Raw genomic sequence first — 57,671 nt, 5'->3', positions numbered from 1 at the left:
AAGGCTCGGTGATCTGGCGATAATCGAAATAGCCCCAGCCGACATATTCCTGCACCGCGGCGTTCAGATCATTGTCGAACTTCTCGAAATCGAAATGATCGTCTTCATTGATCAGCAGAGGCTGGCCATGATAGCCCGGCATCGCGCGAATGTCCTTGGCGCGGCTGCGCAGGGCATCGGGCGTGGCCATGGCATTGCCATGGAACAGCACGTAATCCACGCTTTCCAGCAGCCGGGCCGGGATTTGCGAGTGCCAGAGGATGCTGGTGCTGACCTGGAGCCGCCCCTGCCGGTTGCGGATCTTGCCCTTGCTGCGGGCCTGGATGCGGGCCACCAGTTCATGCGCGCGGGCAGGCTTGATGATATCGTATGCCCAGGGGGCCAGATCCACCTCATTGCCCACCTCGATCAGCACATGGGTGTAGCCCTTCTGGCAGATCAGATCGATCACCTCATCGGCGGCGCGCATTACGGCAGCCTCATCCTTCAGCGCCGGTTTTGCCGCAATGTAGAACAGCCCCAGAATGGCCACCATGCCGGCCGCATCAAGGGCATCGAGCACGCGGATCAGGCGGTCGCGGTAATCGGGGAGCAGATGGCCGTCAGCAGTATAGCCGCTCATCTGCCAGGGCTGATGCCAGCCATAGCCCATCGGGCTGCCGCCCTGAATGTTGAAAGCCACCGACGTCAGCCCACGCGCCCGATAGAGCGGCAGGGCGGCGATGAACTCATTGGTGTTGCGCTCCGGATCCCAGGGGCCGTCGCGATAGGCCCACATGCCGCGCGTTTCGGGGTTCTGGTCATTGGCGATGCAGTTCACCATGCGCGAGGTGAAGAGCAGCCCCTCGATCCTCGATCCGCGATACGCCCGCCCGGGATAGGTCGGCTTGCCGTTTATATGGAAAGCATCGCCGACGACATCGACCACCGTGGCGCGCGCGGATGCCGCGGCAAAGGCCGGAGCGACGGGAAAACCCGCCAGCATCACGGCGCTGCCGGTGCCCATCAGGCGCAAGACATCGCGCCGGTTGTTCATGAACTTCGTCATCCTGCATCTCTCCATGATTGTGTTTCGTTGCTTGCGTAAACGGCCTCGACCAGCGCCAGCGTGCGCAGATAGTCGGCTCCGGTCAGCTCATGCGGCTGCCCGTCGGCCAGAGCCCGGGTGAAATGCGCCAGCGTGTGATAGACGCAATCACCCGCAAAGCCCTTTTTCTCATGATGATAGGGCACGGTTTCCACCTGCCCGCGCGGCGTGACGAGGCGCAGATCGCCATCCTCGGAAAGGACCAGCGCGCCCTCGCTCCCCTCGATGCGGAACGCCCCGAAGGTGTAGCGCGGATCCTCCGCCTCGGCCGGGTGATAGCGGTCGGCATCCCACAGGCCGCTGGCGCCATTGGCGAAATCGCACAGCACCAGTGCCTTGTCCTCCCCCGCGATCACCGGGTTCAGCCGGTCCAGCCGGGCCATGACCCGCGTGACCTCCCCGCCCAGAAAGCGGAAGACATCGAGGATATGCATCGCGTCATCCACGATGCCCTTCAGGCCATCGGCTATCGGCCATCCACCATGCCGCGCCTGCTGTACGGAGGATCGGTCTCGGCGGAGAACGCCGCTGACATTCTGCGGCTGCCGCTGGTCGATGGGGCGCTGGTCGGCAATGCCAGCCTTGGCACGCCATCCTTCTCCAGCATCATTCGTCAGGCAAGCGGCGCGACATGACGGGCGCTTCACGGGCGGGATGCCCTGTTTCCACCCAAGCCTCCATGCTCTTCTGCATATCGACAACGGCCTGTCTGGGCCCGCCGCCACAATGGCCCACACCGGCAAGCAGACTCAGACGGTAAAAATGCGAAACATTCCCCATGCGCGCCCGCACCCTTGCGCGATAGGCCAGCGTATCGGCGAAAGGCACCACAGGATCGGCCAGCCCATGCCATTGCAGCAGCTTGCCCCCCGCAGCCGCCAAAGCCGACAGATCGGCGCTGTCGGCATCGACGGTGGCCGACAGACGCTCTCTGGCGCGGTCCAGATCGCGCCCGAAGGAGAAGGTCCACCAGTTCCAGCCTTGCCCCTCGCCGGCCCACACCTGCCAGAAGCTGGCCCGCATGGGGATGCTGCCGTTGCGGGGATCGCTCCAATACAGCGACCATTGCCGCTCCGTTCCCGGCGCCTGGCCGAAGAAGACGGGGCGGTGTCTTTCATCATGCGGCCCGGCATAGATGGCACGCGCCGCGGCGACCTGCTCGGCGGTCAGACACGCCGCGTGCTGGCGGGGGCGACACAGCAGGGCGCCGGGATCTGCGTGGCATGCGCCGGGATGGTCCAGCCAGCGCGCGCCGTGCTTGCCGCAACGCAGCAGCGCATGCCGCGCCAGCAGATCGAGCTGGCTCTGCCCCAGGATGGGATGCAGATTGTCGCCACGCCGATGGTTGCTCAGGAACATCCACAGGAAACCGGCGTTCAGCCGCACCCGGTCATAGCCCGGCGCGCCCGCGACAAGACCGTCAAAGTCATGAGGGAAGCGCTGCGCCTCGGAAAGCGCCTGATGGCCACCGGTGGAACAGCCGTTGAAATAGCGCCAGCGCGGCGCCCGGCCATAATAGGCCCGGGTCAGGCTCGGCGCCTTGCGTGCCGTTTCGTGAACAGCGCGCCATCCCCAGTCGACGATCGCTTCCGGGTGGCCGAGCGCGAAGGAGGGATCATCCCCCTGATGTCCGGTGTCGGTCGCGGCGACGGCATAGCCCTTGGCCAGCGCACGCGCCATCTGCGCCAGAGGCATGGCTGAAGCATAACCGCCATTGCCCAGCATCAGGAAGCGCCCATTCCACCGGGCAGGCAGCCACAGCGCAAAGCCGATGTCAGAGCCTGTCACCGGGTGCAGATGGCCGCTGACCCGACATGAGTCCGCAGTGGCGACCGCCACGACCTCCTCCCCCGCCAAGGCATCACACGCCAAAGCCGGCGCAGCCATGTCTGGCAAAGCTGCCGTGGCTGGCGCCGTGGCCAGCAGCAGCAAGCTGGCCAGCAGGCTCACGGGCGCTGCGCCTGCAGAACGCTGCTCGCTTGCGCCCCGGCCACCAGCTTTGCAGCGTCGTCAGGCAGCAGCCAGCCTTCCCGCACGCGCCGGTCGGCCACGGCTTTCACCTTCGCCACGAAACCGGCGTGCGAGCCATAGCGCTCCTCCAGCGAGAGGCGCGGATCGCCCTTGGCCAGCCTTTCGGCCTTGGTGGCGGCAAAGGGGATGAAGCCGCCCGCAAAGCCGCAATCCGTGCCCGCTCCATAACCCTTGGCCAGCACATTCCAGCCCAGATAGGTGCCCAGCGGCACCAGATGCTGCACCGAGGGCACGCCGCCACCCAGCTCATTGCCGTCCGCATCGACACGGGGCACCAGCGAGGGGATCGCGCGGCGGATCCTTGGCGGCTGCTGCGTGATCACGCCCGAGAGGTCGGGATAATCGAAAGCGGGGCCGTAATCGTAATCCAGCACGCCATTGATCTTGCCATCGGGCACCGGCGCGCCGGGAATCTTGGGCCAATGCATCGCGGCGGCGGCGGGCGCGACGAGATCGCCCTTGGCCAGCGTGGGATATTGGCTGGGCGGCGGAGCCCGGCCTGTGCTGACCCACTCCACAAGCCGCTTCATCAGGGCGCGCATGGTGGGCAGCGAAGGATTGGGATTGCTGGCCAGCACACACACCGGCGCGCCCGGCCATGGCTTGTCGCCATCGAGCGAGATGCCGCCGATCATCGATCCGCCATGCGTCACGCCCGGGAAGTAATAGCGGCGCACATTAGGCGCGATGGGCACATCGGCCCTGGCATCCGTCCCCACCAGCGCGGGTGAGAGGCGCAGGCCCCACAATTCGGTCGAACCGAAGGTCTCCATGATCCTGGGGCAGGTGTTGGTGGCGGTGCAGCGGTCGAGCAGGCTGTGAGCGCCGCGCCCGCGCGTGGTGTCGTTATAGCGGGTCCACCAGAGCGTGCCCTCGCTGCCGGGCTCGAACAGGGTGGCGGCGCCGCCGGGCACGGCGAAGCGCAGGTTGAGCGGCACCTGCCGCGCGGCGATGTTCGGATTGGCGCCATCGAAGACGCGGGCGCCATTCTCATCGCGGTTGAAGCCCAGATTGATGAAACTCTTGACGAAATTGCCCGATTGCGAGGTGCCGCTCACCACGCTCCAGCGCACCTGCCCGGCAAGCGGGTTGGGCGTGCCCGCGTCATCGGTTTTGGCGTGGCGCAGAAAACTCACCAGATCGCGCGTGGCGGCAAAGCCCATGCCCAGCACCAGCGGATCGCGCGCCCGATAGGCCAGCGTATAGGCCTGCGTGGCATCGAAGCCGTCCTTCAGGCAGATGCGCGCCGGATCGGGCGTGCCGGGGAAAGGTGCGCTGCGGCAATCGGCAAAGGCCCATTGGTCGGCGGGAATGGCCTCCAGCGCGGCTTCATCGCTGCTCTGGTGATAGAGATGGGCGTGGGCGGTGTTCAGATCCACCGGGAGGGGCCGCGCCACCGGGCGTCCGATGCCGCCGGTCAGGCCCCATGTGCTGCCGGAAAGATCGATGACGCGGGCCAGCGCCATGCCGGTCAGCCCCTTGACGACGGGCACGGTGGCGCTCTGCACGCCGGGCGCCGGGGTGAGGTCGCCCTGCCAGCCGCTGATGACGCGGATATGGCCGTCCTCATCGGGGCCGACCTTGCCGTTGCCGCGGTTGGGCACATCGTAGAACAGCACGGCACTGCCGCGCTCCAGCGGACGGGCGATGGCGAAGGTGGCGCTGTAACCCACCCGGCCTTTCGCATTGCGCGGAGCATGGGCGATATCGGTGATGATGGCATCACGCCCGGGGCTGACATCGCCGTCGAAACTGCCGGTGATGATCTCATAGGGCCGCTCGCCCGGCTTGACGGGGGCCGGGGTGCGGCTCTCGATATGGATCGCGGTGACGCGGCCCTGCGCGCCGGTGGCCAGCGCCAGCAGCGCGCTGCCCCACAGGAAGGCCTTACGCATCGCCCATCTCCATATCCAGCAGCTGCGCGCCCAGCGTCTTGCCATGGGCATCGAGCGCCAGCGACCGCGTCACCCCGCCAGACAAAGCGCCATGCAGCACGAAATTGACCGCGCCCAGATTGGGCAGCACATGGCGCTCGATCCTGCGTGGTTTCAGCATGGTGAGGTGGTCGGCCACGCGCTGGGCCGTCAGCTCGCGTTCCAGCCGCGGGAAGTCGTCCGCATGGCGCGCGAAGACGCAGATCTGGGATGTGTCGCCCTTGTCGCCGGTGCGGGCATGGGCAATGTCGCGCAGGCGCATCAGCTCACCTCATGAAGAATGGAGGGGGACACCGCGTCACGCCCGATCAGCACCGAGGCGACGGCGACCACCTCACGCAGGGAGGTGGTCACCCCGCCCCCGCCCGAGGGACCATTGAGATAGAGCGCCTCCACCTCCGCGCCGATTTCGGCGGCGGTGGCGGCATCAAGCGCGCGGGCGGCGACACGGGCGCGCACCTCGGCGGGGTCGCCCGCGCGGGCCGTGACATTGGCCGAGTTCATGCCGATCAGATCATAACGGATATCGTCGACGGGCAGGCCGAGCATGGCGATGCGTTCCTTCACGATCTCCAGCGCCAGCTGCCCGCGCGCCACCGCGCCCGGCCCGGCATAGGTGATCTGTCCCTCGCCGATAAAGCCGTCGCGATAGCCGACCGAGACCTTCAGCCTTTCCGGACGGGAATGCCCCTGCGCGCCCGCAACAGCGATGCGATCCGGGCCGAGTTCGGTCAGGCTCAGGCCGGTGAAATCGGCCACCACATCGGCCTGCAGATAGCGCGCGGGATCAAGGATCTCATACATCGCCTGCTCGCGCGCGCTGGCCAGCGAGAGCCGCCCGCCCGAACCCGCCACCTTGGTCAGCACAGCATCGCCATCCTCGGACACTTCGGCCAGAGGAAAGCCCAGGCGGGCCAGATCGGGCACATTCTTCACGCCGGGGTCGGCGAAATAGCCGCCGGTCAGCTGCCCCGCGCATTCCAGCAGATGGCCCACCGCCGTGCCGCGCGCCAGCCTTGTCCAGTCATCCTGCGCCCAGCCGAAAGCATGGATCATCGGCCCCAGAAACAGCGCCGGATCGCAGACGCGCCCGGTGAAAATCACCTGAGCCCCCTCATCCAGCGCACGGGCGATGGGAAAGGCGCCCAGATAGGCGTTGGCGGAAATCGGCGTGATGTCGGCCAGCGAGCCGTCGCGGTCGATCAGCGGATGATCCTGACCGCTGATGGCGCTCAACACATCGTCGCCCAGCACGGCGGCCATGCGGATGCCCTTCAGACCCAGATCCCGCGCCACGCCCAGCGCCGCCTGCATCGCGGCCAGGGGATTGGCCGCGCCCATGTTCGAGACGATCCGCACCCCGCGCGCCATCGCCGGGGCCAGCACCGCGCGCATCCGCTTTTCCAGCCTTGGATCATAGCCCGAGGCAGGATCGCGCTGCCGCGCCAGCTGAGCCAAGGCAATGGTCCGCTCGGCCAGACATTCGAAGCACAGATAGTCGAGCTCGCCCTTCTCGATCAGTTCCACCGCCGGTTCGATGCGGTCTCCGGCAAAGCCGGCTCCGGCACCAATGCGAATGCGTGTCATGCGGTTGCTCTCACTCATAATCCGATCAGGCCCAGGGCCAGCGCCGCCAGCGTCATCACCAGCGTGGCGGCCAACAGCCATGGGAAGGCGAAGCGCTGATGCGCGCCCAGTTCGATGCGGCTCAGCCCGGCGACAAGGAAGGTGGCGGGCGTCAGCGGGCTGACGGGAAAGCCGACAGTATGCATGCCCAGCAGCGCGGCCTGCGCCACCTGCACCGGCGCCACGCCGAAATGCCCGGCCACCTGCGCCACCACCGGCAGCACGCCGAAATAGAAGCTGTCGGGGTCGAACAGCATGCTCAGCGGCATGCCGGTCAGCGCCACCAGCAGCGGGATGCGCGCGCCCATGCCGGGGGGCACCAGCGCAACGCTGGACTGGGCCAGCGCATGGATCAGCCCCGCGCCATTCATGATCCCGGTGAAGGCCCCGGCGGCAAACAGGATGCCGGCCATCATCATGGCGGGGCGGGCATGGGCTTCGATGCGGGCGCGCTGATCCTCGGCGCGGGGGTAGTTGATCGCCAGCACCAGCGCGGTCGCCACCATAAAGACCACCGCAGGCTCGGCCTTGCCGGTGACCATCAGCGCGATGACCGCCAGCGTGATCGCCAGATTGAGCCAGAACAGGCGCGGGCGATGCAGCGGATCGAAGGCCTGCACATCGGCGGCGGCGGCGGGCTCGATCTCCGGATCGGCGATGGTTGGCAGGGCGGCGAGGCGTTGCTCTTCGCGATGTCCCATCCACCATGCCGCGCCGAAGACGAAGATCAGGCCCACGATCTGCACCGGCAGCATGGGCGCGAAAATCTGCGCCGTGGGGATATGCAGCGCCGCGCTGGCCCGCAGGGTCGGCCCCGTCCACGGCAGGAAGTTGACGCCCGCCGCCAGCGAGGCGCAACAGGCCAGAATGCGCCGGTCCATGCCCAGCTGGTCATAGAGCGGCAGCATTGCGGGCACGGTGATCAGGAAACACACCGCCCCCGATCCGTCGAGATGGATCAGCAGCGCCAGCAGCGATGTGCCTACTGTGATGCGCGAGGGGCGGCGGCCCACCAGTTTCAGCACGCCGTTCACCAAAGGCGCCAGCAGGCCCGCATCGCTGACCACGCCGAAAAACAGGATGGCGAAGACGAACATCCCGGCCACCGGAGCGATCTTCGTCACCCCAGCGATGATCCAGCCGGGCACCCCCGCGCCCTGCCCCAGCAGCAACGCGCCCGCCACCGGGATCAGGATCATCGCCGCCAGCGGCGACAGCCGGTTGGTGAGGATCACCGCCAGCATCACGCCGACAATGGCCAAAGCTCCAAGGGCCAGCATGCTCAGCCCTCCCCGGCGGAGAGGGCCGCCATCATGTTTTGCGCGGCGGGCGACAGGCTGCGGCCCGAAAGATGGGCGATGCCGATCAGCCGCTCCGATTGCGGATCGTCGAGCCGGCGCCATTCCAGATCATGCGCGCCCACCATCGGGCGGCAGGACAAGGGCAAGGCGCTGATCCCCAGCCCGGCCGCGATAAAAGCCCCCAGCGTGGCAGGCTGGGCGCATTCATAAAGCGGGCGCGGGCTGAGGCCGGCGCGGGCAAAGGCCGCATCGGTGATCTGGCGCACGCTGCTGGAGGGGGCCATGGCGATGAAGGGGCTTTGGGTAAAGCTGTCCCAGCCGGGCTGCGGCGGGGCCTCTCCGGCGCGGCAGACCAGCGCGCAGGGATCTGAAAACAGGGGCAGGAAGGTGAAATCCTCTTCCGTGTCCTCGGGCGGGGTCATCACCGCCAGATCGATCAGCCTTTCGCGCAGCTGCTGATAGATGGCGCCCGCCAGCCCCTCGCGCACGGTCACATCCACCCCCGGCCACTGGTCGCGAAAGCGGCTGAGCACTTGCGGCAGATCGCCCACCGCATAGGAGGGCAACACCCCCAGCACCACCCGCCCGCGCTGGCCCGACAGGGTCTGGCCCAGCTGATCGAAGGCCTCGTCGAAATCGGCGATCAGGCGTTCGGTCAGGCGCAGCAGATCCTCGCCCGCCGGGGTCAGCGAGACATGGCGGCGGTTGCGGTCGAACAGGCGCCCGCCAAGGTCTTCCTCCAGCAGGCGGATGGTGCGCGAGAGGGCCGGTTGCGAGACACAGCTCATCTCCGCCGCGCGGCTGAAGTTGACGGTCTGGGCCAGCATGCGGAACTGGCGCAAGACGGAAAGGCTGGGGGTGCGGGGCATACGGAACCTGTGCGCCAGAGGAAGCCGGCCTTCTGGCCGGGCGAGGGGCGCATGGTGGCGAGGCTCAGGCGCGGCGTCCAGCAGGCAGATGCCTGTCGAGGACGCCGATGCCATGGCCTCGCCAGCCATCATCAGAACTTCGCCGAAACGCGGGCGTACATCTGCCGCCCGAAGGGATCCGCGATCGAGGGCAGATAGCCGTTGTAAAGCGCGGCGCCCGGCGCCTTGTCGAAGATGTTGATCATCCCCAGCGCCAGGTCGTAGCGGTTGTCCTTGCCGAAATTCAGGCTGTATTGCGCGTCGAACACCGAGAAGGAGGCGACCTTGGCCGTCACATTGGGCAGCACCGCGCCCGTGCCGGTGGTGTTGATGTTCTGCCCGTAATCGTCCTTCACGCCCGAGGTGTAGCGCCATGTCAGCGAGAGCGTGTGGCGGCCATAGCTGGCGTCCACCCCGGCCACGCTGCGCCAGCGCGGCGCGGCGGAGGAGGATGTGGGCGACTGGTTGAAGGCATTGCGATAGCCCACGCCATTGTAGACCACCGATCCCGTCACATTGCCGCCGGCATCGCGCAGCAGCACGCCGGTGTCCACATCATAGGTCAGCAGCCAGGTCAGCGTGTCGCGCAGGGTCAGCTTCACCGGCCCGGCATCGAAGCCATATTGGCCCTGCAGGTCGAGGCCCGCCGTCTTGGTGCCGCTGGGCGCGTTGAAGCTGGAGACCAGCACCGATTGCAGCCCGCCGGTCAGCGGATCGCGGATCACCGCGCTGCCGTTGGGCGCGGTGTTGACCACCTGCTGCGGGTTCTGCGTCGAGATCTGGTTGTTGAACTGATAGTTCCAGTAATCGAGCGAAATCCGCGCGCGCCGCGTCGGCACAAAGGTGGCGCCGATGTTGTAGACGGTGGAGGACTGCGGCTTCAGATTGGGATTGCCATAGGTCTGGATCGTGCGGAAGCTGGTGGTGCCGTCGACCGGATCGGTGACATTGACCACATTGGTGCCGATCAGCGAGGCCGAGCCATTGGCCAAGGTCGGCGCCTGAAACGCCTTGCTGTAGGAGCCGCGCAGCGAGAACCAGTCCACCGGGCGGAAGTTTACCGCCACCTTGGGCACCAGCTTGCTGTAGCCGCCCGCATCTTCGTAACGCGCCGCGGCGTTGAGGGTCAGGCTGTCGATGGGTTCGTAATTGGCTTCGGCAAAGACGCTTTTCACCTCGCGCGCGAAGCTGGTGTTGAGATGCTTGCCAAGGAAGCCGCCATAGCCCGAGAGCAGCAGGTCCGAATAGGTGGTGGTGGAGGTTTCGCGGCGATATTGCGCGCCGATGGCCACGGCGATCTCATGGCCGTTGATGCTGGCCAGCGGACCGTTGGCGACGGCCTCGGCGATGTAATATTGCCGCTTGTAATCGGTGAAGACGTCGCTCTGCAGATTGTAGATCAGCGAGGGGTCCATCTGCGAGAGATTGGCCTGCAAGGGGCTGTAATAGAGGCAGCTGCCCTGCCCCGCCACCGCGCCGCTGGCCCCGCCCAGGAAGTTGGTGTTGCAGTTGGGGCCGCCGTAACCGCGCAGCGCCGCCTGGAACAGGTTCATATCGGTGTCACGGTCACGCGCGATGGTTTGCGATGCCGAATAGGTCAGCGTCGCCAGATACTTCCATCGCCCGATCAGGCTGCCGCGCCCGCCCAGCACATAATGCTGCTGGTTCACCGTATCGCGCATCACGCGATAGTCATAGCCGCCCGGAAAACCCTGAGCGCCGATGGCGCGGCCATAGAACAGCACATTCACGCCGAAGGGGTTATAGGGGTTGGAGGCGGGCATCGTCGCATTGCCCGCGTTCTGGGCATAGGACGGCACGCCGAAACGGTCTGAGTCCTGATGGTAATAGCTGATTTCGGCAAACAGCGTGTTGGCGTCGGTGATCTCGAAGGTTGTATCATCGTGAATGTTGATGCTGCGCGCGCGGGGGCGGATCGGGTTCTTGGGCTGGAAATTGTAGAGGCAGTTGCCAAGGCCGAAGGTCGCACCGCCGGTGGGCGAGTACACGCTGTTGGTGCCCGCCGCGCCGCAATTGGGGTCCACCACTTTCAGCGTGCCATTGGCCGCCTTGTTGGCATCGTAAAGCGCGGTGTAATCATTGCCACCGATCACCACATGGCCACCGGTCGCGGTCAGCGGGCGCCCGGTCAGCAGATAGCTGCCGGGATAGCCGCTGGCGGTGTTGTTGACGAAATTGGTGACCGCGCGGTCCGAATTCTGCAGATTGTCCTGAAAGCGGTAGGAGGCCGAGAGCACGGTGTGGAACCGGTCACTGCCCAGCCCCAGCATGGCCTGCACGTTCCAGGCGGGCGACTTGTCGATGCTGGTGTACTGCGCCGAGGTCTTGAAACCCTTGAACTTCGTATCGGTCAGCACGTTGAACACGCCCGCCACCGCATCCGCGCCATAGGTGGAGGAGGCGCCGTCCAGCAGCACCTCCACCCGCTGGATGGCGATATCGGGCGTCAGGCTGTTGAGGTTGACGTAATCGTCGCCCGCCTGAGGCGTCACGCGGCGCCCGTTGAGCAGCACCAGCGTCGATCCCGCGCCCAGTCCGCGCAGATTGGCCGAGCGCGTATCGCGCGAATCCGCGCCGCCCTTGGAGAGATCCTGCAGGCCGCCCGTGCTGCCGACATTCTGCGGGATGAACCGCGTGAGATCGCCGATGGACGACGACCCGGTGCGCTCGATGGCGGCATTGTCCACCGCCAGAATGGGCGAGGCGCGGTTCTCCTGCCGGATGTTGCCCAGATAGGAACCGGTGACCACGATGTCCTGCGGCTTGGGCTCGCTCGCCTGCACCTGATCGGCGGCGGGCGCGGCTTGCGCGCAAGCCTGCCCTTGCAGGCCGGTGATGCCGATGGTCAGCGCCGTGCCCGCCATCAGCCAGTGTTTTGTTCCGAATACCCCCGTCATGCGCACCTCCTCCAGACCATCGGCGAAGAGGTGCCCTTGCGGAACGCAGCCTTGCGCGTCCGATCCGGATTGTTCTCCCTCTCCACCTTGGTGGTTTTCTTGTCTGGAGGCGTGATGCAGCGCGCCGACGATCAAGTGAAATACAATTGACCTATGGTCTTATAACCCGCGCTGATAAGTGCATCGAAACGATGCCGGGGCTTGCAGGCAGCCACACCCTGCATCGCGCGGCCTGCGCGCGATGCAGAGCCCGGCACTGTTCAGGGCTGCGCCGGTTTCTTCAACGCGATCACCTGCTTGGCTTTGGCATAGCTGTCCCAATCGGCCAGCAGTTCCTTCAGCTTGGCCGGTTCGCTGGCGGACAGGTCGGTGGTTTCGCCCGGATCGCGCGCCAGATTGTAGAGGCGCCACTGATTGTCGCCCACGCCCGATTTGAGATAGACGGCGGCATCGGCCCCGGCAGCGGGCAGATAGACGATCTTCCAGTCGCCCTTGCGCAGGCCGCGGCGGTAGAACAGCTCATAGCCCAGCGCTTCCTCGGGCGAGCGCACGGTGTCGGTCTTGCCGGCCAGCAGCTGGCTCCAGCCATGGCCTTCATGAGGCAGGATGGGATGGCCGTTGAAGCTGGCGGGCTGGGTCAACCCCGCCAGTTGCAGCAGCGTGGGCGCGATATCGGTGACGCTGAGGTTGGCCGTGTTGATCCGTCCGCCCTGCACGCCCGCGCCGGAGGCAAAGGCGGTGGTGCGGATGCCGCCCTCGGTGGGATAGGATTTGACGAGGCGCGAAGGCACGGCATTGGCCTCGGCCCAGCCCGGGCCATAGCCGACATAGGAATTGGCCTTGCCCAGATTGCTAAGGCTGTTGTCGATCTTGAGCAGCTGGTTGAAATTGCCGCCCTTGGGGCCGGTGATCAGATTGCCCTCGGGGCCGTTGTCGGCCAGGAAGATGATGGTGGTGTTGTCATAGCGCCCGCTGCGCTTGAGTTCCGTGATCACGCGGCCGACATTCTGGTCCAGCCGGTCGACCATGGCGGCGTAGATTTCCATCTTGCGGGATTCCAAGGCCTTTTCCTCGGGCGTCAGGCTGTCCCACGGCTTGGCCAGCTCATGGGCATGCGCCACGGCATCCTGAGGCACCAGACCCAGCTCTTTCTGGCGGGCAAGGCGCTGGGCTTTCAGCACATCGTAACCGGCATCATAGCGCCCTTTGTAGCGGGCGATGTCCTCGGGCGGGGCCTGCATCGGCCAGTGCGGGCCGGTGAAGGTGAGATAGGCGAAGAAGGGCTTGGTATCGCCCGCCTTCGCGCTCTGATCCAGAAAGCCGATCAGCTGATCGGCAAACTGGTCATCGACATATTTGCCTTGCGGGTAATGGACTTCCTTGAGCCCCTCGCGCCAGGTCGAGCGTTCCCCGGCCTTGCCCCAGGCCTCGGTCTGATCGGCGCCGAAATGGTTGCTCAAGCCCTGGAGCAGGGCATAGGACTGGTCGAAGCCGCGCGCCGCCGGGCTGGTCTGCTCGGTCAGCCCCAGATGCCATTTGCCCGCCATCAGCGTGTGATAGCCACCCGCCTGCAGCAGCTCGGCAATCGAGGCGACGCGGTTGTTGAGGAAACCCTCATAGCCATCATGCCCGCGCTGGCTGGCGTCGAGCAGTTCGGCCATCGAGCCGAGGCCCGCCTCATGATTGTCCACCCCCGACAGCAGCTCCGAACGCGTGGGCGAACAGGTGGGCGCGGTGTGGAAACCGGTGAAGCGCACACCTTTCAGCGCCAGCGCATCGAGGTTGGGCGTGCGGATCTCGCCACCGAAAGCGCCAAGGTCCGACCAGCCCAGATCGTCGGCCACGATGACGAGGAAGTTGGGGCGGCCTTGCGCCTGCGGTGCCTGCGTGGTGGCAGCCGATTGCGCCAGCGCCGGAGCGGCCCATGCGGCGCTCAGGCTGGTGGCGGCCACGAGAGCCAGCGCAAGAGATTTGAAAGATCGACGTTTTGCCACCGGATGCTTCCCTTTGGTTTGGTCCATGCGGAGCACCATGCGCGATGTTGCCATCACGCATGGTGCTCGGGGTTTGTGTGATCGCATCGTTGCCCGCGAAAAACCGGTTCCCACGTTTTCGCACGATGCGCTGACGACGCGCTCGTATGCGGCGGAGGGTCGAAAAGGGGCAAGGTAGTAAAACTCCATCATATTGGTAGATTTTATATGTTGCCCGATATCCGACCTAACCAATAGGCGAACGTCCAGAACGCACCAACATGGAACGTGAGGGACAATGCCACATTCAGTTTTCCGCCACAGCCGGAGCGATATCTCGCGCCTGGCCCTGATCGCCTGCACCGCCCCCGCGCTGCTGGGCGCCATGCCCGCGCTGGCCGGAACCGAGGCGCCCGCTGCCGATGCCGCCGCGAACACCGCCGCCGCCCCAACCACCGTTGGCGACGATATTATGGTCTCCGCCCGCCGCCGCACCGAAAAGAGCCAGGATGTGCCCATCGCCATCAGCGCCTTTGCCGGCAAGCAGCTGGAAGCCACCCGCACCTACAATCTGCGCGATCTGCAATCGCTGACGCCCAGCCTTGTCGTCACCGTCACCAACCCGCGCAACACCTCGATCAACATTCGCGGGCTTGGCAACAATGTCTCGGTCTACAATGACGGGCTGGAGCCTGCCGTGGGCGTCTATCAGGATGGCGTCTATCTGGCGCGCCCCGGTCAGGCGGTGTTCGACATGGCCGATCTTGACCATATCGAGGTGCTGCGCGGGCCGCAGGGCACGCTCTTCGGCAAGAACACCTCGGCGGGCGCGGTGGTGATCAACACCAAGGCACCGACCTTCACGCCGGAGTTCGGCGGCGATGTCAGCGGCGGCAATTACGGCTTCCACCAGATCCACGCCTATGCCAGCGGCGCGCTGATCGAGGACAAGCTGGCCGCGCGCCTCTTCGTCTCCAAGACCGACCGCAACGGCTACACCACCAACATCCATACCGGTTTCAACGGGCAGGATTACCACGATTTCAGCCTGCGCGGGCAGCTGCTCTTCACCCCCAGCGACCGCTTCAAGCTGCGCATCATCGGTGACTATGGCAATCAGCATAGCAACACGGCCTCCAGCGTGCTGGTGGGTGTGATCCGCAACTACACCAACGGCGCCAATTTCGCGAACAACTTCACCGATCGCGCGAAGCTGGCGGGCTATACGCCGATCAGCGCCCCGCCCTCGGCGCGGCTGGTCGATGTCGATGGTCAGCAGAACTATCGCATGAACCAGCATGGCGTTTCGGCCACCGCCGATTACAGTCTGGATGGTGCCACGATCACCGCGGTCAGCGCCTATCGCGCCTGGAACTGGTATCCGCACAATGATGGCGACAACACGCCGCTCGACGCCCAGACCGACGCCCATCAAAGCAACAATCAGAAGCAGTTCAGCCAGGAGTTGCGCATCGCCTCGACCGGCGAGCGGCGCGTGGATTATGTCGCGGGGGTCTATTACCTCTATCAGCAGATCAAGGCCGAGGCGGTGAACCTCTATGGCCGTCAGGCGGGCCTGTGGTATGCGCCCACCACCGATCAGGTGGCAGCGGCCGCCGCGCTGAACAATTATAACATCGTCAGCCATTCCGAGCCGGTCACCAACTCCTATGCGGCCTTCGCCCAGACGGTGTGGCATGTGGTGCCCAATGTCGATCTGACCACCGGCCTGCGCTACACTTACGAGAAGAAGACCGGCTGGTTTGTCCAGACCGCCAGCGGCGCCGATCTTTCAGGCCTCACCGCCGCCCAGCAGACGGCGGCCAACACGCTGCGTGCGCGTTATGGCGTGGCCAATTCCTTCAGCGCGGAAACCAGCGCCGGGCGCCTTTCGGGGCAGGCGACGCTCTCATGGAAGATCACCCCCGCCGTGCTGGCCTATGCCACCTATTCGCGGGGCAACAAGTTCGGCGGGCTCAACCTGTCGAACATTGTGACCACGGGGGCCTATGCCGCCAATCCGGTGATCGGGCCGGAAACCATCAATTCCTATGAGGCCGGCCTCAAAACCAGCTGGCTGGGCGGCAAGCTGGTGGCCAATGTCGACGGCTTCTGGACCGATGACAGCAATTACCAGACCACCATCGTGGACGTCACCCGCAACAACCAGAGCTATTTCACCAATGTCGGCAAGGTGCGCTCGCGCGGTTTCGAGGCCGATCTGCATGGCAATCCGGCGCCCTGGCTCTCCTTCTACGCCTCGGGCACCTATGACGATGCGCGCTACCTTTCCTATCCCAACGCCCCCTGCCCCATCGAGGTGACCGGCCAGACCCTGTGCAACATGAGCGGGCGCCTGCTGCCGGGCGTCTCCAAATGGGCCGGATCGGCGGGCGGCGAGGCCAAGGGCGCCCTGGGCCGCAACTTCGGCCATGACGCGGAAGTCTATGCGGGCGTCGATTACTCCTATCGCAGCGCGCAATACACCACGGCGGCGGATTCGATCTATTCGCGCATCCCCGGTTATGGGCTGGCCAATCTGCACTTCGGCATCAGGGCTCTGGACGGGCGCTACGACATCCAGCTCTGGGCCCGCAACATCACCAACAAGACCTACTATCTGACCCTCTCGGCCGACAATTTCGGCGCCATTCGCGGCACGCTGGGCGATCCGCGCACCTATGGCGTGACGCTGCGCACCAAGCTGTGACCATCTGGACGCCCCTCTCGATAAGGATATGCGGATGACGAAAAACCTGCCTGCCGCCCTTCTGGCGGCCTCGCTTGCGCTGCTCGGCGGCACCGCTCTGGCCAATCCCAGCGTGTTCCCCACCGGGACCACGGTGTATGATCCGGCCAGAGCCTACAACAGCTACATCATCTTCAGCGGCACCGACGAGAAGACCCATCTGATCGATATGGACGGGAATGAAGTCCACCGCTGGGAACAGCAGGGCTTCCCGGGCGAATTGCTTGACCCGGCGGTCACCAAAGGCGCGCGCGGCCATGTGCTGGTGCAGCTGGAGGCCAGCGACAAGGCCGGGATCGGCACCGTGCCCGGCGTGAAGATCTTCAGCAACAAGTCGATCGCCGAACTCGACTGGAACGGCAAGGTCGTCTGGTCATGGAGCGGCGAGGGCTCCCCCACCGGCGAGGCGCGCCAGCATCATGACTGGCAGCGGTTGGCCAATGGCAACACGCTGGTGCTGGCCAACTGGTCGCACAAGCTGCCGGGCTTCACCCTGCCCCAGCAGCTGGACGATGTGGTCTATGAGGTGACGCCCGCAGGCAAGCTGGTGTGGCAATGGGCCATCTCGGATCATCTCGACGAGCTGGGTTTCACCCCCGAGCAGCTCGGCCTGATCCGCGCCGCCTCCACGCCCGATTATTTCCACCTCAACGATATGACCTCGGTCGGTCCCAACAGATGGTTCGATGCGGACGACAAGCGCTTCGATCCCGACAATGTGCTGATCGATTCCCGCAATGGCGATTTCGTGGCCATCATCGAGAAGAAGAGCGGCAAGGTCGTCTGGCATCTGGGCCCCAATCTGCCGCCGCTGGTCAGCCATGAGGCCGGAGCGAAGCCTTTGCCGGCGCCGCCTGCCGGGGAGCAGGTCAACCAGTTCGTCGGCCAGCATGATGCCCATATCATCCCCAGGGGCCTGCCGGGCGCGGGCAATCTGCTGCTCTTCGACAATCAGGGCGCTGCCGGTTATCCCGCCGCCGAACTGGCCACGGTGGGCGGTTCGCGCGTGCTGGAGATCGATCCCACCACCGGCAAGGTGGTCTGGTCCTACACGGCGGACAAGTCCGACCAGCCGCTCTGGGCCTTCCGCAGCGCCTTTATCTCCAGCGCGCGGCGTCTGCCCAACGGCAACACGCTGATCGATGAGGGGATGAACGGGCGCTTCTTTCAGGTGACGCCGCAGGGCGAGATCGTCTGGGAGTATGTCAGCCCCTATTTCGCCAAAACGGCGGCGGCAGGCTCCGGCAAGCCGGTGACCAGCAACTGGGTCTATCGCGCCCAGCCCGTGCCCTATGACTGGGTGCCGCCGGGCACGGCTCACGCCGAGAAACCCGTGACGCCGCCCGCTTTGGGCAGCTTCCGGGTGCCGGTCGAACCCTGATCCATGGACGGGGGGCTGGAGGCATGCGCCACCGGCCCCTCTGACCTTCGCCGCCACCCAGCCGCGCCTGCTGAAACTGATGCATGAAAGCGAGCTGACCACGCCGGAGATCGATCCCGCGCCGCTGGCGCATCAAGGTCGCGGCTATCGCGCCTTGCTCACGCGGCGCTGGTGGGTTGAGGCCCTTGCGCCAGCATAGGCTAGGCCGCCATATAGACCGCAGCCTCCTCCCCCAGATAGACGAAGGGGTCGGCATCGGCAGCCCCGATCAGGAAACCCTGAGCGCCATGGCAGCCATAGTGGCGCAGCGCTTCGAGCTGGGTTTGCGTCTCCACCCCCTCGGCCACCACGACCGCGCCGAGCTGCGTGCTCAGCACCACCACCGCCGAAACGATCGCACGCGAGGCCTGATTGTCCGGCAGGCCGCTGACAAAGCTGCGGTCGATCTTGATCTTGTCGAAATCGAAGCTGTGCAGATAGGAAAAGGAGGCGAAACCGGTGCCGAAATCATCGAGCGAAATCTTGACGCCCAAAGCCTTGAGGTCACGGATATAGCGCTTGATCCGCTCCTCATCGTCGATCAGCACGCTTTCGGTGATCTCCAGCTCCAGCCGCGCAGGGTCCAGACCGTAACGTTCCAGCGCCTGCTGCACCACCTGCACCAGCCCCTCGACACGGAACTGCACCACCGAAATGTTCACCGCCACCGTCAGCGGCGCAGGCAGGGCGGAACCGATGGCGCAGGCCTCGTCGATCATCCATTCGCCCAGCTCGTGGATCAGGCCGATGTCTTCGGCCAGCGGGATGAACATCGCCGGGGAGATCATGCCGCGTTCCGGATGGCGCCAGCGCATCAGGCATTCGAAGCCGGAAATGCGGCCATCGGCAAGATTCAGCTGGGGCTGCAGATGCGCCTCGATCTCGCCGCGCCTCAGCGCGCCGCGCAGGTCGGTCTCGATCGCATTGCGCTGCACCAGCCCATCGCGCATGCGCGGCGAGAACTTGCGCCAGATGCCCTTGCCATCCGATTTGGCGTTGTAGAGCGCAACGTCGGCGTAATTGAGGAATTCCTCGGCATTGCCGCAATCCTGCGGGTAAATGGCGATGCCGATGCTGCCGCCCAGATGCACCACCTTGTCGCCGAAGCGGAAGGGTTCGCGCATCGCCGCGATCAGGCGGTCGGCGATCTTTTCCGAAAGCTTTTCGACCGCAGTCCCGCTCACCACCACGGCGAATTCGTCGCCGCCCAGCCGCGCGGGCATGTCATCTGCGCGCAGCGCATTGCGCAAGCGCACCGCCATTTCCTTGAGCACCATGTCGCCCGCGGCATGGCCGAAGGTGTCGTTCACGATCTTGAAGCGGTCCAGATCGATGGCCAGCAGCGCCACCTCCTGAGGCTCATCGGCCTGATCGATCTGCTGCAGGCGGGTGAAGAGGTGGTTGAGCAGCTGCACCCGGTTGGGCAGCCCGGTCAGCGCATCGAAATGCGCCAGCTTCTCAAGACGCTGGGCGGTGCGAGCCCGCTCGCTCAGGGTCGCGCGCAGAAGATCGACCACACCGGCCACGCCCAGATAATGCCCATCTTCCACCACGACGAAACCGCGGACCAGATCGTTAAAATTGTTGTCCAGCGCGCGCTCGGCGAAGTCGGCGGCCTTTTCGCGCGCCTCCACCAGCAGCGACACCGGTTCCATGATGCGGGTGATCGGGCGGCGGGCGAAGAGGGCGCGACCGAATTCGGCGGAGAACTGCATCAGGAAGCTGTTGCGCTCCACCATGCCGATCGGCTTGCCATGGTCGTCCACCACGACCAGCAGCGGGCATTCGGCGATCTCCTGAAACAGATTGTAGGCCGCTTCACCCACGTCGAAACTGCGCAAGGCCGGCAAGGGCTTGACGAGAGAACGCAGTGTCATTTTTATCGTTTCCTAGCAGACCACAAGGCTGACTATAAGGACGGAGGATTAAAGCAAAATGTAGGGCCAAACCTCGCCAAAATTACGGGGCTTTCACTGTAATATTGTCATCAAATGGAAAGGTTTGGCGGCTGTCCGGCGCGCCGTTCATCCACTCGCTCGCAGGGCTGCGTGAAAAGCCCGGACTTTCGTCGACAAGCGCGACATGGCGGTTGATCCGGCAGGCGATCCTGGCCAGACCGCAGCCTCGCCCATCCCGCCCTGACGCCCGACCTCACGATTGCAGAGACCAAGCACCGTGCCGCAAGCCGACACCCCCGCCACCCGACTTGCCACGCGTCTGGCCTTTTTCATCGCGGGCTTCGGCATCGCCTGCTGGGCGCCCCTGGTGCCTTTCGCGAAAAACAGGCTGGGGATCGACGATGCCGCGCTTGGCCTGTTGCTGCTGTGTCTGGGCAGCGGCTCGGTCATCGCCATGCTGGGCGCAGGCACGCTGAGCGCGCGCTTCGGCACCCGCCCGGTGATCCTTGGCGGCAGCGCGGGGCTTGTCCTGCTGTTGCCTTGTCTGGCCCTTGCGCCCTCGGCGGCAACGCTGGGCCTGGCCCTGTTGCTGTTCGGGGCCTCGCTGGGCGCGCTGGACGTCGGCATGAATGTGCATTCCATCGAGGTGGAAAATGCCTCGAGCGAACCGCTGCTTTCGGGCTTTCACGCCCTCTACAGCGTCGGCGGCTTTGCGGGCGCGGCCACCATGACAGGCCTGCTCACGCTCGGAACGCAGGTCTGGGCCGCCACGCTGCTCAGCGCGGGGCTGATGGCGGTGGCCAGCCTGATCATGGCGCCGCGCCTGCTGATCTCCAGACCCGAGGGCGAGGAAAGCCATGTCGCCATGCCGCGCGGCATCGTGCTGGGCCTGTGCGGGCTGGCCGCCGTCACCTTTCTGGTGGAGGGTTCGCTGCTCGACTGGGGCGCGCTGCTCATCACCGATCTGCGCCTGCTCGACCTCCGCCACGCGGGCGCCGGCTATATGCTGTTCGCCATCGCCATGACCTTCGGGCGCTTCACCGGCGACAGGCTGACCGCACAAATCGGCGACCGGGCCGCCGTGCTGTGGGGCGGCGTGGTGGTGATCGCCGGTTTCGCGGTGCTGCTGGCGGCGCCGGTGGCGGGCGTGGCGCTTGCGGGATTCGTGCTGATCGGGCTTGGCGCGGCCAACATCGTGCCGGTCTATTTCCGCGTCGCCGGATCGCAGAGCGTGATGTCGGCCCATCTGGCGGTCGCGGTGATGACCACGGCGGGCTATGCCGGCATTCTGCTGGGCCCGGCGATGATCGGCTTTGTCGCGCAGCATGCCGGGCTGCGGACCTCTTTCGCGATGCTCACCGCGCTGTTCCTCATCATCCCGCTGACGGCGCGGGTGGCGCCATCGCGGGCTGACTGAACGGCATCATGGCGGATGGCCAGACGCGCGCCGGTGCCGTATGGCCCCTTCAAGCGTTTCATGCCTGAGGAGGGCAAGCCGCCATGACCAACCTGCCCGAGGCCATCAACGGCCTGACGCTGAACGACATCGCCAAACTGGCCGAGGAGGGCAAGCTGCCCCCGGTCGAAAGCTGGAACCCGCCCCATTGCGGCGACAGCGCCATGCGCATCCTGCCCGATGGCACATGGTTGCATGAAGGATCGCCGATCACCCGGCCCAGGATGGTGCGCCTGTTCTCCACCGTGCTGCGGCGCGAGGAGGATGGCAGCCATGTGCTGGTCACGCCGGTGGAGAAGCTCTCGATCGCCGTGGAGGACGCGCCCTTCGTGGCCGTCGAGATGAAGAGCGAGGGCGAAGGCCGCGACAGGCGTCTGGCCTTCCGCACCAATGTCGGCGATCTGGTGGTGGCCGGGCCCGATCATCGGCTCAGCCTTGAGGATCGCGGCCATGGCGCAAGGCTCTATCTGCATGTGCGCAAGGGGCTCGATGCGCTGATCGGGCGCGCGCCCTATTATGAACTGGCCAATCTGGCGCTGGAGGAACCGGCCTCCCCGGATGGCCCAACCGATGGTCCAACCGATGGTACTGTGGGCCTGTGGAGCGAAGGCTGTTTCTTCCCGCTGGGCAGCGCTTCATAAGGCGCTGTCAATCATCCGTCGCCCAACCGTCACAACTGCGCCGTAAAACAAGGCGGTTCAGCAGTGCAGGCGATAAGGGCGGCAGAGCATGTCCGGTGTGATCACGCGTTATTTTATCCTGCAACTCGTTGGCGTTCTCACCCTTGCCTGTCTGGCGCTGGGCGTTCTGGTCAGCCCGTGGTGGGCTCTGCCGCTGGCGCTGCTGGCCCCGTTGCTGCTGGTGGGCGTTCACGATCTGATGCAGCCCGCCCATGCAATTTTGCGCAACTACCCCATCATCGGGCATATGCGCTTCATTCTGGAATCGATCCGGCCCGAACTGCGCCAGTACATGATCGAGGACGAGCGTGACCCCGTCCCCTTCAGCCGCGAGCATCGCGCGCTGGTCTATCGCCGCGCCAAGAATGTGCATGATGCGCAGGCCTTCGGCACGGTGAAGGATGTCAACGCCGTGGGCTATGGCTGGATTTCCCATTCCGTGAAGCCCAAGCACATCGAGAACAGCGATTTTCGCGTGTCCATCGGCGGGCCGGACTGCCGCCAGCCCTATGAGGCGTCGGTGCTCAACATTTCGGGCACCAGCTTCGGCGCGCTGAGCGCCAATGCGATCATGGCGCTCAATCTGGGGGCGAAGATGGGCGGCTTTGCCCATAACACCGGCGAGGGCTCAATCAGCCCTTATCACCGCAGGCATGGCGGCGATGTGATCTGGCAGATCGCCACCGGCTATTTCGGCTGCCGCACCGCCGATGGCCAGTTCGATCCCGAGGCGTTCCGCCGCCAGACCGCCGATCCGCAGGTGCGGATGATCGAGCTGAAGCTGAGCCAGGGCGCCAAGCCGGGCCATGGCGGCGTGCTGCCCCAGGCCAAGATCACGCCGGAAATCGCCGAAACGCGCGGCATTCCGATGGACCGCGATTGCGTCTCGCCCGCCGCGCATAGCGCTTTCGGCAATCCGCTGGAGTTCATGCAGTTCATCGCCCGCCTGCGCAATCTGGCGGAGGGCAAGCCCATCGGCTTCAAGATGGCGGTGGGCCATCGCTATGAATTTCTGGCGATCATCAAGGCGATGCTGGAAACCGGCATCACCCCCGATTTCATCGTTGTCGATGGCGGCGAAGGGGGCACGGGCGCGGCCCCTGCCGAATTCAGCAATCACGTTGGCCTGCCCCTGAACGAGGGCCTGTGCTTCGTGCATAACGCGCTGGTCGGCGCGGGGCTGCGCGACCGCATCAGGCTCGGCTGCAGCGGCAAGCTGGTGACGGCTTTCGACTTCTGCCGCGTCTTCGCCATTGGCGCGGATTACGCGCTCTGCGCGCGCAGTTTCATGTTTGCGGTGGGCTGCATCCAGTCGCGCAGCTGCCACACCAACCATTGCCCCACCGGCGTCGCCACGCAGGACCCGCTGCGCCAGCGCGCGCTGGTGGTGGACGACAAGGCGCCGCGCGTCGCCAATTTTCACCGCAACACGCTTCGCGCGCTGGGCGAAATGCTGGGCTCGGTCGGCCTGTCGCATCCCCATCAGCTGAAACCATGGCACCTGCATATCCGCCACCAGAGCGGCGCCCTGCTGCGCGGCGACGCCTTCTATCCCCGCATCGAGCATAACGCCCTGCTGCGCGGCGAAATGCATGACGAGTTGGGCGACGAATGGCGCCGCGCCCGCGCCGACAGCTTCGATCCCCTCGGCGAACCCGAGGGCGGCCCGACCTTCGGCCCTGGCGCCACCACCGGCCAGTCAGACGAGATTGCGGCGGGTCTGGCGCACGCCTGACGGATTAAAGGCGCGAAACAGGCAACTTAGCGCGGCTTCGCGGGTTATTGTTCCAAAGGTGGCATCGGCCGGCAACGACCGGTGTCCCCTCTTGCCCGTTTGCGCCTGCCCGTCTGCGCCTGCCCGTCTGCGTCTTTCTGTCTCCCATGTCCGCAAAGGATCGCCGCCACGTGTCGACCACACCCAAGCTGATCATCCGCAAGGCCAAGCTGAAGGACAGCCACGCCATCGCCGCCCTGTCGGAACGGGTCTATGGCCATGCGGGATCGATGACGGAAGAACAGATCCGCGCCCAGATCAACAAATTCCCCGATGGCCAGCTGGTCGCCGAATATGAGGGCGAGATCGCCGGGCATTGCGCCACCTTCATCATCTCGGAAAAGGTGGCCTTGAAACCCCACAGCTGGTTCGAGATCACCGGCAACGGCTATGCCTCGCGCCATGATCCCGATGGCGATGTGCTCTATGGGATGGAGGTCTGCGTCGATGCGCGCTTCCGCCGCCTGCGCATCGGCCAGCGCTTCTACCGCGTGCGCCGCGAATTGTGCGAACATTTCGAGCTGAAAGGCATCGCCTTTGGCGGGCGCATGCCCGGTTATGCCCGCCGCCGCCGCGAATTTCCCGATCCCAATGATTATCTGGAAGCCGTGCAGAACAAGCGCGTGCGCGACACCGTCATCAACTTCCAGATGACACAGGGCTACGAGCCGCTGCGCGTGCTGAAGGATTACCTGCCCGTCGACCATGAAAGCATGGGCCACGGCATTCTGATGTATTGGGCCAATCCGCTGGCGCCTCAGGCGGTCAACACGCGCACGCTGGCGCCCCATGGCCGCCTGCCCGCCAGCGTGCGGATCGCCACGGTGCAGTTCCAGATGCGCCGCATCTCGGCCATCGAGGAGTTCGAGGAGCAGGTCGAATATTTCATCGATGTCGCCTCGGATTACAAAGCCGATTTCGTGCTGTTTCCCGAGCTGTTCACGCTGCAATTGCTGTCGATCGACGCAGGCAAGCTTTCCCCCATCGAGGCGATCCGCAAGGTGGCCGCCTATAAGGACCGTTTCTGCGCCTTCATGGAAAGGATGGCGGTCAGCTACAACATCAACATCATCGGCGGATCGCATCCCACGCAGGTCGACAAGGGCAATGGCAAGGAGGAAATCCGCAACATCAGCTATGTCTTCCTGCGCGACGGAGCGACCTTTTCGCAGGAAAAACTGCATCCCACGCCTTCGGAAGCGCGCTGGTGGAACATCAAGGGCGGCTATGGCGCCAATGCGATCCAGACCGATTGCGGCCCCATCGGCGTGATGATCTGCTACGATTCCGAATTCCCCGAACTGGCCCGCCATCTCGTCGATCAGGGCGCGCTGATGCTCTTCGTGCCCTTCTGCACCGATGAGCGGCGCGGCTATCTGCGCGTGCGCTATTGCTGCCATGCCCGCGCGGTGGAGAACCAGTGCTATGTCGCCATGTCGGGCGTGGTGGGCAATCTGCCCAATGTGGAGGCGATGGACATCCATTACGCCGAAAGCGCGATCCTGACCCCCTCCGACTTCCCCTTCGCCCGCGATGGCGTGGCGGCCGATACGGCTCCCAACACCGAGACCATCGCGATCGCCGATGTCTCGCTGGCCGATCTGCTGAAGAGCCGCCAATCGGGCGCGGTGCAGAATTTGAAGGACAGGCGCTTCGATCTCTATCGCGTGCATTGGAAGAAGGTGCGGCAGCCCAAGGCCCAGTAACTTATGCTGTCTTGAAATCTCCACATCGCACGGCTTTAGTGCCGCGCATATCCCCTGGAGACAGCAGATCATGAAGAACGCAACACTGGCCCTCTCCGCCGCACTGGCGATGGCGCTGCCCGGCGGCGCTCAGGCGGGCGATGTCGGCAAGCGCGCGCCCGGCGCTTTCGACTATTACGTCCTTGCGCTCAGCTGGGAGCCGGGCTTCTGCGCCACCACCACCGGCCATGCCGACGAGTGCCGCGCCCCCAAGGGCTTCGTGCTTCACGGCCTTTGGCCCCAGCTTGAGGGCGGCGACTATCCCAGCAATTGCGACGGCCCCGCGCTCACCGCCGATCAGCGCCAGCAATGGGGGCCGATCTATGCCGATCCCTCGCTGATCAACCATGAGTGGCCCAAGCATGGCACCTGCTCGGGCCTGACGCCCAATGCCTATTTCCAGCTGTCCAGCAAGGATGTGGCCGCGGTGACGATCCCTGCCGCCTATCGCTCCAGGGCGATCCTGCGCAAGAATGACATTCCCGCGATCACCAAGGCCTTTCTGGCCGCCAATCACGGCATGACGCCCGCCGGGCTGCGGGTCAGCACGCGCAACGGCACCGTGACCGAAGTTACGGTTTGCCTGACGAAGGATGGCGCCTTCCGCGCCTGCTGATGCGGGAAGGTTGAACTGGTTCTGCGCGGGCGATGCGTGATAAGGCGCGCCCACAGCTTCAAGGAGATCCGCCATCGCCTCTGAAACCCGGAACTGGTTCGATCAGGGCGGCTCGGCCTATGCCCGCTATCGGCCCGATTACCCGCCGGAACTGGCCACCCATCTGGCCGGGATAGCGCCCTCGCGCCGTTTGGCGCTGGATGTAGGCTGCGGCAACGGCCAGTTCACCCGCCAACTGGCCGAGGCTTTCGACACGGTCATCGGCCTCGACCCCAGCGCCGAGCAGATCGCCCATGCGGAGCCTCATCCGCGCGTGACCTATGGCGTGGCGCCCGCTGAAAACCTCGGACTGGAGGATCAGCACGCCGATCTGATCACGGCGGCCCAGGCCGCGCATTGGTTCGATCTGCCGCGTTTCTATGCCGAGGCCCGGCGCGTGGCCGCGCCCGGCGCGGTGCTGGCGCTGCTTTCCTATGGCGTGATGCAGCTCGATCCCGATCTCGACGCGCGTTTTCAGCACTTCTACACGGCGCAGATCGGCCCCTATTGGCCGCCCGAGAGGCGTCTGGTTGATGAAGGCTATCGCGGCATCGACTTTCCTTTCCGCGAACTGCCCCCGCCCCGCATCGATATCGTGCGGGAATGGTCCGCCGAAGCGCTGCTGGGCTATATCTCCACCTGGTCGGCGGTGCGCAACGCGCGCGAGGCGGGCAAGGAGGCGATTCTGGAAAGTTTCTCGCAAGACCTGCTGGCCCTGTGGGGCGATCCCGCCGCGCCACGCACCATCCGCTGGCCCATCGCCATGCGCGCCGGGATTATGGACTGAGCGCCTCAGAACCTCTTCAGAAAGTCCAGCACAGTCTAGAAAGACATGAAGGTCAGGCTCCTCGGGGGGAAAGGCGGTCGCCGGGGCGCAGGCCGGCGGCCAGCAGGGCAAGCAACAGACACAGCGCGGCCATCAGCCGCCATGCCGGGGCAAGGTCGGACAGGTGCTGGCGGATCAGCCCAGCCACCAGCGGCAGCAGCGCCGCCAGCAGATAGCCTCCGCCCTGAACAAAGCCCGCGATCTGCCCGGCCTGCGCAGGGCTCTCGCCATGATCCATCGCCACGATCAGGCCGAGCGGAAACAGCGCCCCGATCCCCAGCCCCGCCAGCAGCGCCGCCACCCAGGCCAGCATCAAAGGCGCGAGGCACAGGCAAAGCATCCCGGCGAGCAAGGCGGCGATGGCCAACAGGATCATCGGCCTGCGGTCGGCAAAGCGCCCGACGCCAAAGGACACGGCAGCGCCAGCCGCCACCTCGGCCAGCGTCAGGGCGGCCAGCATCGCCCCGGCCTGCCGCGCGGACCAGCCCAGCGCCGTATAATAGGGCGGCAACCACGCCAGCACGAGCGTATAGGCCCCCGTGCCCAGCCCGAAAAAACCGAGCAATCGCCACGCCCTGCGGTTGGCCCAGATCGCCGCTGCCGGGCTGCCTTCAACGCTTTGCGCAGACCCCGGGCTCGCCAGCCACCATGCCGCCACGGCCAGCGCAGCGGGCAAGGCCCAGATCCCCGTCGCCACCGGCCAGCCTTGCGCCGGGGCGATGCGCGGCGCGGCAAAGCTCGCCAGCGCCGCCCCGCCCATGATCGCGGTGGAATAGAGGCCCATCATCGCCGGCGCGCGGTCCCCGGCATGATGGCGCAGCAAAGAGGGCATCAAGGCCTGCACAATCGCGATGCCAAGGCCACCGATCAGGGCCGTGACCAGCAGGGCAGGCACGCCGGCCCATTGCCAGCGCGCCAGAGAGGCCAGCATGATCGCCGCCAGCCCAAGAGCGATCCCGCGCCGTTCGCCCAGCCGTGCCCTCACCCGCGCCGCGCCAAGCAGGCAAAAGCCCATCAGCATCACCGGCAGGCTGGTCAGCAGGCTGGCCTGACTGTCGGTGAGCCCGGTGTCGCGCTGGATCTGATCGAGCAGCGGCCCGATCGCGGCCAATATCGGGCGCAGATTGAGGCCGACAAGCAGGATCAGGGCCGGAAACAGCCAGCCCGGACGGGGTTCAGACATGATGGTTCTCCGCTGATGATCAGCGCCCTTGCGGTCAGGGTTGCCATGGGCTTATCTTGATGTAGAGCTATTTATCTCTACGTCAAGATACATGGAGTCATCATGGACCGCGCCGAACAGGCCGCCGCGCAATGGGCCCGCGAAAGACCCGATCTGGAAACCGGGCCGATGGTGCTGCTGGGCCGTCTGGCCGAGGCGGCGCTGGTCACCGCGCGCGAAAGGCTGAACCCGCTGTTCGCGCAGCATGGGCTGCAACCGGGCGAGTTCGATGTGCTGGCCACCCTGCGCCGCAGCGGCACCCCCTTCGCCCTGACGCCGACCGATCTCTATGAGGCGGCGATGATCTCCTCGGGCAGCATGACCAACCGCATCGACCGGCTGGAAAAGGCCGGTCTGGTCGAGCGCCGCCCCAATCCGCAGGACAAGCGCGGCACACTGGTCGCGCTGACGGCGCAGGGACTGGATCTGATCGACCGGCTGGTTGGCCAGCATGTCGCCAACCAGCAGGCCATCGTTGCGGGGCTGAAGGCGGAAGAGCAGCAGATGCTGTCCAGTTTGCTCGCCAAGCTGTTGGCGGCGCAATAAAAAGCCCTCCCCCGGCATCCCCCAACGGGTGCCAGGAGAGGGCTTTGCAACCCCGCCAGGGGCTGACCTTACTTCACCTTGTCCAGCAGCGGCGTCATGCGCTTCTTGGCCATGGGGGGCAGGTTCACAGCCTTGGCGGCGGCGAGTTCGGCAGGGGTCACCTTGCCGACCTGGATCAGCGCCACCATGCCCATGGTGTAATGCGGCATGCACTTCACGCCATAAAGGCCCGGCTTGCTCGCCGTGAAGGACACATCCTTGCCCATCACGCCCTTGAAGGCCGAGGCGCCGGCGGGCAGCATGCTCGGGATACTCTCGGCATTGTGCGCAGCATCGGTGGGCTCGAAATGGATCACGTCACCCGGCACGGCCTTCACGAAGGAGGGCTCGAAGACCATCGCCCCTTCCGCCCCGGTGTTCTTCATATGCACGACGATTTCCTTGGCCGAAGCGGTCAGCGGCAAGGCCGTCAGCGAGGCACCAAGGGTAGCAACAGCAAGCGCAAGGCGCATGGACATCAGATTTCTCCTGAAATTTTATCGTTTTCTCCCCGGCGCAGGCCCGGAGCATGGGTTCCGGTTTCGCCGCAAGCGCGCCTGCTCACAATTGGTCTTTGGAACGAGACCGCATTGCCATGAGAAGGAGCCCCTGCCCCTTTGTTGCATCATCGCGGTGAATGCGTGCTGCATGAGGCTTGCAGCACTGCGTCAGTTTCGCTCGGGCGTGGCATCGACCAGCGGCAGACCCAGTTCGCGCCAGCCATCGGTACCCTCGGCCAGCCAGCGGACGTTGCGGTAACCCAACGCGTGCAAACGCCGCGCGGCGTTCCAGCTCATCCAGCAATCGGCAAGGCAGAAGGTGACGATCATCCGGTGGCGATCACCGGCGACAAGTCGCGCAACACCCTGCTCGAACCAATGGCCGATGGTGGGCGGCAGATCCCCGCGCCCGACCTCGGGAAACCAGTGAGCGCCCGGGATGCTGGGGCGCGGCACGGCCAGATGCCATGTGCCATCCTCATCGCGATGGCCGCCCTGCGCCGGCAGCACATCGATCAGCAGGGCGCGATCCTGCATATGCGCAACCTCCCGCACCGTGATGCGCTGAACCCCGGCGGGCGGCGTGGGCACCGGGCCCCGGTAATGGCTGACGCGATAGCCATCGGCGCTGAACAGCGCTTCCGATGCTGCAACGTCAGGTGGCGCAGCATGAAGCAGCCCCGGCGCCAGCAGCATGGCTCCCGCCAGCATTGTTCTGCGCTTCATCGCCCTTCCTCCAGACCGCCACACCCAGACCGAAGGTGCAATGGTAGCAGGCCCTTGCCGTCTGTAACCACGGACTTTGGGAGAAGGACATGACACAACAAGCCCCGTCCGTAACGGCCTATCCGGTCGACCCGCTGGGCTCGCCCATGTGGGAGGCCCATGCGCGCACGCTCTTTGAGGATCACCCCGTCCGCTTCGAACCGGCGCTCAAGCTCTCCATGCCGCAGATCGCCGAGGATCAGCACCGCTTCCCCGTGGCTCTGGACGCGCGCGGACTGGGTGAGGTGAAACGCATGGTGATTTTCGCCGATCTCAACCCCATTCCGCTGGCCGCCGATTATCGCCCCCTTGCCGCCGCGCCCTATCTGGCCATCCGCATCAAGCTGGACCAGCGCACACCGGTGCGCGGCGCGGCGCAGCTGGCGGACGGCTCATGGCTGGTGAGCGGGGCCTGGGTCGATGCGGCGGGCGGCGGCTGCTCGGCCCCTCCGGTTAGCCGGGTGCGCGGCGACTGGGCGCAGCATCTGGGCGAAATCCACGGCGGCGCATGGCCGGGAGACGCTGGCGCAACCCGCCTGCGCTTCGTGATCCGCCATCCGATGGACACCGGCTTTGTCGCCAATATCCCGACCTACAACATTGAAACGCTCAGCATATCCTCGGCGGACAAGGTGCTGGGCACGATGGAGATATGGGCCGCGATGTCGGAAGACCCCGCCTTCACGCTGATGCCCATGGCCGCAACAGGCGCCACGCTGTCCATCGCCGCCCACGACACCAACGGCCGGGACTACACCGCCAGCGTCACGGCGCCGGCGTCATGATCCTCTCACGCCGCGCCGTGCTGGGCGGCCTGATCGCCAGCATCCCGGCCACGGCTCCCGCCATCGCCATGGGCGCGACATTTGCGGCTCTGAACTATCCCATCACCCCCGTCGCGATTGCCGACGGCGTCTGGATGGTCGCCGGGGCCGATGAGCCGATCCGGCGCGACAATGGCGGCGCCATCGCCAACATCACCATCATCGACACGCCCGCGGGCACGGTGCTGGTCGATAGCGGCCCCTCGCTGCGTTACGGAGAGGCGTTGAAAGCCGCTGCCGAACAACTGACCGGGCGCAAGGTGATCCGCGTCTACATCACCCATCTCCACCCCGATCACGCCATGGGTCTGGGCGCTTTTCCGCAAGAGATCGTTGCGGCCTTGCCCGGCACCATCGCCGATATCCAGCGCGACGGTCAGGGCTTTTCCGATGGCATGTACCGCCTGCTCGACGACTGGATGCGCGGCACCGATCTGAAGCTGCCCGGCCTGCCCATCCGCACCGAAAGCGAAAGTTTCGGGGGCAGAACCCTGCGTCTGATGGCCCTTTCCGGCCACAGTTCCGCCGATCTGGCGATCCTCGACGAGCACACCGGCACGCTGATCGGCGGAGACCTGCTGTTCCACCGCCGCGCCCCCGCCACCCCCACCGCCGATCTGGCCCGCTGGCGCGAGAGTCTTGGCATGCTGGACAGGCTGCTCCACAAAAGCGCGGTGCCGGGCCATGGACCTTTCGATCCCTCTGGCCGCGAAGCCATCGCCCAGACCCGCGACTGGATCGACTGGCTGGATCAATCTTTGACCGATGCCGTGCGCAGCGGTCTGGATATGGTGGAGGCCGGAGAGATGGCGATCCCCGCGCCGCTGTCCGTCATGGCCGCAGGGCGGTATGAATTGCAGCGCAGTGTCTCGCATTTCTATCCGGCGCTGGAGGGCAGGTTGTTGCCCCGGATTGATAAGGTTTAGAAAGGGATAGAAGCAAAGCGAGGGCCACAAGCGTGCGCTTGTCGTGCGCGACAAGCTGGGGCGCCCTCGCGCTCCCTTTAATGTCTTCGTTGCGCTTCGGGTTCAGCCATGGAGCAACGTTGCCGCGCCGCAGGCTTTCGAAATATGGTTCGATTGCCTGCGGCGCCCGACGTCTCGCAAACGGACAGGTTATGCACAACGTCCGGATGCCACCGCCCTGTCGTCGGGAGACGTCATGGGAGCGCGAGGGGGTAACCCCCTCGCTTTTTGCTTTGCTTACAGCCCCGTCATTCGCCCCAGAACATCGTCTTTCAGCACAAAATGATGCCGCAACGCCGCGCCGACATGCAGCACGATCAGCGCGCCGAACACCAGCCCCATCACCCCATGCGCGCCGTGTGAAAACTCAAGCAGCGCGCTGCCCTTGGTCACCGCGAACTTCGGCACGGCAAAGAGGTTGAACCAGCGCAGCGGATACTGCCCGGCGGAACTCATCACCCAGCCGGTCAGCGGCAACGCCAGCATCAACACATAGAACACCGCATGCAGCCCATGCGCCGCGCCCTTTTCCCAGCCCGGCATCTGCGCGGGCAAGGGCGGTGGGCGGTGGGTCAGGCGCCAGATGATGCGCAGCAAGGTCAGCGCCAGCACGGTGAGGCCGATGCTTTTGTGCAGCGGGATCACCGGCCAGTCCTTGTTCACGCCATGGGCGATGCCGAGCAGAATGTTGGTGATGATCAGCAGCGCAATCGTCCAGTGCAGCAGGCGCGCACCGCGGCTGTAGCGCTGCCGCGGCCCGTTCATGCGGTCACCGCCGCCAGACGGGTGCGGACGAGATCCTCCACCACGGAAGGATCGGCCAGCGTGCTGGTGTCGCCCAAGGCTTGCGGCGAGACCTCGCCCTCGGCGATCTTGCGCAGGATGCGGCGCATGATCTTGCCGCTGCGGGTCTTGGGCAGGCCCGCTGCAAACTGGATCACATCGGGGGTGGCGATGGGGCCGATTTCCGTCCGCACCCAGCGGGTCAGGGCCGCGCGCAGCTCCTCGCTGGGCTGCTCGCCGGTGTTGAGCGTGACATAGGCGTAGATGCCCTGCCCCTTGATGTCATGCGGCATGCCGACCACCGCCGCCTCGGCTACCGTGGCGTGCAGCACCAGGGCGCTCTCCACCTCGGCGGTGCCCATGCGGTGGCCCGAGACGTTGATGACATCGTCCACGCGGCCGGTGATCCAGTAATACCCATCCCGATCGCGGCGGGCGCCGTCTCCGGTGGCGTATTGGCCCGGGAAGGTGCTGAAATAGGTCTGGAAGAAGCGCGCATGGTCATTCCACACGGTGCGCATCTGGCCCGGCCAGCTGCGCGCGATCACCAGATTGCCCTCGCAGGCGCCGGTCAGCACATGGCCCTCACCGTCGACGATCTGCGGATCGACGCCGGGCAGAGGCAGGGTTGCGCTGCCGGGTTTCAGGGCGGTGGCGCCGGGCATGGGAGCGATCATAGCACCGCCGGTCTCGGTCTGCCACCATGTGTCGATGATCGGGCAGCGGTCTTGCCCCACGACATGGTGATACCAGCGCCAGGCCTCGGGGTTGATGGGTTCGCCCACGCTGCCCAGCACGCGCAGGGACGCACGGCTGGTGGCTTCCACATGATGGTCACCCTCCTTCATCAGGGCGCGCAGCACGGTGGGGGCGGTGAACAGCGTCTGCACACGGTGGCGATCCACCACCTCCCAGATGCGCGAGGGAGTCGGCCAGTTGGGCAGGCCTTCATAGATCAGCGTGGTCGCGCCATTGGCCAGCGGGCCATAGAGGATGTAGCTGTGGCCCGTGACCCAGCCCACATCGGCGGCGCACCAGTAGACCTCGCCGGGGCGGTAGTCGAAGCACAGTTCGTGCGTCAGGCTGGCCCAGAGCAGATAACCCGCGCTGCTGTGCACCACCCCCTTGGGCTTGCCGGTGGAGCCCGAGGTGTAGAGCAGGAACAGCGGATCTTCGGCGTTCATCGCCTCCGCCGGGCAGTCGGCGTCCACCGAGGCGGCGGCTTCATGGTACCAGATGTCGCGGCCCTTCTGCATGGCCACCTGCCCGCCCGTGGCGCGCACGGTGATGACATGGCGCACGCTGGTGCAATGGGTCAGCGCCTGATCGACATTGGCCTTGAGAGGAATGCGCTTGCCGCCCCGGCGCCCTTCGTCGGCGGTGATGACCACGCTGGAGTCGCAATCGGTGATGCGCCCGGCCAGCGCCTCGGGCGAGAAGCCGCCGAAGACCACCGAGTGGATCGCGCCGATCCGCGCGCAGGCCAGCAGGGCCATGGCTGCCTCGGGGATCATCGGCAGGTAGATGGTGACGCGGTCGCCGCGATGCACGCCTGCATCTTTCAGAACATTGGCGAAGCGGCAGACTTCGGCGTGCAGTTCGCGATAGGTATAGTGGCGCGGCTCTTCCTTCGGATCGTCGGGCTCCCAGACGATGGCGGTGGCGTCGCCACGCTCGGCCAGATGGCGGTCGAGGCAGTTGGCGGCCACATTGAGCTGCCCGTCGGCGAACCATTCGATGCCGAAATCCTCTTCGGCAAAGCTGCTGCGGCTGGCCTTGGTGGGGGCCTTGATCCAGTCGAGACGCCTGGCCTGCTCCAGCCAATAGGCCTCGCTATCGCCCAGAGAGCGCTCATGGGCGGCGGCGCGGGCGGCGGCATCGAAAAGCGCGTCTTGCGCCCAGCTGTCGGGGACCGGATACAGCTCGTCGTTCATGGCATACTCTCTGTGTTATAGGTTCGGCGCAGAGAAAGCGGCGTTCCATCAATCGATAAAACGCCGCCTCTCTGATCGGTATTGGTCTTTAGAAGAACAAGATCGCGCCTGCCGCCACCGTATCGCCCTGCGCCTTGTTGCCGTTATGGGCCTGCGAGGTGGTGTGGACATATTCGGTGATCAGCGTCACCCAGCTGGTCAGGCTGTAGCGGCCCTGCCCGACCCAGCTGCTGTTCTTCTTGAGCAGCGTGGGATTGGCCGCGGCATCGCTGGTGTTGGCGTAGGACAGGCGGCTCTCGCCATAGCTCACGCCCGCCGAGAGCTTGCCGAAGGTGCCCATGCCCTGCAGATAGAAGCCCTGACTGTCACGGCGATGGCCAGTGGCATCGGTGTCGAACAGGTTGAGCGCGGTGGTGCCCAGACCTGCGGCGCGGTAGTAATAGCCGGTCAGCGTCAGCGGGCCGTAACCGATCTTGGCGCCCGTATCGAAGCCCTGCCCCGTGTAGTTCACGCCGTCCAGACGGTTATGCCGCTGGGTGATGCCCGAGAGCCATGCGCGCAGCGTCACATCGCTGAACTTGCCATCATAGGTGATCTTGCCCTGGAACCCTGGCGAGGCGCTGGTCTCGCCCGGCCCGGTGAGCGACTGCAGCGGCTCGAACACGCCCGCGCTGACGGTAAAGCCCGAAATCTTCGGTGAGGTATAGGTGATCTGCGGCTGGAAATCGGTGTAGATATAACCCACGCCGATGCGCCCCAGCGAGGTGTTGGCAGGCGCCACATTGCCCCCGGTCGAGCCCACCGCCAGCAACGTCATATCGTTGAGGATGCCTTCCGAACCGAACAGGCCAATGTCGCGGCCCAGCTTGAACTCGCCGATCCCGGCGCGGCCCACGGTCATATAGGTCTGGCGGAAATCGATGCCGGCGGTCTGCAGCGCGGTGTTCTGGCCGCCGCTGTTGGCGCCGCCGCCGGTGGCATAGGTGGCGCTGTTGATGCCGGGATACATGCCGAAATGCGCGCCGATGTCCCAGCCCGCCTGCCTGGTGGTGATGTCGAACTTCAGATAGCCGGGCAGCAGACCGTTGCGGATCGAGCTGCTGTTGCCCCCCGCCGCGACCACGCCGCCGACGACCGCCGTGTTGGCGCCGGGGGTCTGGCCGCTGTCATGGGTGTAGAAGCCGTTGACCTGGCCGGAAACCTTGAAGGTCACGCCGCCCACCTCCATGCCCACGCCGCTGTCGGTCATGCGGATCAGGCGCTTGTCATCCAGCGCGGCGGCAGGGGCCGTGGGGGCAGCGGCCACCGGGGCGGCGGCGGCGGTGTCGGCCTTGTCGCCGGCCAGCAGGGACTGGTATTCGTCGTCGCTCAGGATGCCTTTTTCGTGCAGCCGCTTGAGCAGCTCGGCGTTGGAGCCAGCCATGGCGGGGGTCGCCGTTGCGCCGACCATCAACGCCAAGGCCATGGCGCAGCCGCTCAGGATCACCTGCTTTTTCATATCATCCTCCCATTTCCGGGCCGGTTTTCCGGCCTGTGGGGAGAGTGACGCGGGAGGCTATTGGCTGATATTGAACTTAGGTTCTCGTCCTTTTGGCCAAGGACACATCAAGGTGCGATCACAACACCCCACGGCCCGGCGCCAGCGGCAATCGTGCCCACCGCCCGGGCTGCACCAAGGTCCACCACGGTCACATCGTCCGAGACGCCATTGGCGGTGTAGGCGCGCGCGCCGTCGGCGCTGATCGCCAGATGCCACACCCGCTTGCCCACCGGCACATAGGCCCGCACCTTGCGGGTGGCGACATCGACCAGCGCCACCATGTTGGCCCGCCCCAGCGCGATCACCGCCGTTTTGCCATCGGGCGTGAAGCGGATGCCGCAGGGCAGCACCTGATAGTCCTTCACGCCCGGTGGCGCGAAATGCAGCGTTTCGATCACGGCATGGTTGGCGGTATCGACCACCTGCACCACCCCGCCGGTTTCCGCCGCGATCCACAACTGCTTGCCGTCGGCGGTGAATTCGACATGGCGGGGACGCTGCTCGGTCTCGATGGTGGCGATCACCTTGCGGCTGGGCAGGTCGATCCAGCTGACCGCATTGTCATCCTCGGAGGTGACGACCAGCGAACGGCCATCGGGGCTCTGCGCCACGCCCTCGGGCTCCTTGCCGACAGGCACCTGAAAGGCGACGCTGCGCGTGGCGATGTCGATGGCCGTCACCGCCGCATTGTCCTCATTGGCGACGAAGAGAACCTTTCCATCGCGCGAGGGGAACAGCTGCTCGGGGTCTTCGCCCGATGGCAGATCGGCCACCACCTTGCCCGTGGCGCGGTCGATCATCTGCACCGCATGATCGTTGCCCACGCAGACGAACAGAAACCTGCCGTCCCGCGAAAGGACAATGCCGCGCGGGCGCGCGCCGATCTTCCATGTGTCGAGCGACTTCAACGTGGCGGCATCGATCACGCTGACGCTGTCGCCGCGCTCGTTCGAGACATAGATTGTCTCGGCGAAACAGGCCGTTGAAACACATGCCGATGCGGCAACGATCAAGGGGGGCAGCAGGGCGATCATCCTTCTCATAAGGCCCTTTCTAGGCGGCTGCCCGCAAGCTTGGGATTGTACCAAAGGTCTATGGGCGGCCCCACGCAACACCGTAGACTTGTGCGCAACAAAACACGCTATCAATGAGGTTAGAGGATGAAAATTCTTGGTCGCATGGCCACGCTGGCCGCCGCCGCTGTTGTCGTCACGTCGGTCGGTTCTTCGCTGATGGCGCATGGCAATGTCACCCCACAGGCCGTCGACACCTCCGCCTTGCCCGACATTGGCGAGGCATGGCTGCAGCACAATCCCTATCGCGGCAACGCCACCGCGATCAAGATCGGCGAGTCGGCCTATGGCCAGAACTGCGCCCGCTGCCACGGCCTCGAAGCCGAGAGCGGCGGCATCGCCCCGGACCTGCGCTATCTGGAGCTGGGCGACACGGGCGACGAATGGTTCATCCAGCGCTATCAGCATGGCTCCAGCCATGACGGCAAGGTCTATATGCCGCCCATGGGCGAGGTGCTGGGGCAGAAGGCCGGCTGGGCGATCCGCGCCTGGCTCGAAACCAAGCATCAGGACTGAGTCGCATGCAGGATCGGCGCGCATTCGTGATGCAGGCGCTGGCCTTCGCCGCATTGGGCATGGGCCCGGTTGCGGCGCAGGCTGCGCCTCTGGCCAAGGTCAAGGCTCTGGGGGTTCTTCGGGTCGCGGTCTATAAGGACAACCGCCCCTGGTCCTGGCGACAGGACGGCAAGCTGCTCGGCATCGATGCCGATCTTGGCGCGGCGCTGGCCAGGGCGCTGGGCGTTCATGTCGATCTGGCCGAGCTGATGCCCGGCGACGATGTGGAGGCCGATCTGCGCAATGGCGTGTGGAAGGGCGGGCTTCTCGGCTTCCAGCCCGCCGATGTGATGCTGCATGTGCCCTTCGACCGGGGCTTTGCCGCGCGCGTCGATCAGGTGGCCATCGTCGCCCCCTATTACCGCGAAAGCTTCCAGTTCGCCTGCGCCAAGGGGCAGATCGACTGCAACGCCGCCCCTTCCCAATACAAGGGCCGCAAGCTGGCGGTGGAGATCGACTCCATCCCCGATTCCTATCTGCTGGGCACGGGCGGCGGCGTGCTGGCGCGCGATATCCTCCATTTCCCGATGGGCTTCGATGCCGCCGCCGCGCTGGCGGATGGCAAGGCCGATGGCGTATTCGCCAGCAAGGCGCAGGTGGAAAGCGCTCTGGCTCTTCGCAAACCCGCCAACATCGCGCTGCGCAGCATGCCGATGCCCGGCTTCATGTCAACGGGCTGGGATATCGGCATGGCGGTGAAGGAAAACAGCCGCAATCTGGGCGATGCCATCGAGGGGCTGCTGGACGCCATGGTGAAATCCGGCGAACTCAAGGAGATCTTCGCTCGCTACGGCGTCACATGGACTCCGGCGCTCGCCGCCTGACCCAAGGTCCAATTGTTCGCTTCACCCCACATCATACTCTGTTCATCGAGGCGCTGAACCCGCCCCCATAACATCCAAAAGACCACCAAAACGGGAGATGATCATGAAGGAACGTTTCAGGCGTTCGATGGCCGGTCTGGCCGCCATCACGCTGGCACTGGGCGGCGTCAGCGCCCCCCTGATGGCCCAGAATGCCCCTGCTCCGGCTGGCCCGACCCCCAATGGCCCGACCGATGCCCAGCTGATGGACGACGCCAATTCCACCGGCGACGTGCTGACCTACGGCATGGGCCCGCGCGCCCAGCGCTTCAGCCCGCTGACGCAGATCAACGCCGAGAACGTCGGCAAGCTGGTGCCCGCTTTCGCCGCCTCGCTGGGTGGCGAAAAGCAGCGCGGCCAGGAATCGCAGCCGCTGGTCTATGACGGCACGATCTATGTCACCGGCTCCTATTCGCGCCTCTTCGCCTTCGATGCGCGCACCGGCGAGCAGAAGTGGAAGTATGAGGCCCGCCTGCCCGACGGCATCATGCCCTGCTGCGACGTGGTGAACCGCGGCGCCGCCATCTATGGCGACAAGATCATCTTCGCCACGCTGGACGCCCGTCTGGTGGCGCTCAACCGCCACACCGGCAAGGTGGTGTGGAACAAGCAGATCGCCGATTATCAGGCCGGCTACAGCGCCACCGCCGCGCCGCTGATCGTGCATGGCATGGTCATCACCGGCAATTCGGGCGGCGAGTTCGGCATCGTGGGCGCGGTGGAAGCGCGCGACGTCAACACCGGCGAGCTGATCTGGCACCGCCCGGTCGTCGAAGGCAACATGGGCACCTTGCGCGGCAAGGACAATGGCATCACCGGCAAGCTGAACGCCACCTGGGAGGGCGACCAGTGGAAGACCGGCGGCGGCGCCACCTGGCTGGGCGGCACCTATGATCCGGACACCAATCTGCTGTACTTCGGCACCGGCAACCCCGCGCCGTGGAACAGCCATCTGCGCAAGGGCGACAACCTCTACACCGCTTCGACCCTGGCCATCGATCCCGACACGGGCGTCATCAAATGGCACTTCCAGACCACGCCGCATGACGGCTGGGACTTCGACGGCGTGAACGAGTTCATCCCCTTCGACGCCACCATCAACGGCAAGCCGATGAAGCTGGGCGCCAAGGCCGACCGCAACGGCTATTTCTTCGTGCTGGACCGCACCAATGGCAAGTTCATCAGCGCCAGCCGCTTCGTGATGAAGACCACCTGGGCCGAAGGCTTCACCAAGGACGGCAAGCCCATCGTGATCCCGGCCGGCCGCCCCGGCGATCCGGCGGCGGCTGCCAAGGGCCCTTCGGTCTTCTCCTCGCCCAGCTTCCTGGGCGGCAAGAACTGGATGCCCATGGCCTACAATCAGGGCACCGGCCTGTTCTACGTGCCCTCCAACGACTGGGGCATGGACATCTGGAACGAGCCCATCAGCTACAAGAAGGGCGCGGCCTTCTTGGGCGCGGGCTTCACCATCAAGCCCATCGCCGAGGACCATATCGGTGCCTTGCGCGCCATGGACCCCAAGACCGGCAAGATCGTGTGGGAATACAAGAACAAGGCTCCACTGTGGGGCGGCGTGCTGACCACCGCGGGCAATCTGGTCTTCACCGGCACCCCCGAAGGCTATCTCAAAGCCTTCGACGCCAAGACCGGCCAGGAATTGTGGAAGTTCCAGACCGGTTCGGGCGTGGTCGGTTCGCCCGTGACATGGGAGCAGGATGGCGAGCAATATGTCGCCGTGATGTCCGGCTGGGGCGGCGCGGTGCCGCTGTGGGGCGGCGAGGTCGCCAAGTCGTTCAAGGATATCAACCAGGGCGGTTCGCTCTGGGTGTTCAAGATGCCCAAGGGGTAACGTGAATGAGGAGCGGTTGATCCATATGGGTCAACCGCTTCTGGCGTTCAGAAGGAGGCAGCGATGATCGTGATGGGGCGCGGACAGCAAGGATCGGCATGGGACGGCACGCGGAATTTTCCGCCACTAAAAACAGCGATGCTTGCCACGCCCGCGATTGTATCGGATCATGGCGCCGGGGGTAAAACAGGGATCATGGATAGCGGCAGGGTGGAAAGCAGCGGGCCTCAGATGGAGCGGGTGCTGATCGTGGACGATCATCCGCTGGTGCGCGACGGTTTGCGCAGCGTGATTGCGGTAACCTTCGATGGCTGCGACATTTTCGAGGCGGCCAGCATGGAAGAGGCGCTGGCCACGCTGGAGCAGCAGGACAATTTCGACCTGATCCTGCTCGATCTGCATATTCCCGATGTGAAACGGCTCGACGGGTTGAAATTGCTGCGCCAGCGTTTCCCGATGCTGCCGGTGGTGATGGTTTCGGGCGCCTTCGACCGCACCGTGGTGCGTGAGGCGCTGGCGGCTGGCGCTGCCGGTTTCATCCCCAAATCGATGAAGCGCAGCGCCATTCTGGACGCGCTGCATCGCGTGGTGGCGGGCGAGATCTATATGCCCGATGCCGTGGCGGAAACCGACCCGGCCAACGAACAGAACGAACAGATCCGCGAGCGCATCGAAAGCCTGACGCCGCAGCAGAAGATCGTGCTCAATCATCTGGTGCATGGGCGGCTGAACAAGCAGATCGCGCATGATCTCTCGGTCTCGATGACGACGGTGAAGGCGCATGTTTCGGCCATTCTGCTCAAGCTGAATGTGTTCAGCCGCACGCAGGCGGTGATCCTGGCCAATCGGGTGCAGTTCGACGGGGATTGATCGCGCCCTGCCACCGGCCAGAACGGGCGCCCTGATCGGGGCGCCCGTTTTCGTTTCAGGGGTTTACGGCAACATGGTGCGCAGCAAGGCGCGCAATTGGGCGGGCTTCACCGGCTTGTTGAGCAAGGGCGTGCCGCTGGCCGCCAGTTGGGTTTTCAACTCCTCGCCACGATCCGCCGAGATCATCACCGCCGGGATTGCCGCGCCAAAATGCGCCTGCAATTGCGCGATCACCCGGTCTCCGGTCTCGCCATCGTTGAGGTGGTAATCGGCGAGGATGATATCGGGCCGCTCGTCCTCGGGGAACAGCCTGACCGCTTCGCCATAATCCCCGGCGGTGGCGACCTGACAGCCCCAGCCACCCAGCAGCGTGCGCATGCCCGACTGGATCTGCCGCTCATTGTCCACCACCAGCACGCGGCGGCCCTGCATCGAGCGGTCACGCGGGGCGGTGACGCCATCGCCCTCGCTGGCCGCGACCGGGCGGCCCAGCGGCAGGGTGATGGCGAAGGTCGATCCCTCGCCCGGCGCGGAATGCAGCCAGATCCTGTGGCCCAGCATATCCGCCGCGCGGCGCACAATGGCCAGCCCCAGCCCCTTGCCCTGGCTGCGCGTGTCGAGCCTGCGGAACTCCTCGAAGATCATCTCCTGCTGGCTGCTGTCGATGCCGCGCCCGGTGTCGATCACCGCCACGCGCACCTGGTCGCCCTCCACCCCGCAGGTGACGCGCACGCTGCCCGAGGCGGTGTAGCGGATCGCGTTGGAGACGAAATTCTGCAAAATGCGGCGCAGCAGGCGCACATCGGATTCGACCCACAGCGGTTCGGTTTCCATGCGCAATTGCAGGCCCGCCGCGCGCGCCGTGGGGGTGAATTCAACATTCAACGTCTGAAGCAGCTGATCGATGCGGAAATGGCTGATTTCCGGCTGGATCGCGCCCGCATCAAGCCTTGAGATTTCCAGCAATGCCTCAAGCAGATCCTCCACCGATTCCAGCGCGGTGGCGGTCTGCGAGACCAGCGCTCGGGTGGGCAGCGCCAGCCTTTTGTCGCCCAAGGCCGCCACGAAGAGGCAAGCCGCATTCAGAGGCTGCAACAGATCGTGGCTGGCCGCCGCCAGAAAGCTGGTTTTCGATAGATTGGCCTTTTCCGCCGCGATCTTGGCCTGTGTCAGCGCCGCCTCGATGGTGCGGCGTTCGGCCACCTCCTGACCCAGCCTCGCGTTGACGGAAAGCAGCTCTGCGGTGCGTTCCGACACGCGCCGCTCCAGCGTTTCGGCGGTTTCGCGCAGGGACGCCTGAGCCGTCAGCATATCGGTCACATCGGTGAAGCTGAAGACCTGTCCGCCCTGCCCCGTGCGCGTCGAGCGGATCTCGAAACGCCGATCCCCCGCCGGGCACAGCTGGCTGACATGGCCCTGATCCTGCCGCCAATCGAGGCAGCCATGATCCTCCATGCCCATACCCTTGCGGCACCAGTCCAGCAGATCGCCGTGGCAGGCCAGCGCCCGCGCCGGATCGTCGCCCAGCCCCAGCAGATGCCCCAGGGCGCCATTCCACGCCGAAAGCCGCCCGGCGCTATCGAACATGCAAACGCCTTCCGACAAGGTATCCAGCGTCGATTGCAGCACCAGATTGCGCTCGGCCAGTTCGAGGGCGCGAGCGCGGGCATCCTCGGCCTTCACCTCGGTGATGTCGGTGTAGATGCCGACGATCCCGCCCTCGCTGGTGCGCAATTCGTTGATCTGCACCCAACGGCCATCGCAAAGCGCCTGCACATGGCCGCCATCGGCGATGCCATGTTTGGCCAGCCGTTCCGACACCCAGCGATCCGGCGCCACCACCGCCCCCAAAGGCCGTTCATGCTGCGCGGCAAGATGGGCGATTTCGGAGAACTCCATCCCCTCGCGCATATGGGGCGAGAGTTCGGGCCAGAAGCCCAGATAGGCCTCGTTGAACAGCACCAGACGATCATCGGCGTCGAAGAGAACGAAGCCTTCGTTAATGGATTCAATGGCATCGCGCAGGCGCATCTGCGCGGCATCGGCGGAGCTGTGCGCGGCGGCCAGATCGCTGTTGGCCTTGGCCAATTGGCCCAGCGCATCCTCAAGCTGGCTGGTGCGTTCGCGCACCATGGCTTCCAGGGAAATCGCCGTTTCGAACATCGAAAAGGCATTGGCCGACATATCGCTCGACCGCTCGACACGGTCCATCAGCGAGGCATTGATGCGGCGCAGCTTGCGCAATTCCTCGCGCAGAGCATCGGTTTCAGTCACGTCAAGGCGCTGGGCTTCACTCATTCGCCAATGGCCAGCCCGCTGAAACTCTGGTTGATATGGAGTGCATGATATTGCTCGCCATAGGTGTTGAAGCCCACCACCCCATTCTTGCGGTAAAGCTGTGAAACGTCATAGGAAAGCTGCCGCCGCTCGGCATCGATGCGGTTCAGCACGCAGTCGAAGGCGATGATGCGATCCACCGGGCCGATGGTTTCGCGAATGTCGGAGAACAGCGCCTCCATGCCCGCGATCCGGTCCACCGGTTCGCCCACCGTCAGCACCAACCCTTCATCGATGGCGCAGTAGAAGGTCAGGCTGCCATCGGGATTGGCGCTCTGCACCGAACGGACGTGATATTCGCCCCCGGCGCGCACCATCAGCGGATGAGCCGCAAAGAACTCCACGCCCAGTTCCTCCCCCGCATGGCCCGCCAGCCGCAGATACTCCTGAGCGGCGGGTTCGGCATTGATCTCGGTCACGATGCGTTCGTGAGGGAGCGCGCCGGTGATCACCATCTTGCGCTCGCCGGGGCGGTAATGCTGCGCCTTGAAGACATGCAGCGGGCGCGGCGTGGAGAGGATCGCCACCACCGCCGCGCGCTGATGAAAGGCTCCACTCTCGAAGATCGAGGTCTGGCAGAAGCTGAGATCATCGCCCGAGGAACCACCGATCAGCGGGATTTCGCCCAAGGCGTCCTGAATGGTCATCGTCAGCAATTCTTCGGAATGCGACAGGCCATCGACCAGAAACAGCGCGACATGGTTGACGCTTTCGCCCAGCACCCGGCTCTCGCGCTCGGCCTCGGCGGCCAGCTGGCGGACCTGCGCGCGGGCGGCGGCGGGGTCGAAACGGTCGATGTCGAGGAAGCAGTGCGAGGTCAGGCGGAAGGCGCTGGCGGGGAAGCCAATGGCGCTCAGACTGTCATGATCGTAGCCCTGATCGGTCAATTCGCCCGAACTGGTGCAGCCGATCACATGCACGCCCTCGGTCTGCAGATTGATGGCCCACGCCAGTTTCGCCGTGTCAAAATGATGCGGGCAGAACAGGATCGCCCCGGCAAGCTTGTCCCCCCCCGGATTTCCGGCGCCCAGTTGCGCAGCAATTTCCTCCATCGCATCGAACGGATCATCCGCATGCGACGTGGCGAAAACCACCCCCGATTTCACCAGATTCTGCACCATCTGCCCGGTCTCTCCCATATTTTTCTTATGGTTCTCTCATGGACCGGAAAGGGGGTGCTTGTCATCCAAAACCAGCGCCGGAGCCTGTCTCGAAACGGCCAAAGGTCAGGCTCCGCGCGCGGGCTCTCCGGCGGCCTCCAGCAGGGCCACCTCCTCATCGGTGAAGATGCGCGAACGCACGATGAAGCGCAGTCCCTCAGGCGCCTCCAGCGACATGCCGGCCCCGCGCCCCGGCACCACATCCACCGTCACCTGCGTATGGCGCCAATAGTCGAACTGCGCCGCGCCGATCCACACCTGCACGCCGTCCGCGATCTCGCCCAGCAGCACATCCTGAGCGCCGACCCTGAACTCCCCCTTGGGAAAGCACATCGGCGCCGAACCGTCGCAGCAGCCGCCCGATTGATGGAACATCAGCGGCCCATGGCGCGCCTCCAGCCGGGCGATCAGATCATCGGCGGCGGGGGTCGAAAGAATGCGTGGCGGTGTGTCCACGGCAAGCCTTTCCAAACTTAAAAGGTGGCGGGCAGGATGGAGTGATGGATGGGGCTGCCCGCCACAGTCTCACATGTGAGGCGGAGAGACCACCTCACATGTGCCGTTACATCGGAGCGTTTTCAAACCGGGTGGAACACCCGGTGACTCGGAAAACGCCTTAAAAGAAGCCCAAAGCCTTGGGGCTGTAGCTGACCAACAGGTTCTTGGTCTGCTGGTAGTGATCGAGCATCATCTTGTGGTTCTCACGCCCGATGCCAGACTGCTTGTAGCCACCGAAGGCCGCGTGAGCGGGATAGGCGTGATAGCAGTTGGTCCAGACGCGACCGGCCTGAATGCCCCGGCCCATGCGATAGGCGCGGCTGCCGTCGCGGGTCCATACGCCCGCGCCAAGGCCGTAAAGCGTGTCATTGGCGATGGCGAGCGCTTCGGCCTCATCCTTGAAGGTGGTGACGGCCAGCACGGGGCCGAAGATTTCCTCCTGAAAGATGCGCATCTTGTTGTGGCCCTTCAGGACCGTGGGGGTGACGTAATAGCCCTCGGCCAGTTCGCCGTCATGCACGGCGCGCTCGCCGCCGGTCAGCACTTCGGCGCCTTCGCTGCGGCCGATGTCGATGTAGGAGAGGATCTTCTCAAGCTGATCGTTCGAGGCCTGAGCGCCGATCATGGTGCTGGGATCGAGCGGGCTGCCCTGCTTGATCGCCTTCACGCGGGCGATGGCGCGCTCGATGAACTTCTCGTAGATCGATTCCTGGATCAGCGCGCGGCTGGGGCAGGTGCAGACCTCGCCCTGGTTGAGCGCGAACATGGCGAAACCTTCGAGGCACTTGTCGAAGTAATCGTCATCGGCGTCCATCACATCCTCGAAGAAGATGTTGGGGCTCTTGCCGCCCAGCTCCAGCGTGACGGGGATCAGGTTCTCGCTGGCATATTGCATGATGAGGCGACCGGTGGTCGTCTCGCCGGTGAAGGCGATCTTGCTGATGCGCTTGTTGGATGCCAGCGGCTTGCCTGCCTCCACGCCAAAGCCGTTCACCACATTGAGCACGCCGGGCGGCAGCAGATCGCCGATCACCTCCAGCAGCACCAGCACCGACATGGGGGTCTGCTCGGCAGGCTTGAGGACGATGCAGTTGCCCGCCGCCAGCGCCGGGGCCAGCTTCCACACCGCCATCAGGATCGGGAAGTTCCACGGAATGATCTGGCCGACGACGCCCAGCGGCTCATGGAAGTGATAGGCCACGGTGTCATGGTCGATCTCGCTGATCGTGCCTTCCTGAGCGCGGGCGCAACCGGCGAAATAACGGAAATGATCGATGGCGAGAGGAATATCGGCATGGGTCGTCTCGCGGATCGGCTTGCCGTTGTCGATGGTTTCGGCGAGCGCGATGAGGTCGAGATTGGCCTCCATGCGGTCGGCCATCTTGAGCAGGATGTTCGAGCGATCGGTGGAAGACAGCTTGCCCCAGGCATCCTTGGCGGCATGGGCGGCGTCCAGCGCAGCCTCGATGTCCTCGGCGGTGCCGCGCGCCACCTGACACACCACCTGACCGGTCACGGGCGAGATGTTGTCGAAATACTCGCCACGCGCGGGGGGAGCCCAGGCGCCGTTGATATAGTTCTCATACTTGTCGCGGATCAGTTTCTGGCCGGCGAATTTCGCCAAGGCGTCCTGCAGCATCGTCATCCTCCTGGGTCAGTGTTTTATCCGTCCCTTGGGAAGAAAGATCGGCCTGCCCACCGCTTCAAACAATTGCACCTTCGGTCGGAGCAGGTGTTTGCGCGATGGACTGACAGGGCCTTGGGGCGAATGACCGGCAAGGCAGCGCCACACTGGCGCCAGAGCGACTCCCGCCTTGTCCTAAAGTATAAGATGAAGGGCGCGGCAGCACTGTTAGGCTGCGCAGCATAGCCGCAAAGGCAAAGTGATCCGGGGGAGTTGTGAAGGTGGGTATCCGATGCGATTTGGGCATGGCCGCCGTGCTGTCGGCCGCCGTCACGGGCGCGCTGCCCGTTACTGCCCATGCTGATGCCGCCGCCGATCCCGCGCAACATGGCGATGGCGGTCAGGTGCTGATCGTCACCGGCCGTCCGCTGGCCGACAGCAAGGCCGCCGCCGCTTACGACAGCATCCTGATCTCACGCGAGACGCTGCTCTCCAGCGCCTCGGGCCGGATCGAGGATGTGCTGAGCGGGGTGGCCGGCTTTCAGGAATTCCGCCGGTCCGACAGCCGCTCGACCAATCCTTCGGCGCAGGGCGTCACCTTGCGCGCGCTGGGCGGCAATGCGGCGGCGCGCACTTTGGTGCTGCTCGATGGCGTGCCGATGGCCGATCCGATGTTCGGTTCGGTGGCGCTCTCGGCCCTTGCGCCCGAGCGGCTGGCCAACATCCGCGTCACGCGTGGCGGCGGCTCGGGGGCCTTCGGATCGGGAGCGGTCGCGGGCACCATCGCGCTGGAAAGCGCCGGGCGCGACACCACCGGCGCCTTTTCCGGCGATATCTCCGCTGACAATCGCGGCGAGACCTCGCTTTCAGGCAGCGTCGCGCCCAGGCTGGGGCAAGGCTTTGCGGTGATCTCGGGCCGCTGGGATCGCGGGCAAGGCTTCTGGACCACGCCGCTCGACCAGCGCGTCCCCGCCAGCGCCAGGGCCGCCTATGACGGCTGGAGCGTCTCGGCCCGCGGCGTTGCTCCCGTCGCCCCGGATATCGAGCTGCAAAGCCGTGTGCTCGCCTTCCGCGATCAGCGCAGCCTGCGCTTCGCCGGGGCCGACAGCCGCAGCTTTGGCGAGGATGCCTCCCTCCGCCTGGTGGCGCGCGGGCCATGGCAGGTCGATGCTCTGGCCTATCTGCAGGATCGCGGCTTTTCCAATGTGGTGATCTCCTCCACCACCTTCAAACGCACGTTGGATCAGCGCTCCACGCCGTCCACCGGCCTTGGCGGCAAGCTTGAGGTGCATCCTCCCGTCGGCCCCGATCACCAGCTGCGGCTGGGTGCCGACTGGCGCCGCACCAGCGGCGATCTCTCCGAGGTCAGCTACAATTCCACCACCGGGGCGGTCAGCGCCTATCGCTGGGCGGGCGGCACCAATGACGACAAGGGCCTCTTCCTCGAAGACGACTGGCGCATCGGCATCCTGACCCTGACCGGCGGCATCCGCGGCGACCACTGGGCCATCGAACGCGGCTATGTCCGCACCGCCGGGCCGACCGGGGCCATCACCGCCGACAACAGCTATGACCCGCGCGATGGCTGGGCGCTGTCGGGCCGGGGCGGCGCCTTGCTGCATGTGGCCAATGGCGTAACCTTGCGCGGTTCGGCCTACAGCGGGATGCGCCAACCGACGATCAACGAGCTGTATCGCACCTTCACCGTCTTTCCCGTCACCACCAACGCCAATCCGCTTTTGGGCAATGAGCGGCTCAAGGGCGTGGAGGGCGGCATCGATCTGGGGCCTTTCGCGGGGGTGACGCTATCAGCCACCGGCTTCATCAACCGGCTGGAGCATGCGATCGCCAATGTCACCACGGGCGTTAATCTGAAGCAGCGGCAGAATGTCGATGCCATTCGCGCAAGGGGCCTGGAGCTGGACGCCAAAGGGCGCTGGGGGGCGGTGACGCTGGATGCCTCGCTGGCGCTGACGGATTCCGTGGTGGAGGCCAGCGGCGCGGCGATCGGTTTGAATGGTCTGCGGCCCGCGCAGACGCCCAGGATCGCCACCAGCACCACCCTGGGCTGGGCTCCGGCCAAGGGCTGGCAGCTTTCGACCACGGTGCGTTATGTCGGCGCGCAGTTCGAGGATGACGCCAATGGCGCCAATTCGGTGCTGCGCCCGGCGACCACCCTCGGCCTCTTCGCCCGCGCGCCGCTGAGCCATGGCTTTGCCGCCATCCTCCGCGTGGAAAACCTGACCGACGTGACGGTGATGACGCGCAATCAGGCGGGCAGCATCGATGTCGGCATACCGCGCACCGTCTGGCTGGGAGTCCACAAAGACCTGTGAGCCAGATCGCGCCAGAGCCAGGGATGGGAGGCGAAGGGCGTCGGCGCCCTGCCCTGCGCCTGATGCTGTTGCTGCTGGTTCTTGGCGGATCGATTTTGGGCCTGCTGCTGGGCTTTTCGCTGAGCCTGATGGCTGCCTCGCGCCAGTTCGAGCATGCGTTGATCGCCCGGCAGCAGGCCGCGCTGGTGTCCGATCTTGCCCGCGATGCGGAAGGGTTGAGCGCTCAGGCCTTGCGGAACAATCTGACGGCCTATCGCGATCTGATCCGGCAAGAGCGCCAGTTCCTGAGCCACCGGCAGCAACAGGCCCAAAACGAAGAGCTGGCCCGCGCCGATACGCTGGCCGGTTTGGCGCAACGCCCCGAGACTCGCCCCCAACTGATCGCCATGGTGAAAGCGATCGACAGCAACGAGCAGCGTGAGGTGGCCACCGTCCGCATCGACCTCGCCCGCATCCGCCGCGATACGATCATGCTTGGGGCTTTGCTGGCGCTGACGGCTTTGGGGGCGGCCGCCACCGGCCTGATCCAGCTGCAACGCTCCAACCGCGATCTGACGGCCGAGGTGGCCGCCCGCACGCAAGACCTGCGCGCCATCGACCAATCGCGCCGCCTGTTCTTCGCCAAGGCCAGCCATGAGCTGCGCACCCCCGTCACCGCCATCCGCGTGATGGCCGAGGTGGCGCTGGACAGCGGGGCCGATGCTGCGGCACCGCTGCGCGATATCGTGGCCCAGACCGGCTTTCTCCATCACCGCATCGAGGAACTGCTGTCCCTTTCCAGCGCCGCCGAAGGGCGCCCGGTGATGGCGTCGCACCCCTGCGATCTGGCTGACGTGCTGGCCAGCGCCGCCTTGCAGGCCCAGCCCTATGCCCGATCCATCGGCGTGACGATCCGGCAGGATCATGCGCTCGCCCCGATCATCGTGGAGGGGGATCGGCGCTGGCTGGCTCAGGCCGCACTGGCGGTGATCGACAATGGGCTCAAGTTCTCCGATCCGGGCGGGACGCTGGATGTGTCGTCAGGCGGCAACGGCCACACCGCCACCATCGCCATCGCGGACACCGGCCCCGGCGTGCTGCCCGGCGAACTGCCCCGCATTTTCGACGCCTATTATCAGGCCGAGGGCGGCAGGATGCGCGGCGGCACCGGTCTGGGACTGGCGCTGGCCCGCTGGGTGGTCGAGCAGCATGGCGGCGCCATCCGCGCCGAAAACCGCGAAGGCACCGGATGCCGGATCGTGATGGACTTGCCCTTGCTGAAGGAGGATGCCGCATGATCCTGCTGGTCGAGGATGATGTGGCCATCGGCAGCTGCGTCAGCCAGGGTCTGGCGACGCGCGGCTTCCCCATCCGCTGGCTGAGGCGCGGCTCGGAGCTGCTCGATCAGGTCAACGCGGGCGAGGTTCGTGTGGTGATCCTCGATCTGGGTCTGCCCGATGGCGATGGGCTGGATCTCTGCCGCCAATTGCGCGCGCAAGGCCACCGCATGCCGGTGCTGATGCTGACCGCGCGCGCCGCGCTGGACGACCGCCTCGAAGGCTTCGAGGCCGGAACCGACGATTACCTGCCCAAGCCCTTCGCCTTTGCCGAGCTGGTGGCACGCATCACCGTTCTGGCACGTCGCGCGGAGCAATTGGCGCCCGCGCCCATCGCCTTCGGGTCGCTCAGCGTGGATCAGGCCAGGGGGCAGATTCTACGCCATGGCGCGAAGCTGACCATGGAGCCCAAGGCCCATGCCCTCTTGCTGCAATTGGCGGCCAGGCGGGGGGGCCTTATGCCCCGCCAGACACTGATCGATACTGTCTGGGGCGAGGATTCCTCCATCACAGACAACACGTTGGATGTTTCCATCAGCATCCTGCGCCGCCGTCTGGCCGAATATGCCCCGGAACTTACCGTGCGCGCTGTCAAAGGTCAGGGCGTGCAGCTGGTCTGTGACCTTATACCTTAGGTCATCCTGACGGTTTCGTCAGGATTCCCCTCCCGCAGCCTGATAATCAGGATGCAGACGATGAAAGCCGCAGCAACCGGATGAACCGATCCGGGATAAAATGCGCGGGAGGGGACGACAATCATGACCAAGAAGATAATGCTGCTGGGCGCGACCTGTCTGGCCGGAAGCCTGCTGACCGCCACCCCCGCGCTGGCCGCCGATGCCGCCGCCATGGAGAGCAGCCCCGCCATCGTCGTCACCGCGCCGCTGGCCAGCGACACCACCACGTTGAGCAATGTGCCCGCCAATGCGCAGGTGCTTTCGGGTGATGCCCTCATCCGCCAGAACCATGAAAATCTGGCCGATCTGCTCAATGCCAATCTCGGCTCGATCGCGCTGAGCAACGGCACCGGCAGCCCCTATCAGAGCGACGTGTCCTATCGCGGTTTTCAGGCGACATCCTTGCTCGGCTCGCCCACCGGCCTGTCGGTCTATCTCGACGGGGTGCGGATGAACGAGGCCTTCGGCTCGATCGTCAACTGGGATCTGATCCCGCTCAATGCCGTCAGGCAGGTGGAGGTGCTGCCCGGCTCCAACCCCTTGTTCGGGCTCAACACGCTGGGCGGCGCGCTGGTGCTCGACACCAAGAACGGCGCCGACAATGGCGGGCTGGGCGTCACCATGCAGGCCGGCTCCTTCAACCGCAAGGCGGTGCAGGCCGAGGCGGGCGGCACCTTCGCCAACAAGGCCTTCGACTGGTTCGTGGCGGGCAATTATGACGAACAGGACGGCTATCGCTGGTACACCAGCACGCTGGTCAAGCAGGCCTATGGCAAGCTGCGCTGGCATGGCACCTCGGCCAACGCCGAGCTGGGTGCGGTATGGTCGGACACATCGCTCAACGGCACGCAGGCGCTGCCGCTCTCGATGCTGGGCACGCCGCAGATGGCCTATACCTGGCCGGACAATGTTTCGAACAATCAGGTCATTGTGAACCTCAAGGCCGATGCGCGGCTGGCCTCCAATGTGAAGATCAGCGGCAATGTCTATTATCGCCGCTCGAAAGCGCATTCCAGCAACAGCAATGCCAGCAATGACGATGGTTGCGAGGGCGGTGAATCGCGCAACTGCACGGCGGATGCGGTGAACGGCACGGCGCTCGATCTCTACCAGATCAACCCTTATGCGCAGGGCACCGCCAAATACGCCAACTTCCGGCCCTACACCGGCAGCCTGCCGATCCATAATTACGAGGACAACATCAACACCTCGATGGTGCTCTCCAACGTCAACCAGCGGACCTTTGGCGGCAATGCGCTGATCGACGTGGATGCTCCGATCTTCGGGTTGAAGAACGACTTCAATCTGGGCGGCAACTGGGAAACCTCAAACATCCGTTACGATCAAAGCACCTGGCTGGCCTATCTGGTGAATTATCAGACGGTGATGATGCCGTGGAACTTCAAATATGGCAGCACCGCGGGCTTTCAGGGCAATCCGCTGGTGAGTCGCGTGGCGATTGCCTCGCACAACAGCAGCTACAACATCTTTGCCCGCGACATGCTTTCGCTGACGGACAGGCTGGGCATCACCGGCTCGGTCAGCTTCACCTCAACGCATGTGTCGCTGGGCGGCAGCAACAGCCAGTTCCTCAATGAAGATGGCGGCTTCAGCTGGACGGGCATGGACGGGCGCAAATATTACAACCCCGCCTATATCGGCGCCTCCTACTGGACGACCTCCGGCACCGCCGGGGCCGGTTCATCGCTGACCACCGCCAAAATCCCCACAGGCGGCGTGGCCGGGCCGGAGGTGGCACCTGTCAATGGCTCACACACCTATCGCCGGGTGAACCCTGCGGTGGGGATCGTGTGGAACCCGCTGAAGGCAATCGGCCTCTTCGCCAATTACAGCGAGGCGATGCGCGCGCCCACCGCCATCGAACTGGCCTGCGCCGATCCGGCCCGGCCCTGCGCCCTGCCCACCGGCTTCAACGGCGACCCCGAACTCAAACCCGTCGTCGCCCGCACCATCGAGGTCGGCGGACGCGGCGCCATCGGGAAGCATATCGGCTGGAATGCGGCGTTCTATCGCACGCGGCTCAACAACGACATCCAGTTCATCTTCGACAGTTCGGGCATGGGCTATTTCGCCAATGTCGGAAAAACCCAGCGGCAGGGCGTGGAAGTAGGCCTGACGGGCGATTTCGCCAGGCTGCATCTGGGCGCCAGCTATGGCCATGTTGCCGCGACCTATCGCTCCAGCTTCACCGATGAGAATGGCGATACGGTGCAGCCGGGCAACCATATCACCGGCATTCCCTCCGATACGGTCAAGCTGCGGGCGCTCTACACGCCGATCCGGCAGCTGGCGGTGGGGGCCAATCTGATCGCGGTCTCCAGCCAGTATGCCCATGGCGACGAGGCCAATCTCAATGGCGCGGTGCCCGGCTATGCGCTGGTCAACCTCGATCTGCATGTGATGCCGGCGGCGCATGTGGAGCTGTTCGCCAACATCACCAATCTGTTCAACCGCCATTACGCCACCTTCGGCGTGCTGGGCACCAACATCTACAACGGGCAGGACGAGCAATTCCGCACCCCCGCCCCCGGGCGCGCCTTTATGGTGGGCGTGCGCTACAACTTCGGGCGCAATCCGGGCTCTTCGGCTGAGGATTGACGCCTGGGGGCAGAGCGGGCCCATCGCTCTGCCCCGGCTTCCCGCCATGGCGCCTCATAACGTTGCCGCACGGTCACCTCGCAGATTGCCATGACCTGCCGCCACAGGATGGACGCACTCATGTCAACAGTCTCCCGATCAGCGATGCGGCCAGCACCAGCATGGTGGCACCCACAATCGCATCCAGCACCCGCCACGCGGCAGGGCGGGCGAACAGCGGCGTGAGAACACGCGCTCCATAGCCAAGCGCCGCAAACCAGACGATGCTCGCGCAGGCCGCCCCCGCGACGAAGACAGGCCGCAAGGCGGGCGCCTGCGCCGAACCCGCCGCGCCCATCAGCAGCACCGTATCGAGATAGACATGCGGGTTGAGGAAGGTGAAAGCGGCCGTGGCCGCCAGCGCCCGGCCCAGCGTGACGCTGCCCTGATCGGTGACGCCCCCCTCAGCGCCCATCGCCTCGGGCGTCATCATCCGCTGAAAAGCCTTCACGCCATACCAGCCCAGAAACAGCGCGCCGCACAGGGTGAGCACCATGGTCAGCTGAGGTAGCGCGCCCAGCAACGCCCCCACGCCGCCCACGCCCGCCGCGATCAGCACCGCATCCGCGCTGCCGCAAAACAGCACGATGGCGCCGACATGCTGGCGTTTCAGCCCCTGTCGCAACACAAAGAGGTTTTGCGCGCCAATGGCCACGATCAGCGCTGCGGACATGGCGAAGCCGGTGAGGAAGGTGGGAAAAAGCTGGATCATGGACGGGCCTATGAGGCGGATCGTCGATTCAGCAAAACTTGTTCTTCTAACCCTGATGAAGTACAGCTTCATCATGCTCGATTACCCTGCCCTTGCCGCCGTGGCCTGCGTGGTGCGCGAAGGCAGCTTCGAACGCGCCGCTGAAAAGCTCGGCATCACGCCCTCGGCTGTCTCGCAAAGGGTCAGGGCGCTGGAGGAGCGGCTGGGCAGCATCACCATCGTGCGGGGCCAGCCCTGCCTGCCCACCGAACTGGGGCGGCGGCTGTGCGCCCATGTCGATCAGGTGCAACTGCTGGAGGCCGACCTGCGCCCCACCCTCGCCCTGCCCGCAAGCGAAGCCGATGCGCCGGTGACGCTGAAAGTGGCGGTCAATTCCGACAGCATGGCCAGCTGGTTGCCCGAAGCGGCGGCGGCATTCGCCCGCTCCACCGGCTTTCTGCTCGACTTCATCATCGAGGATGAGGGCGTCACCGCCGACCGGCTGCGTTCCGGCGAGGTGCTGGCCGCCGTCTCCGCAGATCCGGGCACGGTGCAGGGCTGCAAGACCATTCCCTTGGGGCGTCTGGTCTATCAGGCCTGCTGCAGCCCGGATTTCGCAGCCCGTTACTTCCCCGAAGGCGTGACGGCGGACAGCCTGAACCGCGCCCCCTGCCTCAATTTCGAGCGCAGCGACGGGCTTCAGGCGCGCTGGGCCAAAGAGCATCACGGCATCGCCCTGAACTCGCCGGTGCATTGGGTGCCCTCGACTTTCGGCATGCTCGATTTCGCGCTGGCGGGCATGGCCTGGGGTATGCAGCCTGCGGTGCTGGCCGCGCCCCGGATCGCCGATGGCTCCCTTGTCGAACTGACGCCCGACACGCCGCTGGAGGTGAAGCTTTACTGGACCGTGGCCCGGCTGCACGCCACCGCCCTGACGAGCCTGACCGATGCCGTGCGCAAGGTGGCCAAGGCAAGGCTGCGCCAGACTGCACCGTGACCGCCATGCGGACTGATATCATGATGTCAGGAAATCCCCGCCTGGGGGAAAGATGGTAGCGGAGGAGCGCTACCACCAATACAGTGCGACCAGTCACCTTAGGCGCTTTCAAGCCTAACAAGGTGCCCTGATCCGCTGGAAATCAGGCCCGGAAGCGTCCCACACGCTTCTGGGCCTTTCTCTATGCTCTGCGAAATGCGCTGGCGCACATATTTGCACAGTCCACTAGGCTTACCTGGCCCGGCCTAAATCCGCCACGCATGCGCGCCTACGCGTCTAGGGAGGGCATGATTTTCAAAACCGGATATATGTGCGGGAAGTAGGTTATCTCGGCAACAATCCAGCAAATCCAAGAAAATTAGAGGCAACAGAACCGGCAATCAGTCTGTTATGAGATTACCCCTATTTAGAGAAACAATTACTAATCAATATATTGTTATATTTCAGACGGATAACTCTGATGCAGTGTTGCCATTGCCAGCTAATAACAGGGTATCGGCAAACCAAGAAATGGCGGATTTCTGCGGTTTTCAGGGCACCAAAGTGGGAGTATTGAAAATATAACCCGTTTCCCGAGGATGGGGGTGGCTCTCGGCTAAAATCTCGCGTTTTCGCCCATTCTGTCAGCGCCACAAATTGGTGAGCCCAGGCCAACCTTCCAGGTGCATTGAGCTGCGTCAGGGCGCGTCGAGCCCATTTTGCTGTCGATTGGCCGCCATGCCCGGGAAATCAGGCTCTCAGGGTGCATTGGGCTGGTCCTGTCTGCATAAAATCCGATGCAAAAGGAAGCGCTGGGGAGGTGGGGGCAAGCGCGACGCTTGGGGTCGGGCCTCACCTCTCGATCTCGAAATTTTTTGGGGGCCGAGGGCAAAAAAATGGGGCCGAGGGTGGTCCCTCGGCCCCGCTGGGCGCCGCTACGGCGCTCGGGCATGTCGGTGAGTGGTCGGCTAGCGCCGCGCCTGTACGGCCTTCCCTGCCGCCCTTATGGTAGATCAGCCCTTTGCCGCGACAGCCGCCGGCGCCAGCGCCGCGATGTTGGCGGGCTCTTCGAATGCCAGCACCTCCTCACCGAACCAATCGTTCAGCGCCATCAACCGTGTCTGCAGCGGGCAGATTTCCAAGGCGTAAAAGCTGCGCGCCGCATCAATCACACTGCCGAACCCCGTCCCGTTCTTGGGCACGATGCCCAGCAGCTGGGGCGGCACGCGGTGCGCAGCCAGCATATCGTCGCGGGTCACTTCCTTGATGCCCAGAAACTCATCCTTGGCCGCCACCTCGGCGATCGGCAGGATTTGAACGCCATCCTTTTTGCCATTGGGGATATGCATGAACAGGTTGCGGAAGTTTCCCGGCCCCTTGGCGGCGCGCAGTTGCTCCTTCAGCTCCTCGGCATCCTCGTTGCTGTAGGAAGCCTCGCTGACATAGAGGATGAAGCCCGCGTGGCTCCCATTCAGGAAATACCGGCGCCGGAACAGGGTGGCGTTCTCATTCAGAAGCCCGCTCTGCACCGCCGACAGATATTCCGGCATGCCATAGATCTCCTGCAACGGGTCAGGCTCCAGCAAATGATGCACGGTGCCCGCCTGGTACTCATGATAATCGTAATTCAGCACGCCGGGCTGCACGAACCAGTACTGCCCCGGCTTTTCGGTTCCCACCCGCGTCCAAGCCGCTGGGCTGCGCTTCAAATTGATGGGCGTGCCCACCACGCTATCAACTCGCTCCAGATAGGCATTCCCGAAGATAAGATAGTCCAGCGCCCATGAGCCGAACTCCTCACGGCTGAGCCACCGATTCGGCTTGAAACTGGCGGCCAGCAGATTGCGCTTCAGCAGCACGCAGCTCTGATGGTGCGGCGCCATGCGATAGGCCTTCCCCAGCCCCAGCTGGCTAATGGGCGGGTCATACCACAGCGCCCCGCGCACCACCTGAAACAGGTCGAAGATCTGGCTGCGGTCCAGCACGCTTTCCGGCTCGCCGAAGGTGTAGGCCGTCCAGCCATCGGCCACGGGCAACTGCTGCGAAACGGACATCAGAAAAACTCCTGCTTCGACCCGCCAGTGGCGGG

The 57,671-nt window shown here is 65.1% G+C and carries 45 protein-coding genes (1 of these 45 running past the window's edge); 21 read left to right on the top strand and 24 right to left on the bottom strand.

Annotated elements, in window-relative coordinates:
• Together SR3_RS07760 and SR3_RS32380 are read right to left on the bottom strand one after the other, a co-directional pair.
• Positions 1 to 1,048, bottom strand: partial view of a hypothetical protein gene (locus tag SR3_RS07760; RefSeq protein ID WP_068083281.1) — the 5' portion only. It extends 107 nt beyond the left edge of the window; only the first 1,048 of its 1,155 coding nucleotides appear in the window; the start codon lies at positions 1,046 to 1,048; the stop codon falls past the left edge of the window.
• Entirely contained in the window at positions 1,045 to 1,545 is a 501-nt protein-coding gene (locus SR3_RS32380; protein ID WP_407668154.1) for a Gfo/Idh/MocA family protein, read from the bottom strand. The genes SR3_RS07760 and SR3_RS32380 overlap by 4 nt, the downstream gene beginning before the upstream one ends.
• Here SR3_RS32380 and SR3_RS32375 point away from each other — a divergent pair.
• Complete coding sequence (locus SR3_RS32375; RefSeq protein WP_068083275.1) at positions 1,516 to 1,722, top strand: triose-phosphate isomerase; 207 nt, start codon at positions 1,516 to 1,518, stop codon at positions 1,720 to 1,722. The genes SR3_RS32380 and SR3_RS32375 overlap by 30 nt on opposite strands.
• Here SR3_RS32375 and SR3_RS07745 read toward each other — a convergent pair.
• The 8 genes from SR3_RS07745 to SR3_RS07710 form a co-directional block, all read right to left on the bottom strand.
• Positions 1,694 to 3,037 (bottom strand): tannase/feruloyl esterase family alpha/beta hydrolase, encoded by a 1,344-nt coding sequence (locus SR3_RS07745; RefSeq protein WP_068083272.1) that lies wholly within the window; start codon positions 3,035 to 3,037, stop codon positions 1,694 to 1,696. The two genes, SR3_RS32375 and SR3_RS07745, sit on opposite strands and share 29 nt — an antisense overlap.
• Positions 3,034 to 5,013, bottom strand: a complete 1,980-nt coding sequence (locus tag SR3_RS07740; protein ID WP_068083269.1) for an alpha/beta hydrolase domain-containing protein — start codon at positions 5,011 to 5,013, stop codon at positions 3,034 to 3,036. Before SR3_RS07740 ends, SR3_RS07745 begins: the two co-directional genes overlap by 4 nt.
• The gene (locus SR3_RS07735; RefSeq protein ID WP_068083266.1) at positions 5,006 to 5,314 is read right to left on the bottom strand and encodes an AtuA-related protein; all 309 of its coding nucleotides are present in this window, start codon (positions 5,312 to 5,314) and stop codon (positions 5,006 to 5,008) included. Before SR3_RS07735 ends, SR3_RS07740 begins: the two co-directional genes overlap by 8 nt.
• The gene (locus tag SR3_RS07730; RefSeq protein ID WP_068083440.1) at positions 5,314 to 6,639 is read right to left on the bottom strand and encodes an acyclic terpene utilization AtuA family protein; all 1,326 of its coding nucleotides are present in this window, start codon (positions 6,637 to 6,639) and stop codon (positions 5,314 to 5,316) included. Before SR3_RS07730 ends, SR3_RS07735 begins: the two co-directional genes overlap by 1 nt.
• A 14-nt stretch (positions 6,640 to 6,653) precedes the next feature.
• Entirely contained in the window at positions 6,654 to 7,958 is a 1,305-nt protein-coding gene (locus tag SR3_RS07725; protein ID WP_068083264.1) for a CitMHS family transporter, read from the bottom strand.
• A gap of 2 nt (positions 7,959 to 7,960) precedes the next feature.
• The gene (locus SR3_RS07720) at positions 7,961 to 8,848 is read right to left on the bottom strand and encodes a LysR family transcriptional regulator (RefSeq protein WP_068083260.1); all 888 of its coding nucleotides are present in this window, start codon (positions 8,846 to 8,848) and stop codon (positions 7,961 to 7,963) included.
• A gap of 131 nt (positions 8,849 to 8,979) precedes the next feature.
• Positions 8,980 to 11,805: a TonB-dependent receptor plug domain-containing protein gene (locus SR3_RS07715; protein ID WP_084455163.1), complete on the bottom strand. Its 2,826-nt coding sequence runs from the start codon at positions 11,803 to 11,805 to the stop codon at positions 8,980 to 8,982.
• Positions 11,806 to 12,065: 260 nt separating this feature from the next.
• Positions 12,066 to 13,799 (bottom strand): arylsulfatase, encoded by a 1,734-nt coding sequence (locus SR3_RS07710; protein WP_245653820.1) that lies wholly within the window; start codon positions 13,797 to 13,799, stop codon positions 12,066 to 12,068.
• Positions 13,800 to 14,076: 277 nt separating this feature from the next.
• On the opposite strand from SR3_RS07710, the gene SR3_RS07705 reads away from it, so the two are divergent.
• Together SR3_RS07705 and SR3_RS07700 are read left to right on the top strand one after the other, a co-directional pair.
• The gene (locus tag SR3_RS07705; RefSeq protein WP_084455161.1) at positions 14,077 to 16,488 is read left to right on the top strand and encodes a TonB-dependent receptor; all 2,412 of its coding nucleotides are present in this window, start codon (positions 14,077 to 14,079) and stop codon (positions 16,486 to 16,488) included.
• Positions 16,489 to 16,522: 34 nt separating this feature from the next.
• Positions 16,523 to 17,908 carry an aryl-sulfate sulfotransferase gene (locus SR3_RS07700; protein ID WP_157098696.1) on the top strand — a complete coding sequence of 462 codons (1,386 nt, stop codon included), beginning with the start codon at positions 16,523 to 16,525 and terminating at the stop codon, positions 17,906 to 17,908.
• Positions 17,909 to 18,108: 200 nt separating this feature from the next.
• Here SR3_RS07700 and SR3_RS07695 read toward each other — a convergent pair whose 3' ends face one another.
• Positions 18,109 to 19,824, bottom strand: a complete 1,716-nt coding sequence (locus SR3_RS07695) for a putative bifunctional diguanylate cyclase/phosphodiesterase (RefSeq protein WP_068083251.1) — start codon at positions 19,822 to 19,824, stop codon at positions 18,109 to 18,111.
• Between the two features lie 298 nt (positions 19,825 to 20,122).
• Between SR3_RS07695 and SR3_RS07690 the strand changes: the two genes are divergently transcribed.
• The 6 genes from SR3_RS07690 (at position 20,123) to SR3_RS07665 (ending at position 26,942) form a co-directional block, all read left to right on the top strand.
• Positions 20,123 to 21,262, top strand: a complete 1,140-nt coding sequence (locus tag SR3_RS07690; protein ID WP_068083248.1) for an MFS transporter — start codon at positions 20,123 to 20,125, stop codon at positions 21,260 to 21,262.
• Between the two features lie 83 nt (positions 21,263 to 21,345).
• On the top strand, positions 21,346 to 21,942 hold the full coding sequence (locus tag SR3_RS07685; protein WP_068083245.1) for a DUF1285 domain-containing protein: 597 nt from the start codon (positions 21,346 to 21,348) through the stop codon (positions 21,940 to 21,942).
• 88 nt (positions 21,943 to 22,030) lie between these two features.
• Positions 22,031 to 23,716, top strand: a complete 1,686-nt coding sequence (locus SR3_RS07680; protein WP_084455159.1) for an FMN-binding glutamate synthase family protein — start codon at positions 22,031 to 22,033, stop codon at positions 23,714 to 23,716.
• A 170-nt stretch (positions 23,717 to 23,886) separates the two neighbouring features.
• Positions 23,887 to 25,461 carry a carbon-nitrogen hydrolase family protein gene (locus SR3_RS07675; RefSeq protein WP_245653819.1) on the top strand — a complete coding sequence of 525 codons (1,575 nt, stop codon included), beginning with the start codon at positions 23,887 to 23,889 and terminating at the stop codon, positions 25,459 to 25,461.
• A 70-nt stretch (positions 25,462 to 25,531) separates the two neighbouring features.
• On the top strand, positions 25,532 to 26,116 hold the full coding sequence (locus SR3_RS07670; RefSeq protein ID WP_068083239.1) for a ribonuclease T2 family protein: 585 nt from the start codon (positions 25,532 to 25,534) through the stop codon (positions 26,114 to 26,116).
• Positions 26,117 to 26,189: 73 nt separating this feature from the next.
• Positions 26,190 to 26,942 carry a class I SAM-dependent methyltransferase gene (locus SR3_RS07665; protein WP_068083236.1) on the top strand — a complete coding sequence of 251 codons (753 nt, stop codon included), beginning with the start codon at positions 26,190 to 26,192 and terminating at the stop codon, positions 26,940 to 26,942.
• A gap of 52 nt (positions 26,943 to 26,994) precedes the next feature.
• Here the strand turns inward: SR3_RS07665 and SR3_RS07660 are convergent, their stop codons facing one another.
• The gene (locus tag SR3_RS07660; RefSeq protein ID WP_068083233.1) at positions 26,995 to 28,164 is read right to left on the bottom strand and encodes an MFS transporter; all 1,170 of its coding nucleotides are present in this window, start codon (positions 28,162 to 28,164) and stop codon (positions 26,995 to 26,997) included.
• Positions 28,165 to 28,266: 102 nt separating this feature from the next.
• On the opposite strand from SR3_RS07660, the gene SR3_RS07655 reads away from it, so the two are divergent.
• Entirely contained in the window at positions 28,267 to 28,749 is a 483-nt protein-coding gene (locus SR3_RS07655; protein WP_068083230.1) for a MarR family winged helix-turn-helix transcriptional regulator, read from the top strand.
• A gap of 68 nt (positions 28,750 to 28,817) precedes the next feature.
• Here SR3_RS07655 and SR3_RS07650 read toward each other — a convergent pair whose 3' ends face one another.
• The gene (locus SR3_RS07650; protein ID WP_407668153.1) at positions 28,818 to 29,261 is read right to left on the bottom strand and encodes a pseudoazurin; all 444 of its coding nucleotides are present in this window, start codon (positions 29,259 to 29,261) and stop codon (positions 28,818 to 28,820) included.
• Between the two features lie 195 nt (positions 29,262 to 29,456).
• A complete protein-coding gene (locus SR3_RS07645) occupies positions 29,457 to 30,014 on the bottom strand; it encodes a rhodanese-like domain-containing protein (RefSeq protein WP_068083225.1) in 558 nt (185 codons plus the stop codon).
• 89 nt (positions 30,015 to 30,103) lie between these two features.
• On the opposite strand from SR3_RS07645, the gene SR3_RS07640 reads away from it, so the two are divergent.
• Entirely contained in the window at positions 30,104 to 30,838 is a 735-nt protein-coding gene (locus SR3_RS07640; RefSeq protein ID WP_068083222.1) for a quinoprotein dehydrogenase-associated SoxYZ-like carrier, read from the top strand.
• Positions 30,835 to 31,803, top strand: coding sequence for a quinoprotein relay system zinc metallohydrolase 1 (locus SR3_RS07635; RefSeq protein WP_068083219.1), 969 nt, complete (start codon positions 30,835 to 30,837; stop codon positions 31,801 to 31,803). Before SR3_RS07640 ends, SR3_RS07635 begins: the two co-directional genes overlap by 4 nt.
• Before the next feature lie 276 nt (positions 31,804 to 32,079).
• On the opposite strand, the gene SR3_RS07630 is transcribed toward SR3_RS07635, so the two are convergent.
• From SR3_RS07630 to SR3_RS07615, 4 genes are all read right to left on the bottom strand, one after another.
• Positions 32,080 to 32,607, bottom strand: a complete 528-nt coding sequence (locus SR3_RS07630; RefSeq protein WP_068083216.1) for a cytochrome b — start codon at positions 32,605 to 32,607, stop codon at positions 32,080 to 32,082.
• Complete coding sequence (acs, locus tag SR3_RS07625) at positions 32,604 to 34,559, bottom strand: acetate--CoA ligase (RefSeq protein WP_068083213.1); 1,956 nt, start codon at positions 34,557 to 34,559, stop codon at positions 32,604 to 32,606. Before acs ends, SR3_RS07630 begins: the two co-directional genes overlap by 4 nt.
• Before the next feature lie 88 nt (positions 34,560 to 34,647).
• Positions 34,648 to 36,057, bottom strand: coding sequence for a porin family protein (locus tag SR3_RS07620; protein ID WP_068083211.1), 1,410 nt, complete (start codon positions 36,055 to 36,057; stop codon positions 34,648 to 34,650).
• Positions 36,058 to 36,164: 107 nt separating this feature from the next.
• Complete coding sequence (locus SR3_RS07615) at positions 36,165 to 37,133, bottom strand: PQQ-dependent catabolism-associated beta-propeller protein (RefSeq protein WP_407668152.1); 969 nt, start codon at positions 37,131 to 37,133, stop codon at positions 36,165 to 36,167.
• 126 nt (positions 37,134 to 37,259) lie between these two features.
• On the opposite strand from SR3_RS07615, the gene pedF reads away from it, so the two are divergent.
• The 4 genes from pedF (at position 37,260) to SR3_RS07595 (ending at position 41,309) form a co-directional block, all read left to right on the top strand.
• Positions 37,260 to 37,688, top strand: coding sequence for a cytochrome c-550 PedF (gene pedF, locus SR3_RS07610; protein ID WP_068083204.1), 429 nt, complete (start codon positions 37,260 to 37,262; stop codon positions 37,686 to 37,688).
• 5 nt (positions 37,689 to 37,693) lie between these two features.
• The gene (locus tag SR3_RS07605; protein ID WP_068083202.1) at positions 37,694 to 38,551 is read left to right on the top strand and encodes a substrate-binding periplasmic protein; all 858 of its coding nucleotides are present in this window, start codon (positions 37,694 to 37,696) and stop codon (positions 38,549 to 38,551) included.
• Positions 38,552 to 38,654: 103 nt separating this feature from the next.
• Positions 38,655 to 40,439 carry a methanol/ethanol family PQQ-dependent dehydrogenase gene (locus SR3_RS07600; protein ID WP_068083432.1) on the top strand — a complete coding sequence of 595 codons (1,785 nt, stop codon included), beginning with the start codon at positions 38,655 to 38,657 and terminating at the stop codon, positions 40,437 to 40,439.
• Positions 40,440 to 40,634: 195 nt separating this feature from the next.
• Positions 40,635 to 41,309, top strand: coding sequence for a response regulator (locus tag SR3_RS07595; protein WP_245653818.1), 675 nt, complete (start codon positions 40,635 to 40,637; stop codon positions 41,307 to 41,309).
• A 63-nt stretch (positions 41,310 to 41,372) separates the two neighbouring features.
• Here the strand turns inward: SR3_RS07595 and SR3_RS07590 are convergent, their stop codons facing one another.
• From SR3_RS07590 to adh, 4 genes are all read right to left on the bottom strand, one after another.
• Positions 41,373 to 43,607 (bottom strand): hybrid sensor histidine kinase/response regulator, encoded by a 2,235-nt coding sequence (locus SR3_RS07590; RefSeq protein WP_068083196.1) that lies wholly within the window; start codon positions 43,605 to 43,607, stop codon positions 41,373 to 41,375.
• A complete protein-coding gene (locus SR3_RS07585) occupies positions 43,604 to 44,785 on the bottom strand; it encodes an FIST N-terminal domain-containing protein (RefSeq protein WP_305778514.1) in 1,182 nt (393 codons plus the stop codon). Before SR3_RS07585 ends, SR3_RS07590 begins: the two co-directional genes overlap by 4 nt.
• A gap of 87 nt (positions 44,786 to 44,872) precedes the next feature.
• Positions 44,873 to 45,262 carry a DUF779 domain-containing protein gene (locus SR3_RS07580; protein WP_068083426.1) on the bottom strand — a complete coding sequence of 130 codons (390 nt, stop codon included), beginning with the start codon at positions 45,260 to 45,262 and terminating at the stop codon, positions 44,873 to 44,875.
• Positions 45,263 to 45,422: 160 nt separating this feature from the next.
• A complete protein-coding gene (gene adh / locus SR3_RS07575; RefSeq protein ID WP_068083423.1) occupies positions 45,423 to 46,943 on the bottom strand; it encodes an aldehyde dehydrogenase in 1,521 nt (506 codons plus the stop codon).
• Between the two features lie 290 nt (positions 46,944 to 47,233).
• Here adh and SR3_RS07570 point away from each other — a divergent pair, with 290 nt between their 5' ends.
• The 4 genes from SR3_RS07570 (at position 47,234) to SR3_RS07555 (ending at position 53,876) form a co-directional block, all read left to right on the top strand.
• Positions 47,234 to 49,264, top strand: a complete 2,031-nt coding sequence (locus SR3_RS07570; RefSeq protein ID WP_068083193.1) for a TonB-dependent receptor plug domain-containing protein — start codon at positions 47,234 to 47,236, stop codon at positions 49,262 to 49,264.
• A 23-nt stretch (positions 49,265 to 49,287) separates the two neighbouring features.
• Entirely contained in the window at positions 49,288 to 50,541 is a 1,254-nt protein-coding gene (locus tag SR3_RS07565; RefSeq protein WP_068083189.1) for a sensor histidine kinase, read from the top strand.
• On the top strand, positions 50,538 to 51,215 hold the full coding sequence (locus SR3_RS07560) for a response regulator transcription factor (RefSeq protein ID WP_068083186.1): 678 nt from the start codon (positions 50,538 to 50,540) through the stop codon (positions 51,213 to 51,215). The genes SR3_RS07565 and SR3_RS07560 overlap by 4 nt, the downstream gene beginning before the upstream one ends.
• Before the next feature lie 123 nt (positions 51,216 to 51,338).
• Positions 51,339 to 53,876: a TonB-dependent receptor gene (locus SR3_RS07555; RefSeq protein ID WP_068083183.1), complete on the top strand. Its 2,538-nt coding sequence runs from the start codon at positions 51,339 to 51,341 to the stop codon at positions 53,874 to 53,876.
• A gap of 118 nt (positions 53,877 to 53,994) precedes the next feature.
• On the opposite strand, the gene SR3_RS07550 is transcribed toward SR3_RS07555, so the two are convergent.
• Entirely contained in the window at positions 53,995 to 54,627 is a 633-nt protein-coding gene (locus SR3_RS07550; protein WP_068083180.1) for a LysE/ArgO family amino acid transporter, read from the bottom strand.
• Between SR3_RS07550 and SR3_RS07545 the strand changes: the two genes are divergently transcribed.
• A complete protein-coding gene (locus SR3_RS07545) occupies positions 54,626 to 55,603 on the top strand; it encodes a LysR family transcriptional regulator ArgP (protein WP_245653817.1) in 978 nt (325 codons plus the stop codon). The two genes, SR3_RS07550 and SR3_RS07545, sit on opposite strands and share 2 nt — an antisense overlap.
• 992 nt (positions 55,604 to 56,595) lie before the next feature.
• Here SR3_RS07545 and SR3_RS07540 read toward each other — a convergent pair.
• Positions 56,596 to 57,636: a phage portal protein gene (locus SR3_RS07540; RefSeq protein WP_068083177.1), complete on the bottom strand. Its 1,041-nt coding sequence runs from the start codon at positions 57,634 to 57,636 to the stop codon at positions 56,596 to 56,598.
• Between the last annotated feature and the right edge of the window lie 35 nt (positions 57,637 to 57,671).

The organism is Novosphingobium rosa NBRC 15208, from assembly GCF_001598555.1.
GTDB lineage: Bacteria > Pseudomonadota > Alphaproteobacteria > Sphingomonadales > Sphingomonadaceae > Novosphingobium > Novosphingobium rosa.
This window is presented reverse-complemented; position numbering and strand designations above follow the sequence as displayed.

Bases quoted from the DNA above. Each gene is read 5' to 3' on its own strand.
- SR3_RS32375 (WP_068083275.1), top strand. From the start codon at position 1,516: ATGCATCGCGTCATCCACGATGCCCTTCAGGCCATCGGCTATCGGCCA.
- SR3_RS07740 (WP_068083269.1), bottom strand. From the start codon at position 5,013: ATGCGTAAGGCCTTCCTGTGGGGCAGCGCGCTGCTGGCGCTGGCCACC.
- SR3_RS07735 (WP_068083266.1), bottom strand. From the start codon at position 5,314: ATGCGCCTGCGCGACATTGCCCATGCCCGCACCGGCGACAAGGGCGAC.
- SR3_RS07730 (WP_068083440.1), bottom strand. From the start codon at position 6,639: ATGACACGCATTCGCATTGGTGCCGGAGCCGGCTTTGCCGGAGACCGC.
- SR3_RS07725 (WP_068083264.1), bottom strand. From the start codon at position 7,958: ATGCTGGCCCTTGGAGCTTTGGCCATTGTCGGCGTGATGCTGGCGGTG.
- SR3_RS07720 (WP_068083260.1), bottom strand. From the start codon at position 8,848: ATGCCCCGCACCCCCAGCCTTTCCGTCTTGCGCCAGTTCCGCATGCTG.
- SR3_RS07715 (WP_084455163.1), bottom strand. From the start codon at position 11,805: ATGACGGGGGTATTCGGAACAAAACACTGGCTGATGGCGGGCACGGCG.
- SR3_RS07705 (WP_084455161.1), top strand. From the start codon at position 14,077: ATGCCACATTCAGTTTTCCGCCACAGCCGGAGCGATATCTCGCGCCTG.
- SR3_RS07700 (WP_157098696.1), top strand. From the start codon at position 16,523: ATGACGAAAAACCTGCCTGCCGCCCTTCTGGCGGCCTCGCTTGCGCTG.
- SR3_RS07695 (WP_068083251.1), bottom strand. From the start codon at position 19,824: ATGACACTGCGTTCTCTCGTCAAGCCCTTGCCGGCCTTGCGCAGTTTC.
- SR3_RS07685 (WP_068083245.1), top strand. From the start codon at position 21,346: ATGACCAACCTGCCCGAGGCCATCAACGGCCTGACGCTGAACGACATC.
- SR3_RS07680 (WP_084455159.1), top strand. From the start codon at position 22,031: ATGTCCGGTGTGATCACGCGTTATTTTATCCTGCAACTCGTTGGCGTT.
- SR3_RS07670 (WP_068083239.1), top strand. From the start codon at position 25,532: ATGAAGAACGCAACACTGGCCCTCTCCGCCGCACTGGCGATGGCGCTG.
- SR3_RS07660 (WP_068083233.1), bottom strand. From the start codon at position 28,164: ATGTCTGAACCCCGTCCGGGCTGGCTGTTTCCGGCCCTGATCCTGCTT.
- SR3_RS07655 (WP_068083230.1), top strand. From the start codon at position 28,267: ATGGACCGCGCCGAACAGGCCGCCGCGCAATGGGCCCGCGAAAGACCC.
- SR3_RS07650 (WP_407668153.1), bottom strand. From the start codon at position 29,261: ATGCGCCTTGCGCTTGCTGTTGCTACCCTTGGTGCCTCGCTGACGGCC.
- SR3_RS07645 (WP_068083225.1), bottom strand. From the start codon at position 30,014: ATGAAGCGCAGAACAATGCTGGCGGGAGCCATGCTGCTGGCGCCGGGG.
- SR3_RS07640 (WP_068083222.1), top strand. From the start codon at position 30,104: ATGACACAACAAGCCCCGTCCGTAACGGCCTATCCGGTCGACCCGCTG.
- SR3_RS07635 (WP_068083219.1), top strand. From the start codon at position 30,835: ATGATCCTCTCACGCCGCGCCGTGCTGGGCGGCCTGATCGCCAGCATC.
- SR3_RS07630 (WP_068083216.1), bottom strand. From the start codon at position 32,607: ATGAACGGGCCGCGGCAGCGCTACAGCCGCGGTGCGCGCCTGCTGCAC.
- acs (WP_068083213.1), bottom strand. From the start codon at position 34,559: ATGAACGACGAGCTGTATCCGGTCCCCGACAGCTGGGCGCAAGACGCG.
- SR3_RS07620 (WP_068083211.1), bottom strand. From the start codon at position 36,057: ATGAAAAAGCAGGTGATCCTGAGCGGCTGCGCCATGGCCTTGGCGTTG.
- SR3_RS07615 (WP_407668152.1), bottom strand. From the start codon at position 37,133: ATGATCGCCCTGCTGCCCCCCTTGATCGTTGCCGCATCGGCATGTGTT.
- pedF (WP_068083204.1), top strand. From the start codon at position 37,260: ATGAAAATTCTTGGTCGCATGGCCACGCTGGCCGCCGCCGCTGTTGTC.
- SR3_RS07605 (WP_068083202.1), top strand. From the start codon at position 37,694: ATGCAGGATCGGCGCGCATTCGTGATGCAGGCGCTGGCCTTCGCCGCA.
- SR3_RS07600 (WP_068083432.1), top strand. From the start codon at position 38,655: ATGAAGGAACGTTTCAGGCGTTCGATGGCCGGTCTGGCCGCCATCACG.
- SR3_RS07595 (WP_245653818.1), top strand. From the start codon at position 40,635: ATGGATAGCGGCAGGGTGGAAAGCAGCGGGCCTCAGATGGAGCGGGTG.
- SR3_RS07590 (WP_068083196.1), bottom strand. From the start codon at position 43,607: ATGAGTGAAGCCCAGCGCCTTGACGTGACTGAAACCGATGCTCTGCGC.
- SR3_RS07585 (WP_305778514.1), bottom strand. From the start codon at position 44,785: ATGGGAGAGACCGGGCAGATGGTGCAGAATCTGGTGAAATCGGGGGTG.
- adh (WP_068083423.1), bottom strand. From the start codon at position 46,943: ATGCTGCAGGACGCCTTGGCGAAATTCGCCGGCCAGAAACTGATCCGC.
- SR3_RS07570 (WP_068083193.1), top strand. From the start codon at position 47,234: ATGGCCGCCGTGCTGTCGGCCGCCGTCACGGGCGCGCTGCCCGTTACT.
- SR3_RS07565 (WP_068083189.1), top strand. From the start codon at position 49,288: ATGGGAGGCGAAGGGCGTCGGCGCCCTGCCCTGCGCCTGATGCTGTTG.
- SR3_RS07560 (WP_068083186.1), top strand. From the start codon at position 50,538: ATGATCCTGCTGGTCGAGGATGATGTGGCCATCGGCAGCTGCGTCAGC.
- SR3_RS07555 (WP_068083183.1), top strand. From the start codon at position 51,339: ATGACCAAGAAGATAATGCTGCTGGGCGCGACCTGTCTGGCCGGAAGC.
- SR3_RS07545 (WP_245653817.1), top strand. From the start codon at position 54,626: ATGGACGGGCCTATGAGGCGGATCGTCGATTCAGCAAAACTTGTTCTT.
- SR3_RS07550 (WP_068083180.1), bottom strand. From the start codon at position 54,627: ATGATCCAGCTTTTTCCCACCTTCCTCACCGGCTTCGCCATGTCCGCA.
- SR3_RS07540 (WP_068083177.1), bottom strand. From the start codon at position 57,636: ATGTCCGTTTCGCAGCAGTTGCCCGTGGCCGATGGCTGGACGGCCTAC.